Source organism: Kocuria nitroreducens, from assembly GCF_042879195.1.
GTDB lineage: Bacteria > Actinomycetota > Actinomycetes > Actinomycetales > Micrococcaceae > Kocuria > Kocuria nitroreducens.
Genome location: NZ_JBHZTC010000003.1, coordinates 114109 through 169863 on the forward strand (window position 1 = coordinate 114109; position 55755 = coordinate 169863).

52 protein-coding genes and 4 pseudogenes (1 of these 56 only partly in view) are annotated in these 55755 nt (G+C 71.7%); 29 read left to right on the forward strand and 27 right to left on the reverse strand.

Annotated elements, in window-relative coordinates; genetic code table 11:
- From ACFYE1_RS02735 to ACFYE1_RS02745, 3 genes are all read left to right on the forward strand, one after another.
- On the forward strand, positions 1-10 hold the end of the coding sequence (locus ACFYE1_RS02735; protein ID WP_387739700.1) for an SRPBCC family protein. The gene continues 521 nt to the left of window position 1, outside the view; the window shows 10 of its 531 coding nt (coding positions 522-531); the start codon falls outside the window, past its left edge; it ends in the stop codon at positions 8-10.
- A gap of 116 nt (positions 11-126) precedes the next feature.
- Complete coding sequence (locus tag ACFYE1_RS02740; protein WP_387739701.1) at positions 127-747, forward strand: superoxide dismutase; 621 nt, start codon at positions 127-129, stop codon at positions 745-747.
- A gap of 224 nt (positions 748-971) precedes the next feature.
- Entirely contained in the window at positions 972-2153 is a 1182-nt protein-coding gene (locus tag ACFYE1_RS02745; protein ID WP_387739703.1) for an NAD(P)-dependent malic enzyme, read from the forward strand.
- 89 nt (positions 2154-2242) lie between these two features.
- Here the strand turns inward: ACFYE1_RS02745 and ACFYE1_RS02750 are convergent, their stop codons facing one another.
- The 4 genes from ACFYE1_RS02750 to ACFYE1_RS02765 are packed head-to-tail and all read right to left on the reverse strand — an operon-like array spanning position 2243 to position 5832.
- The gene (locus ACFYE1_RS02750) at positions 2243-2713 is read right to left on the reverse strand and encodes a MaoC family dehydratase (protein WP_387739706.1); all 471 of its coding nucleotides are present in this window, start codon (positions 2711-2713) and stop codon (positions 2243-2245) included.
- Between the two features lie 50 nt (positions 2714-2763).
- Positions 2764-3960: an acyl-CoA dehydrogenase family protein gene (locus tag ACFYE1_RS02755; protein ID WP_387739708.1), complete on the reverse strand. Its 1197-nt coding sequence runs from the start codon at positions 3958-3960 to the stop codon at positions 2764-2766.
- On the reverse strand, positions 3957-4850 hold the full coding sequence (locus ACFYE1_RS02760; protein ID WP_387739710.1) for an amidohydrolase family protein: 894 nt from the start codon (positions 4848-4850) through the stop codon (positions 3957-3959). The genes ACFYE1_RS02755 and ACFYE1_RS02760 overlap by 4 nt, the downstream gene beginning before the upstream one ends.
- Positions 4851-4860: 10 nt before the next feature.
- Entirely contained in the window at positions 4861-5832 is a 972-nt protein-coding gene (locus ACFYE1_RS02765) for an SDR family NAD(P)-dependent oxidoreductase (RefSeq protein WP_387739712.1), read from the reverse strand.
- A 182-nt stretch (positions 5833-6014) separates the two neighbouring features.
- Here ACFYE1_RS02765 and ACFYE1_RS02770 point away from each other — a divergent pair, with 182 nt between their 5' ends.
- A complete protein-coding gene (locus tag ACFYE1_RS02770) occupies positions 6015-6473 on the forward strand; it encodes a MarR family winged helix-turn-helix transcriptional regulator (RefSeq protein ID WP_387739714.1) in 459 nt (152 codons plus the stop codon).
- 77 nt (positions 6474-6550) lie between these two features.
- On the opposite strand, the gene ACFYE1_RS02775 is transcribed toward ACFYE1_RS02770, so the two are convergent.
- Entirely contained in the window at positions 6551-7588 is a 1038-nt protein-coding gene (locus ACFYE1_RS02775) for a carboxylesterase family protein (protein ID WP_387739716.1), read from the reverse strand.
- Between the two features lie 321 nt (positions 7589-7909).
- Here ACFYE1_RS02775 and ACFYE1_RS02780 point away from each other — a divergent pair, with 321 nt between their 5' ends.
- Positions 7910-9427, forward strand: a complete 1518-nt coding sequence (locus tag ACFYE1_RS02780; RefSeq protein WP_387739718.1) for an acyl-CoA synthetase — start codon at positions 7910-7912, stop codon at positions 9425-9427.
- A gap of 618 nt (positions 9428-10045) precedes the next feature.
- On the forward strand, positions 10046-10573 hold the full coding sequence (locus tag ACFYE1_RS02785) for a hypothetical protein (protein WP_387739720.1): 528 nt from the start codon (positions 10046-10048) through the stop codon (positions 10571-10573).
- Between the two features lie 6 nt (positions 10574-10579).
- Here ACFYE1_RS02785 and ACFYE1_RS02790 read toward each other — a convergent pair whose 3' ends face one another.
- Genes ACFYE1_RS02790 through ACFYE1_RS02810 form a run of 5 tightly spaced genes read right to left on the reverse strand, consistent with a single transcriptional unit; the run spans position 10580 to position 16527 of the window.
- On the reverse strand, positions 10580-11749 hold the full coding sequence (locus ACFYE1_RS02790) for a cysteine desulfurase family protein (protein ID WP_387739914.1): 1170 nt from the start codon (positions 11747-11749) through the stop codon (positions 10580-10582).
- A 2-nt stretch (positions 11750-11751) separates the two neighbouring features.
- Positions 11752-12663, reverse strand: a complete 912-nt coding sequence (gene nadC, locus ACFYE1_RS02795; RefSeq protein ID WP_387739721.1) for a carboxylating nicotinate-nucleotide diphosphorylase — start codon at positions 12661-12663, stop codon at positions 11752-11754.
- Positions 12657-14534, reverse strand: coding sequence for an L-aspartate oxidase (locus ACFYE1_RS02800; protein ID WP_387739723.1), 1878 nt, complete (start codon positions 14532-14534; stop codon positions 12657-12659). Before ACFYE1_RS02800 ends, nadC begins: the two co-directional genes overlap by 7 nt.
- The gene (gene nadA, locus ACFYE1_RS02805) at positions 14531-15826 is read right to left on the reverse strand and encodes a quinolinate synthase NadA (RefSeq protein ID WP_387739725.1); all 1296 of its coding nucleotides are present in this window, start codon (positions 15824-15826) and stop codon (positions 14531-14533) included. Before nadA ends, ACFYE1_RS02800 begins: the two co-directional genes overlap by 4 nt.
- Positions 15823-16527: an NUDIX hydrolase gene (locus tag ACFYE1_RS02810; RefSeq protein ID WP_387739727.1), complete on the reverse strand. Its 705-nt coding sequence runs from the start codon at positions 16525-16527 to the stop codon at positions 15823-15825. The genes nadA and ACFYE1_RS02810 overlap by 4 nt, the downstream gene beginning before the upstream one ends.
- Positions 16528-16793: 266 nt before the next feature.
- Here ACFYE1_RS02810 and ACFYE1_RS02815 point away from each other — a divergent pair, with 266 nt between their 5' ends.
- The 7 genes from ACFYE1_RS02815 to ACFYE1_RS02845 all read left to right on the forward strand — a co-directional run bounded on the left by ACFYE1_RS02815 (position 16794) and on the right by ACFYE1_RS02845 (position 23565).
- Entirely contained in the window at positions 16794-17399 is a 606-nt protein-coding gene (locus ACFYE1_RS02815) for a DUF6318 family protein (RefSeq protein WP_387739729.1), read from the forward strand.
- A 188-nt stretch (positions 17400-17587) separates the two neighbouring features.
- A complete protein-coding gene (locus tag ACFYE1_RS02820; RefSeq protein ID WP_387739731.1) occupies positions 17588-18466 on the forward strand; it encodes a PKD domain-containing protein in 879 nt (292 codons plus the stop codon).
- A gap of 129 nt (positions 18467-18595) precedes the next feature.
- Positions 18596-19015 (forward strand): hypothetical protein, encoded by a 420-nt coding sequence (locus ACFYE1_RS02825; protein ID WP_387739733.1) that lies wholly within the window; start codon positions 18596-18598, stop codon positions 19013-19015.
- A 20-nt stretch (positions 19016-19035) separates the two neighbouring features.
- Entirely contained in the window at positions 19036-20406 is a 1371-nt protein-coding gene (locus ACFYE1_RS02830) for a M4 family metallopeptidase (RefSeq protein ID WP_387739735.1), read from the forward strand.
- 75 nt (positions 20407-20481) lie between these two features.
- Complete coding sequence (locus ACFYE1_RS02835) at positions 20482-20814, forward strand: protealysin inhibitor emfourin (protein WP_387739738.1); 333 nt, start codon at positions 20482-20484, stop codon at positions 20812-20814.
- A 249-nt stretch (positions 20815-21063) separates the two neighbouring features.
- Entirely contained in the window at positions 21064-22770 is a 1707-nt protein-coding gene (locus ACFYE1_RS02840; RefSeq protein WP_387739741.1) for an aryl-sulfate sulfotransferase, read from the forward strand.
- Between the two features lie 354 nt (positions 22771-23124).
- Positions 23125-23565, forward strand: a complete 441-nt coding sequence (locus ACFYE1_RS02845; protein WP_387739744.1) for a VOC family protein — start codon at positions 23125-23127, stop codon at positions 23563-23565.
- A 13-nt stretch (positions 23566-23578) separates the two neighbouring features.
- Here the strand turns inward: ACFYE1_RS02845 and ACFYE1_RS02850 are convergent, their stop codons facing one another.
- Positions 23579-24103, reverse strand: coding sequence for a VOC family protein (locus ACFYE1_RS02850; RefSeq protein ID WP_387739746.1), 525 nt, complete (start codon positions 24101-24103; stop codon positions 23579-23581).
- 73 nt (positions 24104-24176) lie between these two features.
- On the opposite strand from ACFYE1_RS02850, the gene ACFYE1_RS02855 reads away from it, so the two are divergent.
- From ACFYE1_RS02855 to ACFYE1_RS02885, 7 genes and pseudogenes are all read left to right on the forward strand, one after another.
- Positions 24177-24992: an AraC family transcriptional regulator gene (locus ACFYE1_RS02855; protein ID WP_387739749.1), complete on the forward strand. Its 816-nt coding sequence runs from the start codon at positions 24177-24179 to the stop codon at positions 24990-24992.
- Positions 24993-25142: 150 nt separating this feature from the next.
- A complete protein-coding gene (locus tag ACFYE1_RS02860; RefSeq protein WP_387739751.1) occupies positions 25143-26243 on the forward strand; it encodes an alkene reductase in 1101 nt (366 codons plus the stop codon).
- A 103-nt stretch (positions 26244-26346) separates the two neighbouring features.
- The gene (locus ACFYE1_RS02865; protein ID WP_387739754.1) at positions 26347-28137 is read left to right on the forward strand and encodes an HNH endonuclease signature motif containing protein; all 1791 of its coding nucleotides are present in this window, start codon (positions 26347-26349) and stop codon (positions 28135-28137) included.
- A 261-nt stretch (positions 28138-28398) separates the two neighbouring features.
- Positions 28399-28625, forward strand: a pseudogene (locus ACFYE1_RS02870) (DUF3253 domain-containing protein).
- A 33-nt stretch (positions 28626-28658) separates the two neighbouring features.
- Complete coding sequence (locus ACFYE1_RS02875) at positions 28659-29387, forward strand: hypothetical protein (RefSeq protein WP_387739756.1); 729 nt, start codon at positions 28659-28661, stop codon at positions 29385-29387.
- 9 nt (positions 29388-29396) lie between these two features.
- The gene (locus ACFYE1_RS02880; RefSeq protein ID WP_387739758.1) at positions 29397-29912 is read left to right on the forward strand and encodes a methylated-DNA--[protein]-cysteine S-methyltransferase; all 516 of its coding nucleotides are present in this window, start codon (positions 29397-29399) and stop codon (positions 29910-29912) included.
- A 33-nt stretch (positions 29913-29945) separates the two neighbouring features.
- Positions 29946-30296: a cupin gene (locus ACFYE1_RS02885; protein WP_387739759.1), complete on the forward strand. Its 351-nt coding sequence runs from the start codon at positions 29946-29948 to the stop codon at positions 30294-30296.
- Positions 30297-30311: 15 nt separating this feature from the next.
- Here the strand turns inward: ACFYE1_RS02885 and ACFYE1_RS02890 are convergent, their stop codons facing one another.
- The gene (locus tag ACFYE1_RS02890; protein ID WP_387739760.1) at positions 30312-31361 is read right to left on the reverse strand and encodes a spore photoproduct lyase family protein; all 1050 of its coding nucleotides are present in this window, start codon (positions 31359-31361) and stop codon (positions 30312-30314) included.
- 161 nt (positions 31362-31522) lie between these two features.
- On the opposite strand from ACFYE1_RS02890, the gene ACFYE1_RS02895 reads away from it, so the two are divergent.
- Positions 31523-33022 carry an FAD-dependent oxidoreductase gene (locus ACFYE1_RS02895; RefSeq protein WP_387739761.1) on the forward strand — a complete coding sequence of 500 codons (1500 nt, stop codon included), beginning with the start codon at positions 31523-31525 and terminating at the stop codon, positions 33020-33022.
- 80 nt (positions 33023-33102) lie between these two features.
- Here the strand turns inward: ACFYE1_RS02895 and ACFYE1_RS02900 are convergent, their stop codons facing one another.
- Together ACFYE1_RS02900 and ACFYE1_RS02905 are read right to left on the reverse strand one after the other, a co-directional pair.
- Positions 33103-33324, reverse strand: a complete 222-nt coding sequence (locus tag ACFYE1_RS02900) for a hypothetical protein (RefSeq protein ID WP_387739763.1) — start codon at positions 33322-33324, stop codon at positions 33103-33105.
- A 100-nt stretch (positions 33325-33424) separates the two neighbouring features.
- Positions 33425-34432 carry an SDR family oxidoreductase gene (locus tag ACFYE1_RS02905; protein WP_387739765.1) on the reverse strand — a complete coding sequence of 336 codons (1008 nt, stop codon included), beginning with the start codon at positions 34430-34432 and terminating at the stop codon, positions 33425-33427.
- Between the two features lie 318 nt (positions 34433-34750).
- Between ACFYE1_RS02905 and ACFYE1_RS02910 the strand changes: the two genes are divergently transcribed.
- On the forward strand, positions 34751-35659 hold the full coding sequence (locus tag ACFYE1_RS02910) for a PIG-L deacetylase family protein (protein ID WP_387739767.1): 909 nt from the start codon (positions 34751-34753) through the stop codon (positions 35657-35659).
- A gap of 303 nt (positions 35660-35962) precedes the next feature.
- On the opposite strand, the gene ACFYE1_RS02915 is transcribed toward ACFYE1_RS02910, so the two are convergent.
- Entirely contained in the window at positions 35963-37318 is a 1356-nt protein-coding gene (locus ACFYE1_RS02915) for a glucose-6-phosphate dehydrogenase (RefSeq protein ID WP_387739769.1), read from the reverse strand.
- 131 nt (positions 37319-37449) lie between these two features.
- On the opposite strand from ACFYE1_RS02915, the gene ACFYE1_RS02920 reads away from it, so the two are divergent.
- Positions 37450-39381 carry a glycoside hydrolase family 15 protein gene (locus ACFYE1_RS02920; RefSeq protein WP_387739770.1) on the forward strand — a complete coding sequence of 644 codons (1932 nt, stop codon included), beginning with the start codon at positions 37450-37452 and terminating at the stop codon, positions 39379-39381.
- A gap of 102 nt (positions 39382-39483) precedes the next feature.
- The gene (locus tag ACFYE1_RS02925; RefSeq protein ID WP_387739772.1) at positions 39484-40377 is read left to right on the forward strand and encodes a fructosamine kinase family protein; all 894 of its coding nucleotides are present in this window, start codon (positions 39484-39486) and stop codon (positions 40375-40377) included.
- 106 nt (positions 40378-40483) lie between these two features.
- On the opposite strand, the gene ACFYE1_RS02930 is transcribed toward ACFYE1_RS02925, so the two are convergent.
- Entirely contained in the window at positions 40484-41353 is an 870-nt protein-coding gene (locus ACFYE1_RS02930; protein WP_387739774.1) for a tryptophan-rich sensory protein, read from the reverse strand.
- Positions 41354-41559: 206 nt separating this feature from the next.
- On the opposite strand from ACFYE1_RS02930, the pseudogene ACFYE1_RS02935 reads away from it, so the two are divergent.
- Together ACFYE1_RS02935 and ACFYE1_RS02940 are read left to right on the forward strand one after the other, a co-directional pair.
- Positions 41560-41955: pseudogene (locus tag ACFYE1_RS02935) on the forward strand (saccharopine dehydrogenase NADP-binding domain-containing protein); the annotation flags it as partial.
- Positions 41956-42472: 517 nt separating this feature from the next.
- A complete protein-coding gene (locus ACFYE1_RS02940; protein ID WP_387739916.1) occupies positions 42473-42844 on the forward strand; it encodes a hypothetical protein in 372 nt (123 codons plus the stop codon).
- Between the two features lie 77 nt (positions 42845-42921).
- On the opposite strand, the gene ACFYE1_RS02945 is transcribed toward ACFYE1_RS02940, so the two are convergent.
- From ACFYE1_RS02945 to ACFYE1_RS02965, 5 genes and pseudogenes are all read right to left on the reverse strand, one after another.
- Positions 42922-44097, reverse strand: a complete 1176-nt coding sequence (locus ACFYE1_RS02945; protein ID WP_387739776.1) for a zinc-dependent alcohol dehydrogenase — start codon at positions 44095-44097, stop codon at positions 42922-42924.
- Between the two features lie 71 nt (positions 44098-44168).
- Positions 44169-45032 (reverse strand): hypothetical protein, encoded by an 864-nt coding sequence (locus ACFYE1_RS02950; protein ID WP_387739778.1) that lies wholly within the window; start codon positions 45030-45032, stop codon positions 44169-44171.
- Positions 45033-45280: 248 nt separating this feature from the next.
- Positions 45281-45637: pseudogene (locus ACFYE1_RS02955) on the reverse strand (SDR family NAD(P)-dependent oxidoreductase); the annotation flags it as partial.
- 27 nt (positions 45638-45664) lie between these two features.
- Positions 45665-45802, reverse strand: a complete 138-nt coding sequence (locus ACFYE1_RS02960; RefSeq protein ID WP_387739918.1) for a hypothetical protein — start codon at positions 45800-45802, stop codon at positions 45665-45667.
- A 16-nt stretch (positions 45803-45818) separates the two neighbouring features.
- Positions 45819-45965 (reverse strand): annotated as a pseudogene (locus tag ACFYE1_RS02965) (SDR family NAD(P)-dependent oxidoreductase); the annotation flags it as partial.
- A 583-nt stretch (positions 45966-46548) separates the two neighbouring features.
- Here ACFYE1_RS02965 and ACFYE1_RS02970 point away from each other — a divergent pair.
- From ACFYE1_RS02970 to ACFYE1_RS02980, 3 genes are all read left to right on the forward strand, one after another.
- Positions 46549-48000 carry an alanine/glycine:cation symporter family protein gene (locus ACFYE1_RS02970; protein ID WP_387739780.1) on the forward strand — a complete coding sequence of 484 codons (1452 nt, stop codon included), beginning with the start codon at positions 46549-46551 and terminating at the stop codon, positions 47998-48000.
- Between the two features lie 315 nt (positions 48001-48315).
- Positions 48316-49044 carry a GntR family transcriptional regulator gene (locus tag ACFYE1_RS02975; protein WP_387739782.1) on the forward strand — a complete coding sequence of 243 codons (729 nt, stop codon included), beginning with the start codon at positions 48316-48318 and terminating at the stop codon, positions 49042-49044.
- Entirely contained in the window at positions 49041-49634 is a 594-nt protein-coding gene (locus tag ACFYE1_RS02980) for a short chain dehydrogenase (RefSeq protein ID WP_387739784.1), read from the forward strand. Before ACFYE1_RS02975 ends, ACFYE1_RS02980 begins: the two co-directional genes overlap by 4 nt.
- A 263-nt stretch (positions 49635-49897) precedes the next feature.
- On the opposite strand, the gene ACFYE1_RS02985 is transcribed toward ACFYE1_RS02980, so the two are convergent.
- The 6 genes from ACFYE1_RS02985 to ACFYE1_RS03010 all read right to left on the reverse strand — a co-directional run bounded on the left by ACFYE1_RS02985 (position 49898) and on the right by ACFYE1_RS03010 (position 55594).
- Positions 49898-51439: a gamma-aminobutyraldehyde dehydrogenase gene (locus tag ACFYE1_RS02985; protein WP_387739787.1), complete on the reverse strand. Its 1542-nt coding sequence runs from the start codon at positions 51437-51439 to the stop codon at positions 49898-49900.
- A 2-nt stretch (positions 51440-51441) separates the two neighbouring features.
- Positions 51442-52548, reverse strand: a complete 1107-nt coding sequence (locus ACFYE1_RS02990; protein WP_387739788.1) for a proline racemase family protein — start codon at positions 52546-52548, stop codon at positions 51442-51444.
- A complete protein-coding gene (locus ACFYE1_RS02995) occupies positions 52545-53462 on the reverse strand; it encodes a dihydrodipicolinate synthase family protein (protein WP_387739790.1) in 918 nt (305 codons plus the stop codon). The genes ACFYE1_RS02990 and ACFYE1_RS02995 overlap by 4 nt, the downstream gene beginning before the upstream one ends.
- A gap of 26 nt (positions 53463-53488) precedes the next feature.
- On the reverse strand, positions 53489-54751 hold the full coding sequence (locus tag ACFYE1_RS03000; protein ID WP_387739793.1) for an NAD(P)/FAD-dependent oxidoreductase: 1263 nt from the start codon (positions 54749-54751) through the stop codon (positions 53489-53491).
- A 424-nt stretch (positions 54752-55175) separates the two neighbouring features.
- Complete coding sequence (locus ACFYE1_RS03005; protein WP_387739795.1) at positions 55176-55394, reverse strand: hypothetical protein; 219 nt, start codon at positions 55392-55394, stop codon at positions 55176-55178.
- The gene (locus ACFYE1_RS03010; RefSeq protein ID WP_387739798.1) at positions 55391-55594 is read right to left on the reverse strand and encodes a DUF2188 domain-containing protein; all 204 of its coding nucleotides are present in this window, start codon (positions 55592-55594) and stop codon (positions 55391-55393) included. Before ACFYE1_RS03010 ends, ACFYE1_RS03005 begins: the two co-directional genes overlap by 4 nt.
- Between the last annotated feature and the right edge of the window lie 161 nt (positions 55595-55755).

Consider the following 55755-nt stretch of genomic DNA (forward strand, 5'->3'; position numbering starts at 1 on the left):
CTTCTTCTGAGCCCCGGCGCAGCCGGCCCGGGAACGGGCCGTACGCTGGTGGCGGAACCTCCTTGACCCCTGCTCGCGCGCGGGACGAGGGTGGAACCACACGACAGCAATCGAAAGGATTCTCCTGTGGCCGAGAAGTACACCCTTCCCGATCTCCCCTACGACTACGCGGCGCTCGAGCCCCACATCTCGGCGAAGATCATGGAGCTGCACCACGACAAGCACCACGCCACCTACGTGGCCGGTGCCAACACCGCCTTGGAGAAGATGGCCGAGGCCCGCGCGAACGGTGACGGCGCCGCCGCGGCCAAGCTGTCCAAGGACCTGCAGTTCAACCTCGGCGGCCACGTGAACCACTCTGTGTTCTGGCAGAACCTCTCCCCGGAGGGCGGCGACAAGCCCACCGGTGAGCTCGCCGCGGCGATCGAGGACCACTTCGGGTCCTTCGACGCCTTCCGCGACCACTTCACCGCCGCGGCCACCACGATCCAGGGCTCCGGCTGGGCGATCCTCGCCTACGAGCCCGTCGGCGGCAATCTGGTCATCGAGCAGATGTACGACCAGCAGAACGGTGTGCCGGTCGCCACGATCCCGCTGCTGCAGCTGGACATGTGGGAGCACGCGTTCTACCTCGACTACCGGAACGTCAAGGCGGACTACGTCAAGGCCTTCTGGAACATCGTGAACTGGGCCGACGTCCAGGAGCGCTTCGAGAAGGCGCGCACCGGGGGCCGGTCCATCATCTGATCCCCGCCCCGCACCGTCGGCGCCGCGCGCGTGCGACCCCGCGAGCAGGGCCCCCGGACCGCACGGTACCGGGGGCCCTGTGCTGTTCGGGGCACTGCGGCGTCCGGCTCCGGCACGCACTGCGGAGGTCCCAGGGCGTCACGCGAGAGGTGGCGGGTCTCCGCCGTAGGGCACAATGGTCGGGACCCTGTTCGCACTCGACGACGAGAGCACGAGGACCCCGCATGAGCGACGAGAATCAGCAGTCCGGCCCGATCACGCACGAGGAGATCTTCGCCGCCCACGAGGGCGGAAAGCTCTCCGTGGTCTCGAAGTCCCCGCTGGCCACCCGCCGTGACCTGTCCATCGCCTACACCCCCGGGGTGGCCGAGGTCTCCCGTGCCGTGGCCGCCGACCCGGCCATGGCGAACACCCACACCTGGGCCGGCCGGCTGGTGGCGGTGGTCTCCGACGGCTCCGCCGTGCTGGGCCTGGGCGACATCGGGCCGGCCGCGTCGCTGCCGGTGATGGAGGGCAAGGCGGCCCTGTTCAAGACCTTCGCGGACCTGGACTCCATCCCGCTCGTGCTCGACACCCAGGACGTCGACGAGATCGTGCGCACCGTCAAGATCCTGCGCACGTCCTTCGGGGCGGTGAACCTCGAGGACATCTCGGCCCCGCGCTGCTTCGAGATCGAACAGCGTCTGATCGAGGAGCTGGACGTCCCGGTGATGCACGACGACCAGCACGGCACCGCCGTCGTCGTCCTGGCCGCCCTGCTCAACGCCGCGACCCTGGTGGGCAAGGACCTGGCGGGCTTGAAGGTCGTCATCGCCGGGGCCGGGGCGGCGGGGATCGCGATCACCGAGATCCTGCTGGCCGAGGGCATCGCCGACGTGGTGCTGCTGGACTCCCGCGGCATCGTCTCCCGGGAGCGCGACGACCTCAACGCGATCAAGGCCGGCTACGCGGCCCGGACCAACCCGCGCGGACTGATCGGCGGGCCGAAGGACGCCCTCGAGGGCGCGGACGTGTTCGTGGGGGTGTCGGGCGGGAAGGTCCCGGAGGAGTTCCTGACCGAGCTGGCTTCCGACGCGGTCGTGTTCGCCCTGGCCAACCCGGACCCGGAGATCATGCCGGACGTGGCGGCGAAGTACGCCTCGGTGGTGGCCACCGGGCGCAGTGACTTCCCGAACCAGATCAACAACGTGCTGGCCTTCCCGGGCATCTTCCGCGGCGCCCTGGACGCCGGGGCGCGGCGGATCACGCCGGTCATGAAACTGGAGGCCGCCCGGGCGATCGCGGCGATCGCCGCCGCGGACGGCCTGACCGCCGACCACATCGTGCCCTCCCCCCTGGACCCCCGCGTCGCCCCGGCCGTGGCCGAGGCCGTGGCGGCGTGCGCTCGGGCCGGAACGAGCGTCTGACCCGGTCCACACCCGCTGACCCGCCACGGCCCGGGTGACCACGGAGATCCGTGGGCACCCGGGCCGTGGCATGCCCGGAGGCGGTGCGCTCAGGCGTAGAAGCGGTTGAGGAAGGTCGCGACCACGGCGGGCCGCTCCTGGCCCTCGATCTCGATCGTCCCGTCGGCGACCAGGTGCAGGCCGTTGCCCTTGACCTCCTGCACGTCGGTGATGGTCACGGTCATGCGGACCCGTGAGCCGACCTTGACCGGGGAGGTGAAGCGGACCTTGTCGAGGCCGTAGTTGACCTTGGTCTTCACATCGGTGACGTCGAAGAGCTCGGACCACATCGGGATGAGCAGGGACAGGGTCAGGAAGCCGTGGGCGATCGGGGCGCCGAACGGGCCCTCCTTGGCGCGCTCGGGGTCCACGTGGATCCACTGGTGGTCGTCGGTGGCGTCGGCGAACGTGTTCACCTGGTCCTGGGTGATCTCCCGCCAGGCGGAGTGCCCGAGGTCGGTGCCGACGAGGTTCTTGACCTCGTCGAAGGCGACGACGGTCTGGGGCTGGGCTTCGGTCATGGCGTGTCCTCCGTGGTGGTGTCCGTGGTGGGTGGCGTCGGGCGGGCGGCTCAGACGAAGGCGCTCCGGCCGGTGATCGACCGGCCCACCACGAGAGCGTTGATCTCGTGGGTGCCCTCGTAGGAGTAGACGGCCTCGGCGTCGGCGTGGAAGCGGGCGACGTCGTGGGCCAGGGTGATGCCGTTGCCGCCGACCAGCTCGCGGGCCAGCGCCACGGTCTCGCGCATGCGCAGGCTGATCCACATCTTCGCCAGTGCGGAGTCCTCGTCCCGGTAGACGCCGTCCTGTTGCCGCTCGGCGAGTCCGGCGACCATGGTCAGGGACGCGGTGACGTTGCCGAGCATGCGGGCCAGCTTCTCCTGGACGAGCTGGAAGCTGCCGATCGGGCGGCCGAACTGCTCGCGCTCCCGCACGTAGCGCAGTGCGGCCTCGTAGGCGCCGGCCTGGAGGCCCGTGGCGATCCAGGCGACGTCGGAGCGCATGGCACGCAGCATCGCGGCGACGTCCTGGAACGAGTTCACGGCCCCCAGCCGCATCGACTCGGGCACCCGCGCGCCGTCGAGGTGGATGTCGGCGTTCTGCATCATCCGCAGGGACGTCTTGCCGGGGAACTTCTCCAGCCGCACGCCCGGGGCCTGGCGGTCCACGAGGAAGCCCTTGATCTGCCCGTCGGCCTCGTCGCGGGCGAAGACGGCGAGCAGGTCGGCGGTGAAGGCGCCGCCGATCCAGCGCTTGTCGCCGGTCAGCACCCACTCGTCGCCCTCGCGCCGAGCCGTGGTGGCGAGCCCGCCGGCGATGTCGGAGCCGTGCTCGGGCTCGGTCAGGCAGAACACCCCGGTCATCTCGAAGGACGTGATCCTGGGGTCCCACGCGGCGAACTGCTCCGGGGTGCCGCCCACGCGGCAGGCCGTGCGGAACAGCCCGGCCTGGGCGGTGTAGAACGTGGCGATCGAGGCGTCGGTGCGGGCCAGCTCGAAGATCCGGAACCCGTGGTACAGCGACCGGGGCGGCGCGCCGTCGGCGGTGAGCTCGGGCGGGGCCATGAGGTCGAGGCCGTGCAGGGAGGGGGCAATCTGGTAGGGGAACTCCCCGGCCTCCCAGTACGCGGCCAGCAGCGGCCGCACCTCGTCCTCGAGCACCCGCCGCAGCCGGCGCAGGGGTGCCTTCTCGGCCTCGGTCAGCCTTCCCTCGATCCCGTACGGGTCGCAGTCGGGGTAGAGTCGCCCGGTCTCCGGCGGGGTGCTCACGGCCGTGCTCCGTCCAGGCCGAGCAGTCGCACGGCGTTGTCCTTGAGAATCTTGGGGCGGACCTCGTGGGTGAAGGACTGCTGCTCGAAGGCGCCGAGCCACTTCTGCGGGGTGATCAGCGGGTAGTCGGTGCCGAAGAGGACCTTGTCCTGGAGCATCCGGTTGGAGGCCTGCACCAGCGACTCGGGGAAGTACTTGGGCGACCAGCCCGAGAGGTCGATCCACACGTTGGCCTTGTGGGTGGCGATGGAGTTGGCCTCCTCCTGCCACGGCACCGAGGGGTGGGCCATGATGACCTGCAGGTCCGGGAAGTCCGCGGCCACCGCGTCCAGCAGCAGCGGGTTGGAGAAGCCCAGCTTGATCCCGCCCCCGCCGGGCAGGCCGGCGCCCATGCCGTTCTGGCCGGTGTGGAACAGGGCGGGCACGCGCAGGGCCTGGATCGCTGCATACAGCGGGTAGAAGCGCTGGTCGGAGGGGTCGAACCCCTGCAGGGACGGGTGGAACTTGAAGCCCTTCACGCCGTGCTCCTCGACGAGCTCCTTCGCCCGCTCGACCGCCGCGGAGTCCTGGAGCGGGTCCACGGAGCCGAAGGGGATCAGCACGTCGTTGTTGCGCGCCGCGCCCTCGGCGATCTCCTCGATCGAGTTCGGCTCGTGCCCCAGGGCCGTGGTCGCGTCCACGGTGAAGACCACCGCGGCCATCTTCCATTCCCGGTAGCGGGCTGCGACGGTGTCCAGGGACGGGGAGCGGTCCTCGGACTTGAAGTACTTCGCGGAGGCCTCGGTCAGTGCCGCGGGCAGGGACGGGTGTCCGTGGTCGGAGCACTCGATGTGCACGTGCATGTCGATCGCGTCGAGGGACGCGAGGTCGAGACCGTATTCGTAGCGCATGGTGGTCCTCCTAGGACTGCTGGGTCGCGGACTCGGGCTTCAGTTCCTCCGGCAGCGGGGGCAGGGTCTCGCCGACCGGCTGGAGGTTGCCCTCGAGGATCGCCGGCATCGCCTCGCGCAGGGCCTCGAAGCTCCAGCCGCCGTCACGGTACTCGGTGGCCACGGGGCGGGGGTGGGTGAAGACCTGGAGGCGGTCGCCGCCGGCGCCGATGGCCTGGCCCGTGATGTGCGCGGCGTCGTCGGAGGCGAGGTAGGCGATCAGGCCGGCGACGTCGGCGGCGGTGCCGAAGCCGAGCTCCTTGCGGAAGAACTCCGGCATCGGCTCCCCGCGGCGGTCGGCGGCGACGGCGGCGGTGAAGAAGGGGATGGTCTCGGTCATGGCGGTGGCGGCCACGGGGATGACGGTGTTGGCGGTCACGCCGGCCTTGCGCATCTCCAGGGCCCAGGTGCGGACCATGCCCACGATCCCGGCCTTCGCGGCGGCGTAGTTGGTCTGGCCGAAGTTGCCGTACTGGCCGGTGGGGGAACCGATGGTGATGATCCGCCCGGGGACCGCGTTGTCCTTGAAGTACCGGTAGGCCTCGCGGGCGCAGGTGAAGGTGCCGCGCAGGTGCACCTGGATCACCAGGTCGAAGTCCTCGTCGGTCATCTTCAGCAGGGACTTGTCGCGCAGCACCCCGGCGTTGGTGACGAGGATGTCGAGCCGGCCGAAGGCGTCGACGGCGCCCTGCACGAGCGCGGTCGCGGTCTCGGTGGAGCCCACCGGGGCGACGACGGCCACGGCGCGCCCGCCGGCGGCGGTGATGGCCGCCACGGCGTTCTCGGCGGTCGCCTGGTCCACGTCGTTGATCACCACGGCCGCACCCTGCCGGGCGAGCTCCTGAGCGTAGGCCAGGCCCAGGCCCTGACCGGAGCCGGTGACCACGGCGACCTTGCCGGCGAGAGGGGAGGTGCTCGGGGATGCGGTGCTGTCCTGTGCCATGGAGTGGCTCCTTCGCTGTGGGTCGTCGCTCGAGGACCGGCGGACGGGGTGACGCCCGTCCCTGCTCCGGGTTCGTCCCCATTCCACCGTTATTCGTTGATAATGTCAATGGTTAAGAACCTCCATCTATGCTGAGGGCACGGACTCCGTAGACTGGGGTCCCCGGCCCCAGGAGAGACGCTATGACCACGCCCACCGACCCCTCCGCCGGTCTCGAGCGCCTCCTCGAGACCGAGCTGACGGCGGAGCCGGTCTTCCTGATGGCCCGCGCCGCCTCGACGGGATCCTCGGCGGCCAACAGGAAGCTGGCGCAGCTGGAGCTGAAGGTGCGCCACTACTCGGTCCTGGCGCTGGCCTGCGGCGAGGAGCAGCTGACCCAGCGCGAGCTCAGCCAGTTCCTGGTGCTGGACCCCAGCCAGATCGTGGCCATCCTCGACGACCTGGAGCGGCGCGGCGCGGTGGAGCGCCGGACCGACCCGCGGGACCGCCGCTCGAAGATCATCGCGCCCACCGCGGCCGGCCGGACGCTGTACGCCCAGGCCAGGGTTCTGGTGGAGAACTCCACCGCGGAGTCGCTGTCCCCGCTCTCCCCGGTGGAGCGCGAGGAGCTGTCCCGGCTGCTGAAGAAGGTGGCCTTCTGACCGCAGGAGCTCCCGGACGCACCTGACGGATCAGGGTCGCGAACTCGACCCCACCCACCGCGGGAAACCCGGGACGCTCAGCCGGCGCTCTGCGCGAGGAGCCAGTCCCGGGCGGCGGCGATCTCGTAGGCCGGCTGGAACGAGGCCATGTGCTCGCTGCTGCCACCCATTCCGGAGCTCGCGTCGCTGCCGGCGGCCTCTAGGACCGATCCGGTGGTGAACGTCGCGAAGTTCGCGGTGTTCCCGTCGGCGACCAGCTCGGTGATGGCGGCCTCCTGATCGCCGGCCGGCGCCGTGGCATCCAGCGTTGTCGTGCCGTAGCCGACGCCCGCCTCGTCGAGCAGGCCCTGCACGTCGGTCTGACCTCCGGAGGCGTTCTCGTCACCGGCGGCAGCGAAGTACAGGAACTTCTCGCCCGTCAGGTTCGCCAGGTCGCCGGCGTCCCACTGTCCGGAGACGAGCAGCTCTGCGGCGAACAGCTCCGGGTGCTGCGCGGCGAGGTACATCACGGTCATGCAGCCCATGGACTGGCCGGTGCCGTAGACCCGGTCGGTGTCGACGCTGTAGTTCTCTCCGACGTCGGCCACCAGTCGGGCGGTCATCTCCACGTAGTCGGTGGTGGTGTAGCTGCCGTGGTCGTCGATGATCACCTCCGGGTACTCCGGGACGATCACGATGCTCTCCTGCTTCGCCTGCTCGCTGTCGCTGGCCCAGATCAGCGCCCCGTACTCCGACAGCGGCGCGGTGACGTCCTGGCCCACCAGGCTCGAGTCGGCGATGTAGAGCACCAGGGGGTAGGACGTCGAGGCGTCGTAGTCCTCCGGCAGGTAGATGTTGTAGGGCAGCGACCGGCCGGTCCCGGAGTCGGTGTAGGTCGCCTGGTCGAACTTCTCGGTCACCTCGGCGACGAGGGTCTCGAGGTCGGCACTCTCCTGGGCGCTCGACGTCGCGCTGTCACTCGTACCGGAGTTGGCCGTGGCCGTGGCGGTGGAGGCGGCGGCCGCTGCCGAGGTGTCCGTGGTCTGCGGGGAGCAGCCGGTGACCGTCAGCACCCCGATCAGGCTCAGAGCGGCAAGCGTCGTGCGGGCTCGGTGAGTGGCGATGGTCATGGTCATGGTGGGGTGTCTCCTCGGGATGCCGTGGGCTGGGGGGCGTCGGTCTCCATTGAAGGTCTCGTGCCTTTGCCGAACACACCCGCGTCCTGTGCCGCAACTGTGAACAGAGACGTGGACCCGATCCCGGAATCCGGCCTGTCGTCGTCCACCCGCCTGGGAGGGGTTCACCGTGCCTGCACCATCCTGCCGCTGCGCCACGGTGTTGCGCCGGTCCTTTCAGCCCTGGCTCTGGACAACGTGATCCAGCGCTCTCTACTCTGGAGGAGGAATAGTGGATGATTTCAACTATTGGCTTTGACGACTGTTCGAGGAGACGATCGTATGCGCAATCAGGGACTGGGATCCTGGCTCGTCCGGAGACTCGAGAAGTCGGGGCCCCGGACGGCCGTGGTCCACGGCGAGCGCGCGCTGACCTACCGTGAGCTGCACGACCGGTCCCGGCGCCTGGCGACGGCTCTCTCCGGTCGCGGCGTGGGTCCCGGGGACCGCGTGGCCTTCCTCGGGGAGAACAGCCCGGCCTTCCTCGAGACGATGTTCGCGGCGGGGGCGCTCGGCGCGGTGCTCGTCCCGCTCAACACGCGCCTGGCCGTCCCCGAGATCCGCTACCAGCTCGAGGACGCGGGCGTCTCGGTGCTGATCCACGACACCGCCCTGACGGGACTGGCCGCACCCGCCGCCCGGGAGCTGACGCACGTGGTCCGCTGGGTCGTGGCCGAGGAGGACGTGGACGGGATCCCCGCCCTCGAGACGGTGATCGCGGCGTCCGAGCCCTGGACGGAGGACGTCCCGGTGGGCCTGGACGACCTCGCCGTGGTCCTCTACACCTCCGGGACCACCGGCCGGCCCAAGGGGGCCTGCCTGACCCACGGCAACTTCACCTGGAACTGCTTCAACGTCCTGGTCGACTACGACGTGGCGGCCGGCGACGTCGCGCTCATGATCTCGCCGATGTTCCACGTGGCCTCGCTGGGGATGGGGGTGCTGCCGACGCTGCTCAAGGGCGCCACGCTGGTGCTCGAGTCCAAGTTCGTGCCCGGCCGGGTGCTGGAGCTCATCGAGCGGCACCGTGTCACCTGGCTGTCGGGGGTGCCGACCACCTACCAGATGCTGTGCGAGCACCCGGACTGGGACGCCACGGACCTGTCCTCCCTGCGCAAGCTCACCTGCGGCGGCTCCGCGGTGCCCATGCGGGTCCTCGACGCCTACGAGAACCGGGGGCTGGCCTTCTCCGCCAGCTACGGCCTGACGGAGACCTCCCCGGGCGCCACCAACCTTCCCGCGGCCAAGTCCCGCGAGAAGGCGGGCTCCTCGGGGCTGCCGCACTTCTTCTCCGACGTGCGGATCGTGGACGCGGCGGGGGAGCCCGTGGGTCCGGGCGAGGCGGGAGAGATCCTGCTCTCGGGGCCCAACGTCATCCGGGAGTACTGGAACCGCCCCGACGCGGCGGCCTCCTTCGAGGGGGAGTGGTTCCACTCCGGGGACATGGGTTACCTCGACGAGGACGGCTACCTCTTCGTCTCGGACCGGATCAAGGACATGATCATCTCCGGCGGGGAGAACATCTATCCGGCGGAGGTCGAGGCGGCCATCCTCGAGCTGCCGGAAGTGGCCGCGGTGGCGGTCATCGGCGTGCCCGACGAGACGTGGGGCGAGGTGCCGCACGCCGTCGTCGTCCCCCGGGAGGGCCGGGAGCTCACCGCGGGAACGATCCAGGAGCACCTGGCCGGGCGGCTGGCCCGCTACAAGGTGCCCAAGACGCTGAGCCTCGTGGACGAGATGCCCCGCACCGCGTCCGGCAAGATCCGCAAGAACGTCCTGCGCGAGCAGGCCGCCGGCTGAGGCGCGAGACCGGCCGGGCGAGGTCCGGCAGGACGTCCCGCGGGCCGTCGGCTGGACCAACGACCGGCTGCAGACCTCCGCCGCGGAGCGGGACCTCGTCGCGCAGACGGTCAGCGCGGCCACGGCCTCGTGGGAGTGCGTGGAGGAGGCCACCGGCGCGGTGGACGGGCAGGAGCGGCGGCCGACGACGAAGGCCTGGGCGCTCCGGGTCACCACCGTGCAGCGGGCCTCCGTGACGGGTGCCGTCACGGGCTTCGGGCTGCAGGGCTGCGCCGAGGACGCCGTGGCCCTCTCCGCGGTCGAGGGTCCCGATCTCGACGCCTGCCCCGAGAACGAGGACCAGACCTGGCCCCGGGGGCCCGGTCCACCCAGCAGGCGCAGGAGCACGACGGGCCTGCTCCCGAGGTGCCCCACCTGGGCGTGGGGCACCGGGTTCCCACCGAGCGGGACATTGTGGTCTGAGGCCGCGTTGCGCGGCACGGCATGTGTCGTCGCAGGTCGGGCGGGGGTCACAGAAGGGTCACACGGCTGGATCCGCCGTCGCGCCTGCATTAACGTTCGGAAAAACGACCCGGGAGTCCGTCCCTGGGGTCGGGGCACAGGCGAATGGGGAAGCACATGCACAAGGTCATCGTGGTACTGGCGGCTCTCGCGGCGGCGGGGGTGTCGATCGGGCTGGTGGCGCCGGCCTGGGCGGCCACGCAGCTCCACGAGGACGGCACCGGCTTCGTGACCGGCGCCGACGCCAGGGCCGCGCTGGGGTGGGACGACGAGACGCTGCAGGCTCACGCGGCCTCGCTCGAGTTCGTGGCCGAGTCCCAGTCGGTGAGCGAGATCTCGTGGGAGTGCGTCAGGCCGGGGACCTCCGAGGTCCTGGCGCAGCGGACGGACCTGGTGATCACGGAGACGCGGGGGATCGCGAGCACGCCGAGCACGCTGTGGTGGCGGACGGTCGTCGGCTTCCGGCTGGAGGGCTTCGACGGCCGGGGCGCCTCGAGCGCGGTCCCCGAAGGTCCCGCGCCCCACTCCTGCCCCGACCCCTCGTGGATGCTGGTGCCGGAGAGCTCGCGGACCGTGGAGGAGCAGGGCGAACCGGTCCTGGCGGTCGTGCACGGCGGGGTGCAGCACCCGGTCCCGGTCGGCTGACCGCGCTCAGCCGCGGGCCGCGCTCAGCCGCTCGACGACGTCCCGGGTCGCCGCCACGATCCCGTCCACCTGTTCCGGCGTGACCTCGGCGGACAGCGTGAACCGGACCGCGGTGGTGGCGACCTCGGGCGGGAACCCCATGGCGGACAGCACGTGCGAGGGCTCGGTGTCCCCGGCGGAACAGGCCGAGCCCGAGGAGACGAGCAGCCCGCGCGCCTCCAGGTCCACCAGGACCGTCTCGCCGTTGACGCCGGGGAAGCAGAACGAGGCGTTGCCGGGCAGCCGCGCCGCCGGCCGCTCTCGCGGGTCGGGGCCGGTCAGCACCGCCGAGGGCACCGCGGACAGGATCCCGGTGATCAGCCGGTCCCGCAGGGCGGCGAGCCGGGCCGCCCGGTCCGGGCGCTCCTCGGCGGCGAGCCGCAGGGCCGTGGCGAGCCCCACGGCGCCGGCCACGTTCGAGGTCCCGGAGCGCCGGCCGCGCTCGTGCCCGCCGCCGCTCAGCAGCGGACGCAGGGGTGTCCCCCGGCGCAGGAACAGCACTCCCACGCCCTTGGGTCCCCCGATCTTGTGCCCGGCGAGGCTCAGCGCCGCCACGTCGAGCGCTTGTACGTCCAGTTCCAGCGACCCGGCCGCTTGGACCGCATCCGTATGGAACGGGACGTTCCGCGCCCGAGCCACCGCAGCCAGTTCGGCGACCGCCTGAACCGTACCCGTCTCGTTGTTCGCATGCATCACGGATACCACCGCGGTGCCCGGACGAACAGCCCTCTCCAGGGACGCGGGGTCCACGAACCCGTCGGCGGACACGCCCAGCTCCGTGACGTCGAAACCGTCCCAGCGGGCGAGGTCCCGGACCGAGTCGAGCACGGCGTGGTGCTCGACCGCGCTCGTCACCACGTGCGTGCACGAGGGGTCCCGGTCCCGGCGACCCAGGGCTATGCCCTTGACGGCCAGGTTGTCCGCCTCGGTCCCGCCGGACGTGAACACGATCTCGGCGGGACGGCAGTTCAGCACCTGCGCGACCGTCCCGCGGGCCCGGTCGAGCCCGGCCAGCGCCCGCCGGCCCGCGTCGTGATGGCTGGAGGCGTTGCCGAATTCCTGGGTGAGGTAGGGCCACATGGCCTCCAGGACCTCCCTCCGGACCGGGGTGGTCGCGGCCGAGTCGAGGTACAGCACCGTCATGCCGTCCCGGTGCCGAGCCCGATGTCGAGGCCAAAGTCCAGGTTGCGGGCCGAGTGGGTGAGCGCGCCCACCGAGATGACGTCCACCCCGGTGGCCGCGATGTCCCCGATGCTCTCCAGGCTCACCCCGCCCGAGGCCTCGACGGTCGCCCGGCCGTCGATGATCGCCACACCGCTCACGAGGTCGTCCACCGAGAAGTTGTCCAGCAGGATCGTGTCCGCGCCCCCGGCCAGGACCGCCTCGATCTGGTCGAGCCGGTCCACCTCCACCTCGAGGTGCACCGTGTGGGGGAGACGACGGCGCAGCTGCCGCAGGGCGCCGGTCAGATCGGTGCCGTCGGCAGTGAGCAGGGCCAGGTGGTTGTCCTTGGCCATCACGGCGTCCGAGAGGGAGTGCCGGTGGTTGTGCCCGCCCCCGCTGCGCACCGCGTGCTTCTCGAGCGCCCGCAGCCCCGGGGTGGTCTTGCGGGTGTCGGCCACCCGGGTGCGGGTGATCGTGCCGGGCGGGAGGTTCGCGGCCTGCTCCACGCGGGCGACCGTCTCCTCGACGGCGGCGACGTAGCGGGCGGTCAGGGTGGCGATCCCGCACATCCGCTGGGTCAGGTTCAGGGCCACGCGCTCGCCGGTCAGCACGGCCCGGGCGGGACCGGTCACCACGGCCAGGGTGTCCCCGGCCTCGAAGCGGTCGCCGTCGGCGGAGACCAGTTCGACGGCCACCGCGGGGTCCGAGGCGGCGAACGTCGCGGCGAGGACCGCACCGCCGGAGAAGACGCCGGCCTCGCGTGCCACGAGCTCAGCCCGGGCGGTGGCGCCGGAGGGGATGAGGTGCTCGGAGGTGATGTCGCCCCAGGGGGCGTCCTCGGCGAGCCCTCGCTCCACGACCTCGGCGATGGCGGCTCGGGTCAGCATGCGGGGATCCTCTCGGGGATGGCGAATAGGTCGATGACAGTATGTTCACTGGTCAGCGTGTGTGCCTGGAGCACATGCGGCGCTGGGTCCTGGTGCCAGAACGTGCGCCGCGCGCGGGCCGGATCCGGCGCCGGGAAGTCCTCCCGGAAGTGGGCACCCCGGGACTCGGTGCGGTGCAGGGCCGCGGCGGTCACGGCGCGGCCCACGGTCAGCAGGTTGCGGTCCTCGACCGCGCGCCGGGAGAGGCCGGAAGGTGGTCGGAAACCGGCCAGCCGCCGGGCCAGTGCCTCGAGCCGCGAGCGGTCGCGCAGGACGCCGGCGCCCGCCCACATGGCGTCCTGGAACTGCGCACGGTCGAACGGCACCGTGCCACCTTCGACCGGCGCAGCCCTCCTGTCGAACGGCACGGCCTTCCCGTCGAGCGGCACCGTGTCCCGATCAACCGGGACGGGCTCCCTGCCGAACGGCGCAGCGCCCCTGTTGAATGGCGCAGCGCCCCTGTTGAACGGCACGGCGCCCCCGGGCCGGCCGGCCGTCGGCAGGAGTTCGGCGCGGCCCTGCAGGACGAGGTGCGCCGGGGTGTCGTGGCCGGTGCCGTCGGCCCGCAGCATGTCTGCCGGCAGCGCGTCCGCCACGCGGGCCCCGAAGACGGCGCCTTCCAGCAGCGAGTTGGATGCCAGCCGGTTGGCGCCGTGCACGCCCGTGGCCGCGCACTCGCCCACGGCGTAGAGCCCCGGGACGGTCGTGCGGCCGAGGCCGTCGGTGGCCACGCCGCCCATCAGGTAGTGGGCTGCCGGAGTGACCGGGACCGGCTCGCGGGACCAGTCGACGCCGTGCGCCCGCAGGGCGGTGTCGATCGTGGGGAAGCGCCGGGCGAGGAACTCGGCGGTCGTGCCGTCCCCGTGCGGGCCGGGGCCGGGCGGGGTCAGCCGGGTGCAGTCGAGCAGGACCGGCCGGCCGCCCTGGGCCAGGGACCGGCGGACGTTCTCACGGGCCACGACGTCGCGGGGGGCGAGCTCCGCGCGCGGGTGCACGTCCTCGAGGTAGCGCCGGCCCGTGGCGTCCCGCAGCACCGCGCCCTCGCCGCGGACGGCCTCGGACACCAGGAAGCAGCCCGGGGCCGCCAGCGCCGTCGGGTGGAACTGCACGAACTCGAGGTCCGCCACGGCGGCGCCGGCGCGCAGAGCCGCGGCGATGCCGTCGCCGGTGGCCACGGAGGGATTGGTGGTGTGGGGGTAGAGCTGCCCGGCCCCACCGGTGGCGAGCACCACGGCGTCGGCCGCGAGCTCCTGCAGCCGGTCCCCGGGGCCGGTCAGGACGAGGGCTCCGGCCGCGCGGCCGCTGGGGCCCAGCAGGAGGTCGACCAGCATGGTGTGCCGGGCAATCGTCAGGCGTCCCGCGGCCTCCGCCGCCAGCGCGGCGGTCAGGAGCGCGCGCTGGATCTCGCGGCCGGTCGCGTCGCCGCCGGCGTGCAGGATCCGGGGCACGGAGTGGGCGCCCTCGAGGCCCTCGAGCCAGGGGGAGCCCGGTCCGGCCTCGCGGTCGAGGACGACACCGCGCGCCACCAGCTCGTCGATCGCTGCCGCCGAGTCGCGCACGAGGACGCGCACGGCGTCGTCGTCGCACGTCCCCGCGCCGGCGGCGAGGGTGTCCTGGACGTGCAGGTCCTCGGAGTCGCGGGGCTGACCCGCCGGGAGCGCGGCTGTCATGGCCGCGATCCCGCCCTGGGCGCGGGCGGTGCTGGTCTCGTCGAGGGCGTCCTTGCTCAGCAGCGTCACGCCGAGGCCGTGGCCGACGGCGCCCAGGGCCGCGGTGAGACCGGCGATGCCGCTGCCCACCACGAGCACGCGCGGTGCCGGGTCCGTGCTCACCGCGGCAGCGCCGCCAGCATCCGCTCGAGCGCCACCTCGGCGTCCCGGGCGGTCGCGGCGTCCACGGAGACCTGGTTGATCACGCGCCCGGCCACGAGCTCCTCGAGCACCCACGCGAGGTAGCCGGGGTGGATCCGGTACATCGTGGAGCACGGGCAGATGACCGGGTCCAGGCAGAAGATCGTGTGCTCGGGGTGCTGGTCGGCGAGCCGGTTGACCATGTTGATCTCGGTGCCGATCGCGAAGGTGCTGCCGGGCTCGGCGGCCTCGATGGCCTTGCGGATGTGGTCGGTGGAGCCGTTCTCGTCGGCGGCGTCGACCACGGGCATGGGGCACTCGGGGTGCACGATCACCCGCACCCCGGGGTGCTCGGCGCGGGCCTTCTCGATCTGGGCCACGGTGAAGCGGCGGTGCACGGAGCAGAAGCCGTGCCAGAGGATCACCCGGGCGTCCTGCAGGTCCTGTGCGGTGTTCCCGCCGAGGTCCTTGTTCGGGTTCCACATCGGCATCTGCTCGAGCGGGATGCCCATGGCCTTGGCGGTGTTGCGGCCCAGGTGCTGGTCGGGGAAGAACAGCACCCGCTGTCCGCGCTCGAAGGCCCACTCGAGGACGGTCGCGGCGTTGGAGGAGGTGCACACGATGCCCCCGTGCCGGCCGCAGAACGCCTTGAGCGCCGCGGAGGAGTTCATGTAGGTCACGGGGACCACGGTCTGCCGGCCGTTGTCGCCGGTCTCCCCGAGGACGTCCATGAGCTGCTCCCACGCCTCCTCGACGGAGTCCTCGTCGGCCATGTCCGCCATGGAGCAGCCGGCGGCGAGGTTGGGCAGGATCACGGACTGGTGGCCGCCGGAGAGGATGTCGGCGGTCTCGGCCATGAAGTGCACGCCGCAGAACACGATGGCCTCGGCCTCGGGCCTGCTCCTGGCGGCGCGGGCGAGCTGGAACGAGTCGCCGAGGAAGTCGGCGTGCTTCACGATCTCGTCCCGCTGGTAGAAGTGGCCGAGCACCACCGCGCGCTCGCCGAGGGTCTCCTTGGCGGCGGCGATCCGCCGGTCGAGCTCCTCGGCGGTGGCGTGCTGGTACTCCTCGGGGATCACGGGCTGGGCGGGGGCGCCGGTGGGCACCACATCGGTCTCGGAGGCCCCGGGGCCGTAGCCGGCGGCGACGGTGGGCGCGAAGTCCCACGGGCTCGCCGCGAGGTCGGTGCTGCAGGTGCTGGTGGCCGGGGCGGTGCCCGGGAGGTCGGCCGGCTTCTCGGTCAGCAGGTCGATGCGGGTGGCGACGGAGGTCATGTCTGCTCCTGGGTGGTGCGGCCGGCCGGGGTGCGGTCGGCGAGGTCGAGGTCGTTGTTGTAGCGGTAGAGCCGGGGCGGGCGATGTCGCGTGCCCTCCAGGCGGGTGCCGGTGTCGAGGACGGCGCCGGACGCGAGCACCTGGCGCCGGAAGTTGGCCGGGTCCAGGGGGGTGCCGAGGATCGCCTCGTGGACCTCCCGCAGCGCGGCGAGGGTGAAGGTCTCGCCGAGGAAGGAGTGGGCCACGCGGCTGTAGGTGATCTTGTTGCGCAGCCGGTAGAGGGCGTAGTCCACGATGCCGCTGTGGTCGAACGCGAGGGGCGGCAGCTCGGTGGTGCGCATCCACGTGACGTTGAGGTCGGCGTGGAGGTCGGAGGCCTGGTCGGCGCGGATCGAGGCCCAGTAGACGATCGAGACGACGCGCTCCTCGGCGTTCGCCGAGCGGGTCAGACCCCCGAAGGCGTAGAGCTGCTCGAGGTAGCCGGGCTGCAGGCCGGTGGTGAGCTGCAGGGACCGGGCGGCGGAGGACTCGAGGTCCTCGTGCGGCTGAAGGGGTCCGCCGGGCAGGGCCCACATCCCTCGGAAGGGATCGCGGATGCGGCGGACGAGGGGCAGCCAGAGCTCCTTGCTGCCGTCAGCACCGGTGTCCCGGGCGGCGAAGATGACGGTCGACACAGCAAGGGCCACGTTCTGCGCGGTCATCGCCACCTCCATCGCGTTCGCTGCCTTCGGGTTGGACTGACTATAACACTGTTCAAGTCAGAGTGACATTAACAAAGTCGTGACCATGGTGCCGCTGACCAGGCCGCATGAGAACGCGGGTTTTCGGGTGTCCACAGGGGTTGCTCCCCGACAGCCGAGGACGTTTACCATCTGACCCATCCAGTCGGCCCGTCCGACCGTGGCAGAGCGAAGCGGGGAACTTCATGGTCCGGTCCAACCCAGTCGGCGCGGCGGTCGGGGGCGTCGTGCTGACGGCACTGCTCCTCACGGGGTGCGGCACCGACGACGACGGCGCCGCGGCGTCACCTTCCAGCGCTGCCTCGTCGGCTGCGGCGGCCTCATCGGAGCCCAGCCCGGACGCCACTCCCGCCGACTACGTGCCGGCCTCGCTCGACGGCCCCGCGCAGAACGTGCCGAAGCCCGTCATGCCGGACCTGGCGCGGGAGGAGTCCCGGGACGGGGCGCAGGCATTCCTCGACTACTGGTCCGACGCCATGTGGTACGCGTATCAGACCGGCGACACCTCATACGCGCGGGACATCACTAGCGACGCATGTGAAGCATGCCTCGATGAACTGGATGACCTGGATGCCGTCTATGAGGAGGGAAATTGGACAATCGGTGGCCGAGAGTCGATTAAAATCGCTCAGGCGGAAATGCTGCGGGCTACAGATGGCGTATATAAACCTATTGTCGTTTATAAACGAGAACCTGGGCAACTGATAAGCGATTCCGAAGTTGAGGTCGACGCGCCAGGAGAACCGAGAGATAGGTCCATACTTTATATGGACTTCTCAGACGGTAGCTGGATTTATATAACTCTTGCCCCCATTGCAGGCGAACAGCAATGAATGCTTTTCGCGCCGTAGCGTTATTGTCCTTGTCCATGGTTCTCCTACCTCTGACGGAGGCTCACGCGTTGGAGGGAGACGAGGGTGACTCCAGACAGACACTGTTCAAAAAGAATGAAATCCAAAAAAGCGAATCCTATAATTTCGATTCTTATGCGGACGGCGACGAGGTAAAGCTGTCGGTCGATGTGCGCCACGAGAGTGGACAGAAAAATTTGGAAAGTATTGCAGCTGTTAAGCACGGATTTGCCGCCCCGGTCGACTACGACCCCGACGAAGACCCAGCCTTCCAGAAAGCGCTCCGCCAGTACCTGAGCGACCAGGGCATCGACCGGCCGTTCAACCCGGACACGATCGCGCAGTCGAAGTCGCAGACGTTCGGCCTGCAGAACCCGTGCACCAACCGGACCGGTGACATCCTCGAGGACTGCCTGGCCGAGCGGGACTGCACCACGGCGGATGGTGGGGACGGCGTGTACATGAATGTCGTTGTGCGACAGGGGGACGGTCCGAGCACGCCGTGGGGCGAGCCCATGTGCGTCTCGGTCGCCGAGGCGGAGGGCGGCGAGGAGATCGTGGAGCTGCCGACGTTCACCCTGCAGGACTTCAGGACCTTGGCTGTTGCGCCCGCGGCCAGTGTCGTCCAGCCCGCGCCCGACACGCTGCGGGGCATGCACACCAACGTCTGGGCGGAGGCCAGGCCCCAGCAGTTCAGCACCGAGCTGGGCGGGTTCCCGGTGCAGGTCCGCGCCGTCCCCGTCCAGTACGCGTGGGACTACGGCGACGGCACCGGGCTCGGTCCCACCGAGCTCAGCGGCGCCCCGCTCGCGGAGGGGGCGTGGGACGTGGAGACCGACACCAGTCACGTCTACACCGAGACCGGCGACTACGCCGTCTCGCTCACCACCTGGTTCTCCGGCGAGTACTCGGTGGCGGGCGGCCCATGGCTGCCCGTGGCAGGGCTCAACGACGTGACGAGCGCGCCTGTGCCGATCAGCGTCTGGCGCTCCACGGTGCGTAACTACGCGGACGACTGCCTCGAGAACCCGCAGGGCACCGGCTGCTGATTTCCGCGCCGACCGCTACGCCGTCGGTTCCTGGTGGGATGATCGATGCACATGGTTCTCCGTTCCCCGGAGAACCCGGGCATCGGTCCCGCCGGTGCTCGCGCGCCGGGCGAGGAAAGGGGTGGAACAGTGACGATCTCCGGTCCGTGGGTGCTCCACTTCAGCTGGGGCTGCACCGACGACTACGGCAGGGTAGGCCTCGTGTTCAACGCTGACGGCAGCTTCTCGGGCGGCGGCTTCTCCGGAGCCTGGCGGCAGCACGACGGCACCCTGCTGCTCCGCTTCGTCGACGGCCCCGCACAGTACGGCGGCACGCTCACCGGCAGCGCGGGAGCAGGGGCGATGTCCTCCTTCGACGGCTCGCCGGGTGGCTGCTGGTACCTGGTCAGGCGGGAATCCGCCGGTTGGCCGGACTCCGCGGACAGCAGCGCGGGGCAGCCCGCGGACGTCGCCGGGCGGAGGCTGGACTCCGCGGGGACGGCGCCCGGTGAGTTGGGCTCCGCGGGGACGGCTCCCGGTGAGCTGGACGCCGCGGGCAACCGGATCTGATGCGGAGGGGTGGGGAAGTGATGACCACGAATCACGGACACCGGCACGGACCGTTCTGCGGTGTGATCCCGCCGTACGTGCACGAGCAGATGGCGGTGCACGGGGACGAGCAGACCCGCAGGAACGCCCTGGCCGCCCTCGCCGTGGACACCACGGTCCGGGCGGAACGGCTGATCGCGGACCTGACCGCTCGGGCCGTAGCGGCGCAGGCGACCGCTCACAAGGAGCGCAGGGTCCACTCGGCGGGCAACACGGCCGAGCTGCCGGGGACGCTCGTGCGCTCGGAGGGAGACCCCGCCAGTGCGGACCCCGCCGTGGACGAGGCGTACGAGGGGCTGGGAGCCACGTTCGACCTCCTGCAGGAGGTCTTCGGGCGCAACTCCCTCGACGACGCCGGCATGGCCCTGCTCGGCACGGTGCACTACCAGAACAAGTACAACAACGCGGCCTGGGACGGCCGGCAGATGATCTTCGGGGACGGCGACGGCCAGTACTTCAACCGCTTCACCGCCTCCGTGGACGTCATCGGGCACGAGCTCGCGCACGGCATCACCACCCACGAGTCCGACCTCCTGTACATGCACCAGTCCGGGGCGCTCAACGAGCACTTCTCCGACGTCATCGGGGCCATGGTCAAGCAGTACGTGGCCGTTCCCCGGAAGACGGCCGCGGACGCCGACTGGATCATCGGCGCCGGCCTCTTCACGAACGCCGTCAACGGCGTGGGTCTCCGCTCGATGAAGGCGCCCGGCACCGCGTTCGACGACGACGTGCTGGGCAAGGACCCACAGCCGGACCACATGTCCCGCTTCGTCCACACCCTGGACGACAACGGCGGGGTGCACATCAACTCCGGCATCCCGAACCGGGCCTTCTACCTCACGGCGACCGGACTGGGCGGTCACAGCTGGGAGAAGGCCGGCCGGATCTGGTACGCGGCGATGCGGGATCCCGAGCTGCGGAGCCTGCGGTGGACCGCGCAGTTCAAGGACTTCGCAGGCCTCACGCTCGAGCACGCCGTCACCCTGTTCGGACCCGCGGAGCAGACCGTGGTGGCGGACGCCTGGCAGCAGGTGGGGGTCACGCCCGAGGCGACCCGGTCCGTGGGCGCCCTCGCGGACGAGTGGGTGCTCCACTACAGCTGGGGCTGCACGGACTCCTACGCGCGGGCGGGCCTGACCTTCCACGAGAACGGCTCGTTCACCGGCGAGCTGTCCGGCCGGTGGCACCAGCAGGACGGCACGCTGCTCCTGTCCTTCGATGCCGGTTCGGCCCGGTACGCCGGCACGCTCGCCGGCGACGTCGCCACGGGCGCCATGTCGACCTTCGACGGAGCGGACGGGTGCTGGCGCCTGACCCGGAAGGGGGCCACGGGTATAGTCGGGAACTGATTTCCCACCGGCCCCGCCGGTCCCGCGCGGGACCGGCCCGGGCCATCCGCGTCCTACGGAGGGACGGTGCCGTTCATGGCGAGAGTCAGCTACCGCCTCGAGGGAGGCATCGCGTACTTCCCCGGGCTGGCCGTGGAGCGAAGCTTCGAGACCGAGTCCCTGCCCCGGGCGCAGCAGGACGCGCTGCTCGACCTCTTCGAGGCCGTCCGTGCGCACCGGCTGGGATCGACCGCGCCGACGACCCGCCACGGTACGGCCGACCAGCAGTCCTACGTGATCGAGGTCCGGGAGAGCTCCGGTGTCCGGCGCCTCGTGGTGAGCGAGTTCGACCAGGACCCGGCGGCCCAGGAGCTCGTGGCACGGTTGCGCGACTGCGCCGACCAGTGCGAGCCCGGCCGGGGGCCGTGAGGCGGAGCCGGGTGGTCCGGTCCTGGAGCGGCACCCGCACGGACGGCGTTGCGGAAACTGCGCAGCCGTCCCGGAGCAGGGGGGCCCGGAGCAGGGCGGCCCGGGGGTTATCCGGGGTCATCCCCCGGTGCCGAGACGCCTCTGGGGTGAGGCATTAGCTTCCGCAAAGGCATCGTCCCTTATCAGAAGACTATCGGGTGGTTAGACTCAGCGGAATCTGACCGCCGTGCCCACCACCAGGAGTCCGAGATGTCGAACAGATCGCGCGCTCTTTCCGTCACCCTGCTCGCGGCAGCCCTGGTCGTGGCGGGGAGCCCGGTCGTCGCGGTCGAGCCGACGCGGGTGCCGCAGCAGCCTGATGCTCCTCCCGTGATGCCGGCCGCCGATCAGCTGGTGGCCAGGGCCGAGACCTACCCGCAGGCGGACGCGAACGTCTACACGGTCTCGGTGGCCCGCAACGGCGGTCCCGAGGGGCGCGACGGATTCGCCCTGGACGTGCAAGAGGTGGTCGACGCCGCGCTGGAGGACCTGAAGACCCTGGACTCCTCTCCCGCGGACCCCCTGCTCGTGCTCGACCCCTTCGGCACCAACACCACCGGTGTGCTCGCCCAGTTCGACACCGAGGACAACGGCACCCTGACGTACACCGTCAGCTCTCCCGGCACCGAGGACTTCACGCGCGTCGCCAAGGACCACGACCCGAGCGCCTCGTCGTTCGAGGGGCAGCTCATCGGAGTGGTCCCGGGCGTCGAGAACACCGTGACCACCACCTGGCAGCCCGACGGCGGCGAACCCACGGAGTTCTCGTTCACCATGACCGCTCCACCGAGCGCTTCGGGCGACCGCACGACCCTCGACCGCACCGTGGTGGGGGACGCCGAGGAGCTCACCGAGGGCCTGTTCGCCGTCATGGGCCTGAAGCGACACATCGACTACACCCTGCTCTACGACAACGCGGGGGTGCTACGCGCGGAGTTCGACCTCGAGAGCTACCGCACTGACCGCCTGGAGTTCTACGGCGACACCATGGTGACCACCGTCGGGGCGGACAAGGTCGCCCGGATCGACGGGCTCGGCCGGGTCGTGGCCACCCACGTCCTGGACGGCTACGAGATGCACCACGACTTCGACGTCACCGACGACGGCAAGCTCGTCATCCTGGCGACGGAGACCGCCAAGGGCAGCGTGGAGGACGTCCTGGTTTCCCTGGACCTCCGAACCGGGGCCTACGAGAAGACGGTCGACTTCACGGAACTCCTCGCCGACTACAAGTCTCGCACCCAGCCCCAGGGCCCGAACGGGGTGGACGACTGGCTGCATCTGAACTCGGTCGACTGGTCCCCCGACGGCGACTCCGTGATCGTCAGCGCGCGCGAGACCTCCGCGATCCTGAAGGTCGACGACGTCCACGGGAACCCAGCGGTCGAGTACATCATCGGTCAGCGCGAGGTCTGGGCCGGCACCGACGCCGAGGACCTGCTCCTCGAGAAGGCGGGGGACTTCCCCGACACCGGCGGGCAGCACTCGGTGGTGCGCCACGACGACGAGTCGCTGGCGGACGGCCAGTACTACCTCACGATGTTCGACAACTCGTTCTGGAGGATGAGCAGCCGCCCGGACTACACGGCTCCCGTGCCCGCCGGGGCTTCCCCGGTGCCCACGGCAGACCCCTCCCTCCGCTCGGAGTACCGGAAGTACCTCGTCGACGAGAACGCCGGGACCTACAGCGAGGTCGAGACCGTCCCCGTGCCCTACTCCGCGATCGTCAGCAACGTGCAGGACCTCGGCGGTCCGCTCGTGGTCAACAGCGGCCAGGCCCTGACGTTCGCCGAGTACGACGCTCAGCGCCAGGTCGTCGCTCGCTTCGACTACGCCCTCGAGGGGCCGACCGAGAACGACTTCGCCTACAAGGTGCTGAAGTACGGGTTCGGCGACTTCTGGTTCACCGGGGACTGAGCCGGCGCGCTCACGCCAGCGGGGACGGGCGGCGCCACCAGGACCACCGTGAGGCAGTCCTGCTTCAGCTCGTGTTCAGCAGGTGGTGGTTGGCTGGATCGTGCGAGGGGATCCCCGGGACACAGGGAGAAGCTGACGGTCCCGGTCGAGGGTTGGAAAGCCGCGACCGGGACCCGTCCCGGAGGCCGGGCCCCGCGCGCGTCCGAGGAGTTCGCGCGCGGGGCCCGGACCCTCGCCCGCAGGGGTGGAGCCCCGTAGAGTGCGCGTCCTGGCACCGGGGGCGGACACCTCCGTCCGGTGCGCACGGCAGGACATCCCGCTCGAAGCGCGACCCCGACGACACCGGAGAACACTGTGCCCATCAGCGCCACCGACTACGCCCACGTCCGGCTCACGGTCACCGACATCGACCGATCCCGCGCCTTCTACGACGCCGTCTTCGGCTTCCCGGTCGCCTTCGAGGCTCCTCCGGCGGACGCCGACCAGGAGACGAAGGACCAGCTGGCCTTCCTCTTCGGCGGCGTCATCTACCAGTTCGGCGGTGGCCTGCTCGGACTCCGGCCGGTGGCGCCGGACGGGGACCGGCACGACGCGGACCGGGTGGGGCTGGACCACTTGTGCTTCACCGTGGCGTCGCAGGCCGACCTGCAGGACGCCGTCGTCGTGCTGGACGACCTGGGGATCGCCCACGAGGGGATCAAGGACATCGGCGTCGGCCACATCCTGGAGTTCCGCGACCCGGACGACATCGCCCTGGAGCTGCACGCCCCGGCCGCCGACCCCCGGGACGCCTGAGCCGCGCGGCGCTTCACTCCTGCCCCATGGACTCCGCCCACTCGGCGACACGGGCGTTGCTCTGCTCCTCGGAGAGATCCTCGACCCGGGTCATGACCGACCAGCGGACGCCGATCGGGTCGCGGATGCTGCCGTAGCGGTCGCCGGAGACGAACGTGCTGACGGGTTCGCGGACCGTGGCGCCGGCGGCGACGGCGCGCGCCACCGCGTCGTCGACGTCCGGGACGTAGAGGCCCAGCGAGTAGCAGTCGTCGTCGCCCGCGGGTGGAGGCACGAGGTGGAAGGCGGGGTTCACCTCGCCCAGCTGGAGCCGTCCGCTGCCGAGGTCCAGGGTCGCGTGCACGACGACGGGAGTCCCGTCCGGCCCGGGCATGTCGGTGCGGTCGACGAGGACGGCACCGAAGACGCGGGTGTAGAAGTCGATCGCCGCGGCCGCGTCGACCACCGCGATGAAAGGGGTCAGGGACGTGTACCCGTGGGGCGTCCCGTCGGAGGTGTGCGCTCCGGTGACCCCACGGAGGTTCTGCTCTGTGCTCATGCCCCGAGCCTAGTGAGCGGTCCGCGGCCGGTCTTGAAGATTTCCGCCACCCTCGGGTGGCTACGCTCGTGCCATGAGCGAGCCGCCCACCACGCGGGGCCACCTCACCCCGGGACCGCACGCCACGGTCGTGCGCCTGCCCGCGCCCGACGACGTCGCCCACCTCGTCCGGCAGCTGTGGATCCCGGAGTGGGACCTGCCGGCGGGGGAGCGGGCCGAGCAGCTGGTGCTGGGCTATCCGGCGAGCAACGTGGTGGTCGAACCGGACGGTGTGGTGCTGCACGGGCCCACGAGCCGCGCGTCCACCCGGGTGCTCACGGGCCGGGGTTGGGCGGTCGGCGCGCTGCTGCGACCGGCGGGGGTCCTGCTGTTCACGGAGCGCCCGGCGGACCTGCTCGACGGGTCCGCGCCGGTTCGTGCGTCCGGGCTGCACTCGGCCGTCGCGGGGGCCATGACAGGGGACGGCCCGACCGGCCGGCACGCGCGGTCGGCGGTCCTGCTCGCGGGCCACATCCGGGTGCTGGCAGCGGAGGTTCCCCCGGCGGCGGCGCGGGACGGTGCCCTGGCCAATCGCATGGTCGACCTCCTCGAGGCGGGCACCGATGTGCGGAGCCCGGCCGACCTGGCACGGCAGCTGCACGTGTCCGAGCGCTCACTGCAACGGCTCGCGGCCCGGTTCGTGGGAATGCCGCCGCAGCTGCTGCTCCGTCGTCGTCGGCTCCAGGAGGCGGCCGAGCGGATGCGCGCCGACCCGGCCGCGGACCTCGGGGCGCTCGCCGCGGAGCTGGGCTTCGCGGACCAGTCCCACCTCACCCGGGAGTTCCGGTCGGTGCTGGGGGCCACCCCGCGCGGCTACGGCCGCGCTCGCTCCGGCCGAGGGGGCGGATAAGAGGTCCTGGCGTGCCGGCTCGGGGGCCGCGCCGGGCCGCTCGTTCTGGATCCAGGGTGCAGGGGTGCCGCCGGCTGTGAGGAAGGAGACAGCGGCGGTGCAAATAACTCCGGGGGATCTTCCGTTGACACGGAAAGAACCCGTGCTCTGATGAAAGGTCTCCCCGTGCCGAACTCCACCTTGTCCACCCCCTTCACCCTCGGTTCCCTCCAGCTGCCGAACCGTCTCGTCATGGCGCCGCTCACCCGGATGCGCTCCGGCCGTGACGGCGTCCCCGGAGAGCTCAACGCGGAGCACTATGCCCAGCGCTCCTCGATGGGCCTCATCGTCACCGAGGGCACCTACCCCGATGAGGTGGGGCAGGGCTTCGCCTACCAGCCCGGCATCGCGACGCCGGAACAGGTCGAGGGCTGGCGCCGTGTGGCCGAGCGTGTCCACGCCGCCGACGGCCGGCTCTTCATGCAGGTCATGCACGCCGGGCGCGTCACGCACCCGGACATCAACGGCGGTTCCCAGCCGGTGGCTCCGAGCGCTGTCGCGATCGAGGGGAGAACGCACACCTATCGGGGCAAGGCGGACTACCCCGTCCCGCACGCCCTGACCGACGAGGAGCTGCCGGCCGTGGTGGAGTCCTTCGTCCAGGCCTCGCGCAACGCGATCGAGGCGGGCCTGGACGGTGTGGAGATCCACGGAGCCAACGGCTACCTGCTGCACGAGTTCCTCGCGCCCGGCGCCAACCAGCGGACCGACGAGTACGGCGGTTCCCCGGAGAACCGTGCCCGCTTCGTGGTCGAGGTCGTCCGAGGCGTGGCCGAGGCCGTTGGTGCGGACAAGGTCGGCCTGCGGATCTCTCCCGAGCACAACATCCAGGCCGCCTGGGAGACCGACCACGAGGACGTCCGGGCCACGTACTCCGCTCTCGTCGACGGCATCGAGGACCTCGGCCTCGCCTACCTGTCAGTCCTGCACAAGGAGCCGGCGGGGGACTTCGTGCAGGGGCTGCGCGCCCGCTTCGGCGGCGCCTTCCTGGCCAACAGCGGTTTCAGCGACGTTCCGACCACCCGCGAGGAGGGGGTGCGGCTGATCGAGGAGGGCGTGGCGGACGGCGTCGTCGTCGGGCGCCCGGCGATCGCGAACCCGGACCTGGCGCGGCGCTGGGCGGAAAGTCTGCCGGAGAACGTGCCGGACCCGCGGACGTTCTACACGCAGGGCGCCGAGGGCTACACGGACTATCCGTTCGCGCAGGCCTGAGCGGTTCCCGCCTCCTGCCCGGCCGTGCCGGGCGGAACACGGGGTTCTTCTTGGTGATCCACGTCACGTCCTAGCGTGTCGGAGCAGGCTGGGATCATGAACCATGGCCGCCACCGCCGTTCCGCCGCGAAGCCTGGAGGATGCCCTCCGGGAGGAGACGGACCTGGCCGAGATCGGCGAGGAGTTCTCCGACGGCGTGCGGGCACTGGTCGAGGAGTCCCGTGCGGAGGCCAGGGCCGCGGGACGCCAGTACCGGCTGCTCCACCGGCTCTGGCAGCTGCAGGAGGAGGCCCGCGAGCAGCGCTGGATGGTGGAGGCGCTCTGGATGCCGCCTGAGGCGGACCGGTTGGGCCCGCACTCCCTCGAGCCCGATGAGCAGACGGTGCGGGACGTGGCCGACGAGATCGGTCCGGTCCTCCGGCTCCCCGCGGGCACCGCGCTGCGCCGTGTCGAGGACGCCGTGATGCTCGCGGAGGCCCTGCCCGAGGTCCTCGAAGCGCTCGAACAGGGCCTGGTGGGAGTTCGGCAGGCGGGGGTGCTCGTCGAGCTGTGGCGCGAGCTCGTACGGGACGCCGACAGCCTCCCGCCGGAGCAGCAGGCGCCGGTCGAGAGCGTTCGCCGGATCGTCGACGAGCTGCTCTTTCGGGCGCCGGACAGCACCGTGGCCCAGCTGCGCGCCTTCGCACGCCGGCGCCGCGCGGGTCTGCTGCGGGAGACCGAGGAGCAGCGCCACCGGCTGGCGCTGCGGGACCGGCGCGTGTGGGTCGAACCCCGGGAGGACGGCATGGCACAGCTGTGCGCCCTCCTGGACGCAGCCACTGCGCACGCGATCCAGGACCGCCTCGACACGCTGGTCGGTCGCGCGGTCCCCGCGGCCCCCGTCGAGGTCCTCACGGCGCAGACTCCGGCCTCGTCGCTGCCCGCGTCGTCGGCCACGGCCGCGTCGGACGGAGGGTCGCTCGAACTCGCTCCCGGGTCTCCGGAGCGTCGCACGGTGCCCCAGCTGCGGGCCGACGTGCTGGCGGATCTCCTGCTCGACGGCGAGCCCGCCGACCTGCCCGACCACCTCCGCGGCATCCGCGGGCACGTGACGGTCACCGTGCCCGTGCTCGCGCTCCTCCGAGACGCGGGGGAGGGGATCCCGGGTTCCGTCGAGAGTCTGCCGCGCACCTCCCGCTGCGCGGAGCTGGAGGGCTACGGGCCCATCCCGGTCGGTCTGGCGGAGCGGATCGCGGCTCGCGCGCCGTCCTGGTCACGGATCCTCACCCATCCCGTCACCGGAACCGTCCTGGACCGGGACCGCAGCACCTACGCGGTGCCCGCGGATCTCAAGCACCGTCTGCGAGCCAGAGACGGCACGTGCCGCTTCCCGGGCTGTCGGCGCCGGGCGTCTCGCTGCGACCTCGACCACACGATCGCATGGGCGGACGGCGGCCGGACCTCGGCGGACAACCTCGCACACCTGTGCCGGCACCACCACCTGCTCAAGCACCGGGACGGCCCGTTGGGCCGGTGGCGGGTGGAGCATGTGGCGCCTGAGCGACTGGAACCCGGGCACCTGGAACACGGGGGCTTCAAGCCGGGGCGATCGGACCCCCGGCAGCCGCAACCCGGACGCGAATACCCTGTCCCCGAAGAGTCCGGAGAGGCAAACTTCCTGCACCACCACGGCGTGCTGGAGTGGACCTCCCCTGCGGGACAGGTCCACCGGACCTACCCGCAGGAGCACCATCACCCGGACCCGGCACCGGACAGAAAATCGTACGTCGTCCCGGCCCCTGCCCCGCGCCCAGGACCGGATCACGCGCCGCACCGTGTCACGGGCGCCGCTCCGTGCTCCGTTCCTCGGTCTGGTCCTGGAGTCGATCCGGCCGGCGATCCGCCGCCGTTCTGACATCCTGGAACCTGGAACCTGGAACCCGGGGAGTCGGGATCCGGGGAGTCGGGATCCGGTACCTGCCGCCCGCCCTGTTCCGGGCTCGCCCGAGCGCACCAGGACCGGACCTGCACGGATGGGCCCGCCCGAAGGCGTCCACGACCGGACTTGCCCGAACGCTCCCACGGGCGGATCCGCACGGACGGGGCCGCCCGAACGCACCCATGACCGTGCCCGCACGGAGAGGAGCCGACCGTGACCACCCCGTCGCCCACCGAGATGCGCTCGGCGCTGCTCGACCTGGTCCGCCTCCGCGGGCCCGAGAAGACCGTCTGCCCGTCCGAGGCGGCCCGCGCACTGGCCCCGACGGCTGGCGGCACCTGATGGAGGACGTGCGTCAGGAGGCGTACAGGATGGCCGACGACGGGCTCGTGGACATCACCCAGCAGGGCCATGTGGTCGACGGCCGGACGGCCCGCGGGCCGATCCGCGTCCGACTCCGCTGATCCGGACACGGGCTCCCGGGTAGCGTGTGGGTCATGACGACCGCACCGATCAGCACCCTCCTCGGGTCCGCCGCCCGCGCGCCGTTCGTCCTGCTCAAGCAGTTCCGACCCCAGAGGCCCATCCACTCGGAGGGTGTCGGGCTCGAAGGCCTCCTGACCCGGGCGGGCGGCGGCACCAGCGGCATCCACTGGATCGACGAGGCCGGTGAGGACCCGGTGCGCGCCCGTTTCTCCCGCTCCATCGGCTTCCCGCAGGGATGGCCCGACATCCTGGGTCTCGCCCTGCGCTGCCCCGTGCCGCCCTCCGGGCAGATGGAGGGCCGCAGCGACGGCCGGGCCGACGTCCTCCTCGCGACCGCCGGCAGCGGGCAGTTCTCCCGCTTCGTCCCCACCTTCCATCGGCACGTGCCGGACAGTGCGTTCGCCTCCTTCATGCCCTATCGCGGTCTCGGCGGCCCCGTGCTGGTCGCCGCCCATCCCGAGCCGCGCACGGAGCGCCTGCCGGCCCGCCCCGACCTCTTCCGGGCGTCGGTCGCCTCCGAGCCGTGGGTCCTGGGGCTGTACTGGGCCACGCCCCTGGGGCCGTGGCAGCGTTTCGGGACGGTCGAGCTCGGTCCCGGCGCGCCGTTCGGGGAGGACGAACGCTTCGACCCCCTGGTCAACGTCCCCACGGGTGCCGAGAACTACGAGTGGACGTGCCGGCTGCGGGAGCCGTCCTACACCCTGGCCCGCACACCGCGGGGGCAGCTGCGCCGGGCGTAGAATCGGCCCATGGGACTGAGACTGAGCCCGGCACCCACCACCTCGACCGTCCGCCGTCACGCCGTCGTGGAGTCGCCCATCGGCCCGCTGGCACTTGTCGAGGAAGCAGGGGCGCTCGTGGCGCTCTCCGTCGAGGAAGCACGCCAGGGGCCGATCCCCACCGCTTTCGGGGCACGAGACGACAGTCTGCTCCCGCACGTCCGCGAGCAGCTCGGCGAGTACTTCGCGGGACGGTTGCAGGAGTTCGACGCCGACGTCGTCCTCCACGGGACGCCGTTCCAGGTGCGCGTGTGGAACGCCCTCGCGCAGATCCCGTACGGCACGACCGGCACATACGGGCAGGTGGCCCGTGTCATCGGGGCGCCCCGCGCCGCCCAGGCGGTCGGGGCCGCCAACGGCCGCAACCCCGTCAGCCTGCTCGTCCCGTGCCACCGGATCATCGGCGCCAACGGGCGGCTCACCGGCTACGCCGGCGGCATGGAGCGCAAGGAGTACCTGCTGCGGCTCGAGGGTGCGCTGCTCTGACCCCTCACCGCTGACGCGCCACCAGGAGGACCCATGCCCCGTCTCGACGACCTCGCCACCGCCAATCTCCGGAAGGCGCGGGCGTCCGGTGCCGGGCGCAGCGCAGAGCTCGTGGTCCACGACGGCGTGCTGCGGCAGACGATGATGGCGCTGTGCGCCGGCAAGGAGCTCGCCGAGCACGTCTCTCCTCCCGCCGCCACCCTGCAGCTGTTGCGCGGCCGGGTCCGGGTGCTCAAGCGCGGTCAGCTCGCCGAGGAGCTCACGGCCGGGGAGCTGCTGTCCCTCACCGACTCCCGCCACTCGGTGGAGGCCCTGGAGGACTCGGTGTTCCTGCTGACCACGGTCTGCCGGCCGTCGGACGGCTACGATCCCCGGGTGGCGTGACCCGGGTGCCTCGGTTCAGAACGCGTAGCGGACGTCACAGTACGGCAGCTTCTCGTGCAGCAGGTCGAGGAACTGCTCCAGGTACCGCTGTTTGTCCCGGAACCGGTACCGCACGTTCAGGGCCCCGTTCTGGGAGCGCTTCGTCTCCTGGAGGTCCGGGCGCCACAGCACCTCCTCGGCCTTGGGGTGCCACTGCGTGTTGACCTCGTGGAGCTGGGCGTTGTGGGTGAGGAAGATGACCTCGGAGGCCAGCTGTTCCTTGGCCGCCGTGCTCAGACCGTCGTCGAGCTGCTCGAAGAGCTCGGCCCAGTCCTCCAGCCACGTGTCCGTGACGATCACCGGCGAGAAGTTCACGTGCACCTCGTACCCGGCCGCCACGAACTCGTCGATGGCGGCGATCCGCTCCGGCACCGGCGTGGTCCGGATGTCCGTCAGCTTGGCCAGGTGCGCCGGCATCAGCGAGAACCGCACCCGGGTCCGTCCCTGCGGGTCCCAGTCCAGCAGCTCCCGGTTGACGTACTTCGTGGCGAAGGACGCCTTGGCCGTGGGGTGGCGGCGGAACAGGTCCACGAGGTCCTGCACGTTGTCGCTGAGCAGCGCGTCCACCGAGCAGTCGCTGTTCTCCCCGAGGTCGTAGACCCACGCGTCCGGATCGCACTGGTTGGGCTCCGGCTTGGTGCCCTGCCGGCGGATGTGCCGGTCCAGGTAGCCGGTGATCTGCTCGATGTTGGCGAAGACCGTCACCGGATTGCTGTAGCCCTTCCGGCGGGGCACGTAGCAGTAGGCGCATGCCATGGCGCACCCGTTGGCCGTGGACGGCGCGATGAAGTCCGCCGAGCGGCCGTTGGGCCTCGCCGCCAACGACTTCTTGACCCCCAGCACCAGGGCCTCGCGCTTGATCCGCACCCACCGCCGCGCGTTGGTCTCGTCCCCGTGCAGCTCCGGGATCTGCCAGTGGCTCGGCACCTCCACCAGGGTGGCGTCCGGCCACCGTTCGAGGACCTGCCGCCCCCGGGGCAGCTCGGCGGCGGCAGGTTCGTAGTAGATGCGGGTGATGTCGACCATGGACGGTTCCGGGGGCATGAGGACGAGTCTAGGAACCGCCTCCGACAGCCGGTGCGCAGGGGTTTCCCCGGAAATGGGCAGTGGACTTCGTACCAGGTGGCCACCAGGATGGCATCACGGTCCGACCGCCCCGACCGCACCGACCACGAGGGAGCTCCTCCATGAAATCCGTATGGCTCGACACGTACGAGGTGCCGTCCACCGCGTCGGACCAGTTCGTCCCGGGGGTGCACTACGACACCGTCGTGGCGGGTGCCGGGCTGACCGGGCTGACCACCGCGGTGCTGCTGGCGCGTGCGGGCCAGCGGGTCGCCGTGCTCGAGGCCCGCTCCGTGGGTGCCGTCACCACGGGCAACACGACGGCGAAGCTGTCCCTGCTGCAGGGCACCACGCTCTCCCAGATCCACCGGCACCAGTCGGACACGGTGCTGCGCGCCTACGTGGACGGGAACCGGGAGGGTCAGGAGTGGCTGATCCGCTACCTCGAGGATCGAGGGGTCCCGTTCCAGCGCCGCGCCGCCTACACCTACGCCACGACGTCGCAGGGCACCTCCGCCCTGCGCAAGGAGCTCCAGGCCGCCCGCATCGCCGGTCTGCACGTGAACTGGACCCGTGACACCGGTCTCCCCTACAAGGTCTCCGGTGCCATCACGATGCCGGACCAGGTCCAGTTCCACCCCATGGAGGTGCTCGGCGCCCTGGTGGCCGAGCTGCGGGAGCGCGGCGGCACGCTCGTGGAAGACGTCCGGATCACCGGTGCCGGCGTCCGCTCGCCGCTGACGGTGCAGACCTCGCAGGGGTCGGTGCGTGCCGACCGGCTCGTGCTCGCCACGGGCACCCCGGTCCTGGACCGCGGCGGGTACTTCGCCAAGCTCTCCCCGAACCGTTCCTACGCGCTGACCTACCGGGTTCCCGGGGCGCCGGGGTCCATCCCGGAGGGCATGTACATCACCGCGGACAGCCCCGGCCGGACCCTGCGCACCGTGCCGGTCGACGGGGAGGAGCTGCTGCTGGTGGGCGGCAACGACCACGTGGTGGGGCGCTCCGCCTCCCCGCAGGCCGCCGTGGACGACCTCGAGTCCTGGACGCAGCGCTGGTTCCCCGGGGCCGAGCGCACCCACGCGTGGGCGGCGCAGGACTACCAGTCGGTCAACCTGATCCCCTTCATCGGCGCCCTGCCCCGCGGCGGCGGCAGCATCTACCTCGCCACCGGCTACAACAAGTGGGGGATGAGCAACGCCGTCGCCGCCTCGATCGCGCTGAGCGCCGAGATCCTCGGCGGCAGCGTTCCGTGGGCCGAGACGCTGGGCCGGCGCGTGACCACGCCGTCGGACATCCTCACCGCCCTGCGCGTCAACGCGGGCGTGGGCCTCAACGCGCCCAAGGACTGGTTCAGAGCCGAGCGCAAGGAACTGCCCGGTGGAGCGCCCGCGGAGGGTCGGGGCGTCGTCGGCCGCGAGCACGGCCGCCCCGTGGCCGTGTCCACCGTCGACGGCACCACCTGCAAGGTCTCCGGCGTCTGCACGCACCTCGGCGGCGTGCTGCGCTGGAACGACGCCGAGCGCTCGTGGGACTGCCCCCTGCACGGTTCCCGGTTCGCCGCGGACGGCTCCCTGCTCGAGGGCCCTGCCGTGAAGGACCTGCCCCGGGCCGGGCACTGACCCGCCCCGGACACGGCGGCGGCCCCCACCCGTGAGGATGGGGGCCGCCGCCGTGTCCGGGCACGCGCTGTCCGGGGGACCTACTTCTTGGAGGAGGTCTCCTCAAGCTTCAGGGCCACGCCGATCGCGAAGAAGGTCGGGGTCCACTCGCCCACGAACAGGCCCCAGCGGTCGGCCTGGGGCTTGGACTTGCTCTTGCCGAGGCTGACCGTCCAGGAGAGGACGGACAGGCCGATGGAGGCGAAGCCCGCCGCGTAGGCGTGCTCGCTGCGGACACCAAGGTTCTGGATCGTGCTGATCATGGAAGTACCTCTTTCCTGTGGCGGTCACCGTGAACGGTGAGTTCCTCGAGCGGTGTTCGCCCAGTCTCACATGAAACGAGGCAATACGAAAGCAGGCTGACTATAAAGTCCGCTGAGAGCAAGAGCCGGGCGCTCGGCGCAGCAGGCGCCGGACCACCAGTGGACCGGTCACCAGCAGGCCGGCTGCTACGATCCGCCGCTGCGCCGTCCTGCGCCGACCCGCCCATCCGCCGGAGACCGCCGCGGTCTCGGGGTTCGGCGAGGGCTGGTGCAGGTTTCCGGTGCTGTCCGTCGCGGTGTGCTCGTCCGAGAGGTGGGAGGCGTCCACCTGCCGCGCCATCATCGCCTCCATCGGCCCCGGGGCCAGCCGGTGCTCCAGCACCATCGAGCGGCTCATGGCTCCCACGACCACCTCCCTGCGGGGCCTCCGCGCGACCGAGACGACCGCGCGCGCCACCGCCCGGGGATCGGACACGGGCGCCATCGGCTGGACGGCCCGGCCGGTGTAGTTGGCGGCGTGACGGAAGAAGGGTGTGTCGATGCTCGCGGGGAGCACCGTGCACACCTTCACGTCGTCGAACCCGTCCAGGCTCAGCTCCTCGCGAAGGCTCACCCCCAGGGCGCGGACGGCGGCCTTCGACATCGAGTAGGCGGAGGTGTAGGGCTGGGCGATCTCGGCCACGACCGAGGACACGTTCACGAGCACCCCCCGGCCCTGGCGGCGCATCACGGGCAGGGCGGCACGGGCGCCGTGGACGTAGCCCATCACGTTGACGTCCAGGACCCGCCGGAAGTCCTCGAGCGGCACGTCCAGGAAGGGCGAGAAGAAGCCCACGGCGGCGTCGTTGACCCACACGTCGAGGCGGCCGAACTCCTCCACCGCTCGCCGGGCCAGCTCCTCCACGGCCTCGGGGTCGGTCACGTCGGTCGGCACGGCGACGGCTCGGGCACCCCGCCGGCGGCACTCCTCGGCCACGGTGTCGAGGGCCTCGGCCCGGCGGGCCGCGAGGACGAGGCTCGTTCCCCGCCCGGCGAAACGGAGGGCAGTCGCCCGGCCGATGCCGCTGGACGCTCCGGTGATCACGACGACGGACTCCGGCTTGCGCATGCTGCTCCCTCTCCTGGTGGTGCCACGGCAGCCTGAGCAGGTGCCGACGGCGCCCAGTCAACCACTCGAGGGCGGGACGGGACCAGGGCCCGGTGGGTCCGTGAGGGGAGATGACCGTGCCGATGTGGGCAGATGTGGGGTCGCCCGGACAGCCATCAACAGATGCAAAAAACTGTTTCCTCATGCAAACTGATGCATACCCGACCCGGTGGCGACCACCGCGGCCGGGCGGACGTCGAACCGGTCGGGGGGCCGGTGGCGTTCTCGGCGCGGAGCGAAGGAGCTTCCGGGCCGGGCCGATCATTTCTGGGGGGAAACATGTTGCCATCTGTCGTGGGTGCTCTGCTGAGCACCGTCGTCCTCGTCTACGTCCTGTCGAACGCCGCCTACACACGGCACAAGCGGTTCATCGCCGGGGCCAGGACGCTGCGCCAGGCCATCGTCGTCGTCTACGCGGTGCTCCTGGTGCTCAACCTGTGGTGCGCCACGGTCATGCCCGTGACCCTGGTGTGCGACGCGATCGCGGTGGCCACCCTGGTCGCCACCGGAGTCTTCGGCTTCGTCATCGCCGAGCGGCGGATTCCCGCCACCACCGTGGTCGAGCGGCGGAGGGTGCTGGCCGTGGGGGCGCACCCGGACGACCTCGAGCTCGCCTGCGGGGCGACCCTGGCCAAACTGGTCGACACCGGTCACGAGGTCCGCGGCCTGGTCATGAGCTCCGGGGAGGTCGGCGGCAACGTGGGTCTGCGCCCGGCGGAGGCCCAGCGCGGCGCCTCGTTCCTGGGGCTCACGGGCCTGCGGGTGCACGACTTCCCGGACACGAAGCTGGAGACGGTCAGCAACGACATGGTCCGGGCCATCGAGGCCGCGATCCGGGAGTTCGAACCGGACGTGATCTTCACCCACTCCGCCCACGACCAGCACCAGGACCACTACGCGGTGCACCAGGCCACCCTGCGCGCCGCGAGGGCCCACCACTCGATCCTGTGCTTCGAGTCCCCGTCGGTGACCCGCGACTTCGACCCGTCCGTGTTCGTGGACATCGACGGCTACGTCGACGTCAAGGTCGAGGCCGTGCTCTCCCACCGGGACCAGGCCGGCAAGCCCTACATGACCCCGGGGCGGGTGCGCGGCATGGCCGCCTTCCGCGGGGCCCAGGCCAAGAACATCAACGCGGAGGCCTTCGAGCCGGTCCGCCTGCTCGGCTCCGCGATCGGGGACCTTTAGCCCGCGGGGTGCAGGGCGTCCTCACGGACATCCCGGCACCCCGGCGGACCTGGACGGCGACCGCGACGGCGACCGTGACGGGGACCGCGACAGGAATTTCGACAGCGACTCCGACGGGAACCCCGGCAGGGACCGCGACAGGAACCCCGACAGGGACCGCGACAGCGACTCCGACGGGAACCCGACGGCGACCCCGACGGGAACCCCGGCAGGAACCTCGACAGGAACCCCGACGGCGGCGCGGCAGGGACCCCGACGGCGGCGCGGCGGCGCCCGGCCACGGTCCGGCCGGCGCGCCCCCGTTCAGACGGGGCCCGAGCTGCCGGCCGGGTACTCGAGGAGCGGGACACGGCCCTCCTTGAAGGCGGCCAGCACCTCGTCGACGATGCGCCACCCCTGCTCCGACGCGTCCCCGCGGACGCTGAAGGTGTGGTCGCCCTCAAGGATGCCCCGCAGCACACTGCCGTAGGCGGTCAGGCCCGGCCGGGCCATCCCGGACGAGAGCGTCACCCGGGTCATGCCGCGGGAGTCGAAGGGTCCGCCCACGTTCAGCTCCAGGCTCAGCTGCTCCTCCTCGAGGCCCATGCGCAGCACGTTCGGGGCCACGTCCCCCGAGCGGGGCAGCTGCTCGTAGTCGTGCGGCGGGCGGCGGAACGTGACAGCGATCTCCTGGCGGGGGTTGCCGACCGCCTTCCCCGAGCGCAGGGTGACCGGCACGCCGTTCCAGCGCCACGTGTCGACCTCGAGGACCACCTGCGCGAACGTCTCCGTCCCGCGCTCCGGGTTCACGCCGTCCTCGGCCGTGTAGTCGGGCAGCTCCCGGCCGTCCACGCTGCCGGCGGTGTAGCGGCCACGCGCCGCGGCCCCCGCGACGTCCTCCTGCCACAGCTTCGTGGCCCGCAGCACGTGACTGGTCAGCGTGGGGATCTCCACCGGGTCGAAGGAGGAGGGCGGTTCCATCATGACGAGGGCCATGACCTGCAGCAGGTGGGACTGGACCATGTCCCGCAGCGCCCCCGTGGCGTCGTAGAACTCCGCGCGGCCCTCCAGGCCCAGGGTCTCGTCGAAGACGATCTCCACCGACTCCACGTGCTCCCGGCTCATGAGCGGCTCCAGCAGCCGGTTCGCGAAGCGCAGCCCCACGAAATTGAGCACCGCCGGCATGCCCAGGAAGTGGTCCACCCGGAAGGTCCGCTCCTCGGGGACGATCCTGCCCAGGAGCCGGTTCAGCTCCCGGGCGGTCTGAGTGTCGGAGCCGATCGGCTTCTCGAGGGCCAGCACCAGGTCCTCCGGCAGGTCCAGCCCGGCCATGGTCTCGCGCGCCTGCGCGGTGACCGCCGGAGGCAGGGCGAAGTACAGGCAGACGGGGCCCTCGACGTCGTCGAGCAGGCGCCCGAGGTCCCCGGCCTCGGTGACGTCGCCCGCCACGTAGCGGGCGGTCTCCCGCGTGTGCGCGGCGGCGGGTCCGCTCGCGCCCACGGAGTCGAAGGCCTCCGCCACCACCTGCTCCCAGCTCTCTGCGGGCTCGCGCGAGGAGCCGACCACGTCGATGCGCAGATCCGGGGCCGAGCTCAGCAGCGTGCCCAAGCCCGGCAGGAGCAGGCGGGACGTGAGGTCGCCGGTGGCGCCGAGAATGATCAGGGTCCTGATGTTCGTCATGCCAGCACGCTACCCCGGCCTCCGAAAAGCACGTCTCCCGCGCCCTGTGCCCACGGACGGTCGGCGACGACGGCGACAGCCACCGTGCCGTGACCGACCGGATGCCCGGCCGCGGCTGGTTGAATGGGCGGATGAGCGACGACGTGACCCGCCCCCCGTCCACCCCCCTGGAGGACTACGCGCTGCTGTCCGATCTGCACACCGGGCCGCTCGTGTCCCGGGACGGCAGCGTCGACTGGCTGTGCTTCCCCCGCTTCGACTCGCCGTCGGTCTTCGCGGCCCTGCTGGGCACGCCGGAGGACGGGCGCTGGAAGCTCTCCGCCGTCGACGGCGAGGTCACGTCACGCCGCTACCTGCCCCGCACCTTCGTGCTCGAGACGACGTGGCGCACTCCCACCGGGAAGGTCGTGGTGACAGACTTCCTCCCCCCGGTCGGGGCCCACGACGACCACCCGAACCACGCCGACCTCGTGCGGCGGGTCGAGTGCGTCTCGGGCACGGTCGAGATGGAGCACGACCTGCGGATCCGCTTCGACTACGGGCGCGCCCGACCCTGGACGCGGCGGGTCGACACCGACGGCAACGGCACGTGCGGTCAGCTCTCGATCGCCGGTCCGGACGCCCTGCTCCTGACGGGGCCGATGCTGCACCCCGAGGACTTCCCGCGCGTCGACCCGCTCCAGAGCGCCGCCCCGCGGGAACCGGGACACCCCGACGAGGCCGAGGGCGCTGTCGCAGACCGGCTCGGCGGACGCTTCCCGCTCTCGGCGGGGGAGTCCCTCGACTGGGTGCTGACCTGGCACGAGTCCCACCACGAGCTGCCCACGCCCGTGGACCCCGCCGCCGCCCTCGACCGGGCGGTGTCCTTCTGGACCGAGTGGTCCTCCCACGTGAGTACCCACAAGCGCCACGAGCAGGCGGTCCTGCGCTCGCTGCTCGTCCTGCGGGCCCTCACCCACCGCGGGACCGGAGGGATCGTCGCGGCCCCCACCACCTCGTTGCCCGAGGAATTCGGGGGCGTGCGCAACTGGGACTACCGCTACACCTGGCTCCGGGACGCCGCTCTGACCATCGAGGTGCTCGTCGCCCACGACTTCACCGACGGCGCGCTGCACTGGCGCAACTGGCTGCTGCGGGCCGTGGCCGGGGACCCCGACCAGGTCCAGATCATGTACGGCCTCGCGGGGGAGCGTCGGCTGGCCGAGAGCGAGCTGGGTCATCTCGGCGGCTACGAGGACTCGACTCCCGTGCGGATCGGCAACGGTGCCGTGGGCCAGTACCAGGCGGACGTCGTCGGGGAGGTCATGCTCGCGCTCGCCGCCCTCCGGGACGCCGGCGTGGAAGAGGACCAGTGGTCGTGGGGGCTGCAGAAGAACCTGCTGCGCTTCTGCGAGCGCAACTTCGACCGGGCCGGTCACGGGATCTGGGAGATGCGCGGGCCGTCCGCGTTCTTCGTGCACGGTCGCGCCATGATGTGGGCGGCCTTCGACCAGGGCGTGCGCGCCGTCGAGGAGCACGGGTTCACCGGGCCGGTGGAGCGGTGGCGCGACCTGCGGGACCGGCTGTGCGCCGAGATCCTGGAGCACGGCTTCGACACGGAGCTGAACACGTTCACGCAGACCTACGACAACACCGAGGTGGACGCCTCGCTGCTGCAGCTGCCGCACACGGGCTTCGTGGCCTACGACGACCCGCGGATGCTCGGCACCGTTGCCCGGATCGAGCGGGACCTGCGGGGACCGCACGGGCTGGTGCACCGCTACCGGACCGCCTCCGGCCTGGACGGTCTGGAGGGCGACGAGTACCCGTTCCTCATCTGCACGTTCTGGCTCGTGGAGCAGTACGCGCGCAGCGGCCGGGTGGACGACGCCGGTGAGCTCCTGGAGCAGCTCGCGGGCTACGCGAACGACCTCGGCCTCTACGCCGAGGAGTACGACCCCGAGAGCGAGCGGCTCGCCGGGAACTTCCCCCAGGCGTTCAGCCACCTCGGGTTCATCCGTGCCGTCGACGCCGTGGTGCGGGCACGGGCCGGCGTGGCCCACGTCGAACGGCTCCAGACGTAGGCTGGACGACGGCGGGACGACGGCGCGCCACCGGCCGGACGTCGGCAGCGCCTCGGCGCGGACGTGGGCGCGGAGCAGCACGGATCGAGTGGAACGGACGGCATGAGCACCTTCGACCGGGCGGCCGGCCTGCCGCACGACCTCACCGACGACCTCCTCGACGGCCTCGGGGCGGAACGAGCCACCCCTCTCGGGGGCGGCGACACCGCGTCGGCCTTCCGCCTCGAGACGGCGCAGGGACCCCTGTTCGCCAAGACCATGGTGGACCCGCCCGCCGGGATGATGGCGGCGGAGGTCGCCGGCCTGCACGCACTGCGGGAGCACGTGCCGGACTTCCTCGGAGTGCCGGAGGTCGTGCAGTGGACGGACGACGGCATCGTCCTCGAGTGGATCGACGAGGCTTCGGGCCGGCGTCGGCCCGGCACCGAGGAGGAGTGCGGGCGCGGGCTCGCCGCGCTGCACCGTGCGCAGGGACGGGCCTTCGGCGGGCTCGCCCCGGAGCTGCCCGGAAGGATCGGGTCCTTCGAGGTGGACCTGTCCCCGACCCAGGACTGGGCGGCGTTCCTGCTCGACCGGCGGATCCGCCCGCTGCTGCGGGCCGCGGTCGAGGCCGGCCGGATCGCGCCGCACGCCGGGGACCTGCTCGAGGAGCTCGTCCCGCGGGCCGGGGAGCTCGCCGGGCCGCAGGAGCCGCCCACCCTGGTGCACGGGGACCTGTGGGCCGGGAACCGGCTCGTGGACGTCCGCGGGCGGAACTGGCTGATCGACCCGTCGGCGTACTGGGGGCACCGCGAGGTCGACATCGCGATGATGCTGCTGTTCGGCGGGTTCGGCGAGGAGTGCCTCGCGGCCTACGACGCCGAGCACCCGCTCGCGCCCGGCTGGCAGGAACGGGTGCCGTGGTACCAGCTGCCGCCGCTGCTGGTGCACGCCGTCCGGTTCGGCGGCGGCTACGGGGACGCGGCCGTACGGGCGCTCCTGCGGCTGCGCGGCTGACGAGCCGCACGTCCGATCGCCGGCGGGAGCACGAGGCGGGTCCTCAGCGCTGCTCGTGCACCGTCGGGTCGGTTCCCGCAGCCCGATCCGCGTTGTTCCGGCCGGTTCAGTGCTGGTCCGCACCGTTCTGAGCGGCGCCGTTCCGACCAGCACCGTCCCGGACCCCGGCGCGCCGGCGCAAGGACGCCGTGGCCAGCACCACCAGAACCGCCGCCGCGGCCGCGCCCCAGGCCAGGAGCACGGACCGGGGTTCGTCCGTGGCCCGGCCGACCGCGATCCAGGACAGGCCCCAGGCCGAGGCGGCGGCCACGGCCCAGCGGCCGCCGACCCGTCTCTGGACGGCGGCGACGACCGCGGCGAGCCCGAGCACGACGGCGACGCCGATCCACTCGGCGCCCCGGCCCTCCTGCGGCACGTCCGAGTCCACGAAGGCGGCCGCCACGTTGGCCGCCGTCGCGACGGACACCCATCCCAGGTACAGCCCGAAGGTGCCGTCGACCACGAGCAGGTCGAGCGGGCCGCGCCGGCCCGGGAGCTCCGTCAGGCGCACCACCAGCAGGCCCAGGACCAGGACCAGGGCAACGATGATCCCGACGCTGGTCCAGATCCAGCCCTGCTGGGTGACCAGCAGCCAGCCGGCGTTGAGGAGCATGGACGCGGCGGCGAGCCAGCCGGTGGCGCGGGCCCGGGGGTCCGTCGCCCGCGAGGGCAGCCACTGCCAGACGGTGTAGGCGAACAGTCCGAGGTAGATCACCGACCAGATCGAGAACGCCGTGCCGGCCGGGGCGAGCAGGGTGGCGTCCGCGGCGAGGCTGCCGCCGGACGACTCCGCGACCCGGGTGCCGAAGACGCCGATCCCGACGAGCGTGCCCAGCAGGCAGGCGATCTCGCTGACGGTGACCGCGATCTGCCGGATGCGGTCCGCGGTGGTGGGCCGCAGCTCGGTGCGGCGGGAGCTGGCGGGGGAGGCGGTCACGGCGGGGCCTTTCTCGAGTGGCACTGATCGGGAGTCATGGGCCGGACGTCATGGGCCGGAATTCACGGGCCGGGAACCACGGGCCGGAACGCACGGGTCCCCGACTGCCACGCTAGGCCCCGGACCCGACCGCCACCAGGGGAGGTGCGGCGTCCGGGGGACCCTGTTCCCGGCCGGCGTCCGGGCCGTTCCCCTAGAGTGGCCGGATGGAACCCGAGCACAGTCCCCGGCCCGTCGTGGGCCTCCTCGGCGCCACCGGCATCACCGGGCGCGTGGCACTGGCCCATCTGCTGGCGCGGGCGCCGGAGGCGGGAGCGGACGTCGTCGTCGGCGCCCGGGACCCCGAGCGCGTGCGTGCCCTGTGCGCCGATCGGGATCTTCTCGTCCCCGAGGTCCTGCACGCCGACATCGACGATCCCGACTCCCTGCGCGCGTTCGTCCGCCGGGTCGACGTGCTGGTCGATCTCGCCGGGCCCTACACGCGGCTGGCGCCCCCGGTGCTCGCCGCGTGCGTCGCGGAGGGCACCCACTACGTCGACGTGACGGGCGAGTCCCAGCTCGTGCACCGGACCGACCGGGACCTGCACGAGGCCGCGCGGGCCGCCCGGGTCGCGCTCGTGCACACGGCGGGTTTCGAGGCCCTCCCCGCGGACGTCCTCGTCGACGCCGCCCGCCGGCACGCCGCCGCACGGGGCGAGACCCTGCGCACCGCGGACCTCGTGACCTCCGTGCGCACCCCGCCGGGAACCGGCTTCTCGGAGTCGGTCTCGGGCGGGACCGTGCAGAGCCTCGTCGAGGTGCTGCGGGACCCCGGCCCCGCCCGCACCGGGGACGTCGCCGCCCGCCTCCCGGACCCCGCGCCCGGCAGCGGGGCCGCCGCGGACCCCCGGGCGGTCCGGGCGTTCAGCCCACTGCGCCTGCGCGCCCGGACCGCCGAGGGCCGGGTGCTCGCGGCCATGAGCCCGCTCGCCGCGATCAACCCGCCGGTGGTGCACCGCACCCAGGCTCTCAGCCCCGTCCCGGGAGCCGCAGCGCACCCGCTCGCCTTCCGAGAGGCCATGGCCCTGGGGCGCTCGGGCGGGCTCCGGGGGGGCGGGGCGCTTCCTCGCGGCGGAGTCGGTGGCCGTCTTCCAGGCGCTCGCCGGGCTCGCCACCGGCCTGCCGCACCCGGTGCGCGCCCGGCTCGCCGGCGTCCTGGCGGGCGTCCTGCCGCAGGCGGGGACGGGTCCGGTGGGCGACGTGCGCACCGGCTGGTCGTGGACGACCCGCGGCACGTTCACCACCCACGAGGGGGACAGCTTCGCCGCCGTGCTGGAGGCGCAGGGCAACCCCGGCTACGGCACCACCCCCTGGATGCTCACGGAACTCGCCCTGCGCATGGCGGTGCGCGGTGTCCCCGACGCCGCGCTCGGCTCGACCACGCCCGCTCTCGCCCTGGACGGTGACGTCGACGCCCTGCTCCCGGCGCGGGTGCACATCACGGTCGGCTGACACCGTGGGCCGAGAGCACGCCGGCCCCCGTCCTTCCTGGGGGACGTGGGCCGGCAGCACGCCCGCGGTGCGCGGGTCTACGGCTTGAGCACCACCTTGATGCAGCCGTCCTCCTTCTTCTGGAACGTCTCGTACATCTCCGGCGCCTGCTCCAGCGGCACCTGGTGGGTCGCCAGGTCGAGCACGCCCAGCGGGTCCGACGGATCGTCCACGAGCGGGAGCAGGTCGTCGATCCACCGCTTCACGTTGCACTGGCCCATGCGCATCTGGATCTGCTTGTCGAACATCGTGAGCAGCGGCAGCGGGCTCTTCGTGCCGCCGTACACGCCGCTCAGCGAGATCGTGCCGCCGCGGCGGACGGCGTCGATGGCGGTGTAGACGGCGTCGAGACGATCGGTGCCGACGGTCTCCATGGCCTTGCGGGCCAGAGGGGACGGCAGCAGCCCGACCGCCTGGTGGGCCATGCCTGCCACCGGCGAGCCGTGCGCCTCCATCCCGACCGCGTCCACCACGGAGTCCGGGCCGCGGCCGTCCGTGAGGTCCTTCAGCCGCTCCGCCACGTCGCCGGAGGACTCCATCGTCTCGATGCCGTGGCGCTCGGCCATGGCCCGGCGCTCGGCGACCGGGTCCACCGCGATCACGCGGTAGCCCAGGTGCCGGCCGATCCGGGCGGACATCTGGCCGATCGGGCCCAGGCCCAGCACGGCGAGGGAGCCGCCCTCCGGGGGCGCGGCGTACTGCACGGCCTGCCACGCGGTGGGCACCACGTCGGAGAGGTACAGGTAGCGCTCGTCCTCACCGGTCTCGGGGACCTTGACGGGCCCGTAGTCGGCGTGGGGCACCCGCAGGTACTCGGCCTGCCCGCCCGGCACCGAACCGTACATGCGGGAGTAGCCGTAGATGGCGCACCCGCTGTTGTACTCCCGGACCTGGGTGGTCTCGCACTGCGACTGCAGCCCCTGGTTGCACATGAAGCAGTGCCCGCAGGAGATGTTGAACGGGATCACGACACGGTCGCCGGGCTTGAGGTCCGTGACGGCGGAGCCGACCTCCTCGACGATGCCCATGGGCTCGTGGCCGACGATGTCACCCTTGTCCATGAACGGGCCCAGCACCTCGTACAGGTGCAGGTCCGACCCGCAGATCCCGGACGAGGTGATCCGGACGATCGCGTCCGTGGGCTCCTGGATCTGCGGATCCGGGACCTCCTCGACGCTCACCGAGCGCTTTCCCTGCCATGTCAGAGCCTTCATCGATCCTCCTTCTCAGAGCTGTCCTCCCGAATCGGTTGGACAGCATGCTGATCTGTTCGGTCGGATCGATCCTACAAGCCGGTGCCTCGCTCCGCACAGTGCTCCGATCCGGCCGGCGGCCCGTCGGCCGGATCCGCGGCCACCGGCCCGGTGGCCGTTCCGCCTTCCGTCGCGGCTGCACTCCCGCCCTCCGTCGCAGCTGCGCCGCCGTCCGGTTCACCGTTCACCTCGCCGTTCGACTTCTCGCTCGACTCGCCGCGCAGGAAGTACGCACCGACCGAGCCGGCCAGGGTCGCGAAGACGGCCACCGAGTAGAGCGCCAGCGCCACTTCCAGCACGCGGGGGAAGCCGCCCTGCGCCCCGAGCTCCCGGCCCGTGACCGTGGACATCGCCGCGTCGGAGAGCGCCGGGCCGTACTCCGCGTAGTAGCCGAGGACATAGAGCAGCTGGCTCGAGACCAGTACGACGACACCGGTGGTCGCCGCGAGCCAGCCGATCCGGCTGGACAGCAGCTTCCCCGCCGAGCGGGAGCCCCGCACCCCGGCCGACAGCACGCCTCCCGCCCGCGTCAGCCGGGTGAGGCGGAGCAGCCGGGCGGCCTGCAGCGCGCGGATGAAGCGCAGGAAGGGCAGCAGCAGGAACAGCACCTGCCACCAGTTGCGCTTCCAGAACCGGACGGAGAACCGGGCGATGTACGCCCGGAGCAGGAACTCGCCGACGAACACGGCCCAGAAGAGCCAGCCGACCACGTTGAGGACGGCCACGAGCCCTGGCTCCTCGGCGAGCAGCTGGCCCAGCACCACGAACAGGAACAGGATCCCCAGCACGCCCATCGGCCGGTCGAGCCGGCGCGCGATCCCCTCCGCCAGGCCGAGCTGCTCGGCCTCCTCGACCGGGCGCCGGCTCTCGCGCCGGGCGTTCTCGTTCCTCGCCACTGCTGTCCTCTCCGTCGCTCCGTCCGGTCATGGCCCCACGGTAGGCCACGGTGACATTGCCGTGCGGCAGGGCAGGTCGCCCTGCTCCGAGCGGTCCTGCTGCTGCTCGAGCGAACAGTGGCCTCGGCGCACGGGTCCGGACGGCGCGGTCTACGGTCCTTCCAGCGCCCCCGGACGAGGCGGCCCTCCATGCCGCCGGCGACGTTCACGATCTCGCCGGAGCACATCCCGGAGGCGACGGGGGAGGCCAGCCACACGATCGCCGCGGCCACGTCCTCGGGGGTGGCCAGCCTCTTCAGCGGCCTCGTCGCGGTGGCACGCTCCGCCGCCGCCGGCTCGGGCGCGGCGCCGCCGGTCAGCGTCCAGCCCGGCGCCACCACGTTGACCCGGCCCTCGGGGGCGATGCGCACGATCTCGTTCTTCAGCGTCCGGGCGAACCCGTAGGCGACACCGGCCTTCGCCGCCGCGTAGTCGGCGTTGCCGGCCTCGCCGAAGGCCGCGCTGACCGAGGACACGAGCACGATGCTGCCCACCCCGGTGTCCTGCACGTGGCGCAGGTAGTCCCGGCACGTCAGGAACGGGACCACGAGGTTGTCCTCGACCACCCGGTGGAAGCGCTCCAGGGACAGCTCTCACACGGGCAGGTCCTCCGCGTCCCAGCCGCCGCTGTTGGCCACGCACACCTCCACGGTCCCCAGCGCCGCGACGGCCTGGTCCATGACCGCGGCGGCCTCCTCGGGTCGGCGCAGATCGCCCTGGATGGACGACATGGCCGCCGATCCGGCCCGCGAGTTCCTCCGCGCGCTCACGGTTGCGGAAGCAGTGCACCGCCACGCGCGCGCCCTCTGCGGCGAAGGCCGCGGTCGTCGCCGCTCCGATGCCGCCGCTCGCGCCGGTCACCAGGACGCCGCGCCCTGACAGTCCGAGATCCATGGAGTCCTCCCGGTCCGAGGTCGGAGACTTCCGGTCCGCGTCGCCCCGGCGGGGCGCCGCACGGCGGGGTGCGGTGTCCCGTCGAGCGACCGGCCGACGGAGACGGTGCGGGCGCTCGCTCGCGTCCGTCGTGGTGTGGGCAGGGCGGCACGACCCCCTGCCACCCGTGCTGATTGCCTGACAACAACGGGCTCGCGAAAGGCGCGTCAATCGTTGCGCTGCCTCGGCTCGGGGTGCTCCGGACGGTTCGGCACACCTCGACCGCTCGGGTCGAGACCTGGGTCGGGGATCTCGCGCCCTCGGCGGGAGGGGCGCTGAGGACCCGTCGGAGGCAACGAGGATGTCGTAGCAATTCCGACTCAGGGGTGGACGTGGCACCGGTCACATGCTTTGCTTCTCTGCAACGCGCATTGTCTGACATTCCGACATCCAGGCAACCCATTTCAAGAGTGAGCCTCCAGGACGGGGAGGCGACGGGCCGGTCCGGAATCCCTCGGGGCCCGGCCGGCGGATCCGCACCCGGGACACCGTGAGGGACGCCTCCCGGGGACATGGAACTCTCTTCACGCAGACGGAGCAGCACATGGAAGCATTCCTCGCCACCACCTACGACGTCATTTGGAATCCACTGGTGTACGTCACCCTCATCACCGGAACGGTCTACACCATCGCCACTCGTGCCGTGCAGGTGCGGCAGTTGCCGGCGATGATTACGTTCCTCTTCGCACGCGCAGAGTCGAAGGACGGCACGACCTCCTTCCAGGCCTTCGCCATGGCCCTGGGCGGCCGGGTGGGAGTCGGGAACATCGCCGGCGTCGCCACTGCGATCGCCTTCGGCGGACCCGGTGCCCTGTTCTGGATGATCGCCACGGCACTGCTCACCGCCTCCATCGAAGCCACGCTCGGGCAGATCTACAAGGTCAAGGTCGACGGGGAGTACCGTGGCGGCATCCCCTGGTACATCGAGATGGGCCTGGGCCTGAAGTGGCTCGGGGTCACCGCCGCCACCGTGGCCGTGCTCAGCTACACGACGCTGATCCCCGGGGTGCAGTCCTCGACCATCGTCACCTCCCTGGACGCCGCCTTCGGCATCCCGACCTGGATCTCCGGCCTGGTCCTGGTGGCACTCACCACCCTCGTCGTCTTCGGCGGCACCAAGTGCATCGCCCACTTCGCCCAGACTGTCGTGCCCGCCATGGCCGTCGCCTACATCCTGCTCGCCGTCGTGGTGCTGATCATGAACGTCCAGGCCATTCCCGAGGTCGTGCGCCTGATCGTCTCCTCGGCGTTCGGAATGGACGCCGTCTACGGCGGCATGATCGGTGCGGCCGTGTCCTGGGGCGTCCGGCGATCCCTCTACTCCAACGTCGCCGGTGTCGGCGAGGGCGGCTACGCCGGTGCGGCAGCCTCCGTCACGCACCCGGCCAAGCAGGGCCTGGTCCAGGCGTTCTCCGTCTACGTCGACACCGTCCTGGTCTGCACGGCGACCGGTGTGATGATCCTGTCCACCGGCGCCTACAACATCCTGCCCGAGGGACGCCCCGCGCTCACCGAGAACCTTCCGGGGGTGGAGCCGGGAGCGGCCTTCACCCAGACGGCCGTCGACACGATCGCCCCCGGGCTGGGCCTCGGCGGCGGCATCGTGGCCCTGGCGATCTTCTTCTTCGCCTTCACCTCGATCCTGTCCTACTTCTACTACGGCGTGACGAACATCGTCTACCTCACCGGCAGCTCCCGCGGCGTCCTGGCCCGCATCGTGCAGGTCCTGGTCCTGCTGGCTGTCTACCTCGGCACGGTCCGGACCACCGAGACGGTGTGGATGCTCGGCGACATCGGCTACGGCCTCATCGCCTGGTTCAACATGGTGGCCATCGCCCTGCTCCTGCCGATCGCCCTCCGCGCCCTGCGGGACTTCGAGCGCCAGCAGAAGGAGGGACTGAACCCGCTCTTCGATCCCGCCGCCGCCGGGATCAAGGGGGCCACCTTCTGGGAGTCCGCCGACGCCCCCGTCACCGCATCCATCAACCGGCTCTGACGGTTCCATCCCGCCGGCTCCGGGGCTGCGTCCCGGATCCGGTCCCTGATCCAGCAGGCGCCGCTGCCGACCTCCCTGGAGGACGCCATCCGCACCGCCGACGAGGAGCTGGCCGGCGCCCGGCCCGGCGGTGCGGAGGTGTCCTGGGCGGTGCGCTCCGACGTCGGGGCCTCGGGGTGCTGTTCACCACGGACACCGAGTCCGGGTTCACCGACGGGGTGTTCACTACCTCGTCCTGCGGGACGGCCACTAGGATGGCCCCGGAATGTCAAACAATCAACCAATCGACTGCTCCATCGGACAGGACCGACCGACATGCCCCCACTCCCGCCCGCGGCCGCTTCGGCCGCCGATGCCCCCCGTCATCAGCTGTCCCCCGCCCCGGTGCTCTCCCGGCGGGACAGCGTCGTCCAGGAACTGCGCCGGGCGGCCGTCCGGGGAACCCTGCGCCCCGGGGACAAGCTGACGGAGGTCAACCTGTCGGAGACCCTGGCCGTCAGCCGGCCGACCATCCGGGAGGCCCTGAGCCAGCTGGCCCAGGAAGGGCTGCTCGTCCAGGAGCCCTACCGCGGTCTGCGTGTTGCGAGCCTGGAGTCCGCCCAGATCCTCGACATCGCCAAGACCCGACAGGCTCTTGACATGCTCGCCGTGGACGCCATCCTCGAGGACGAGAGCGGGGGGCGCATGACCGCCGTGCAGGACTGCTGGGCGGAGTTCTCGCGGTGGGAGAACGACCCCGATCCGCTCACCCGCCACGAGGCTCACGTGGCCTTCCACCGCGGGATCTGGGCCGCCTCGGAGAACTCCATGCTGCTGCGGATGTGGCCGGTGACCGAGGCCCATCTCACCATCGCCCTCGCCCACGACCAGGCCATCCGCTCGGACCCCGCCCGCGCCAGTGTGGTGCACCAGCACCTGATCGACGCGCTGATGTCCCGGGACCGGGAGCAGATCGAGACGGCGTTCAAGGAGCACACGATCGACAGCGCGTGCGAACTGGTCGCCATCATCGGACGAGAGAACGAACGAAAGGACGACAGATGAAGAAAGTGCTCGTGGTCGGCGCCAACGGACTCGTCGGAGGCACCGTGGCCGACGCCCTCGCGGATTCGCACGAGGTGGTGCGCGCGTCCCGCAGCGAGGGCGAACGCGTGGACCTCTCGGACCCCGCCTCCGTGCGGGAACTCTTCGACCGGGTCGGCCCCCTGGACGCCGTCGTCTGCTGCGCCGGGGTGGTCCCCTTCAAGCCGCTCACGGAGCTGACCGTCGAGGACTACCGGGCGGGCTTCGAGGACAAGGTCCTGGGACAGATCAACCTCGTGACCGAGGGTCTGCCCCAGGTCCGGGACGGCGGGTCCTTCACCTTCATCAGCGGTGTGCTGTCCCGGGAGCCCATCGCCACCGGCGTGGCCGCGTCCGCGGTCAACGGGGCACTGGAGTCCTTCGTGATGGCGGCGGCCGCGGAACTGCCGCGCGGGGTCCGGATCAACGCCGTCAGCCCCAGCGTCCTGTCCGAGGCGGACGGCTACCATCCGTTCTTCCCGGGCTACCCGCACGTGCCCGCCGCCGAGGTGGCCCGTGCCTACGTCCGCTCGGTGGACGGCGTGGAGACGGGCAAGACCTTCCGGGTCTGAGCCGGAACCCGCGCACCGACGACGCCGGCCTCCTCCTGGGAACAGGAGGAGGCCGGCGTCGTCCGTGGGTGCTGGAGGTTCAGCGGGGAGCGTCTGACAGTGCTCCCGAGCCGTCCGGGCGCCGCCCGCTCACCCGGGCGCCGCCCGCTCACCCGGGCGCCGCCCGCTCACCCGGGCGCCGCCCGCTCACCCGGGTGCCGCCAGCGGCACCGGTCACCCCGGACGTCGTGCGCTCGAAGCGGCGCGCGCCCCCTCCCGGCCCATCACTCGCCCAGGGAGAAGACCGTCCGGTGCCAGTCACGCACCGACTCCCCGCTGATGTCGAACATGACGTGCTTGACCACGGTGTACTCGTCGAAGGAGTAGGTGGACATGTCCTTGCCGAAGCCGGACTGCTTCATGCCGCCGTGGGGCATCTCGCTGAGGATGGTGATGTGGTCGTTGATCCACACGCAGCCGGAGCGGATCTCCCGGCTGGCCCGCATGGCGCGGTACACGTCACGGCTCCACGCCGAGGCGGCCAGCCCGTAGGGCGTGTCGTTGGCCAGGGCCATGGCCTCGTCGTCGGTGTCGAACGGCATCACGGCCAGTACCGGTCCGAAGACCTCGTCCTGCATGATCTCGCTGTCCGTCGGGGCGTCCGCGACCAGGGTGGGCCGGAAGTAGGAGCCCTCGGCGGGCAGCTCCTCGGGCACCCCGCCGCCGATCACGCGGGCGTAGCCGCGGGCCCGGTCCACCATGGCCGTGACCTTCTCGCGGTGCTCCATCGAGATGAGCGGGCCCATGTCGGTGGCCGGGTCCTCCGTGGGACCGAGCCGCACCCCGGCGTAGAGGGCGGCGACTCCCTGCACGAATTCCTCGTAGACCGACCGATGCACGATCGCGCGGGTGGCGGCGGTGCAGTCCTGGCCAGCGTTGATGAGGCTGCCGGCGACGGCGCCGTGGATGGCGGCCTCGAGGTCGGCGTCGTCGAACACGACGAACGGGGCCTTGCCGCCGAGCTCGAGGTGGACCCGCTTGGCGGTGGTCGCGGCCGCGTCCAGCACGGTGCGCCCCACGCCGGTGGAGCCGGTGAAGGAGAGCATGTCCACCTCGGGGTGGCGCAGCAGGCGCGCCCCGACGGTCCGGCCGCCACCGCACACGACGTTGAGCACGCCGTCGGGCAGACCTGCCGCGGTGGCGACCTCGGCGAACAGCAGCGTGGTCAGCGGGGTGTTCTCCGCGGGCTTGAGCACCACGGTGTTGCCGGCGGCGATCGCCGGGAGAACCTTCCAGGCGGCCATCTGCAGCGGGTAGTTCCACGGGGCGATCGAGCCGATGACACCGATCGCCTCGCGCCGGATCTGCGAGGTGTGGTCCGGCGAGTACTCCGCGGTGGCCTTGCCCTCGAGGTTGCGCGCGGCGCCGGCGAAGAAGGCCACGTTGTCGATCGTGCCGGGGACGTCGAACTCCCGGGTCAGTCGGATCGGCTTGCCGGCCTGGCGGCTCTCGAGCACCGCGAACTCCTCGGCCCGCTCCTCGAGCAGAGCGGCGAAGCGGGTCAGCACCGCGGAGCGCTCCGCGGGGGTCGCCCGGGACCAGCCCGGGAACGCGGCCCGCGCCGCCTCCACGGCCGCGTCGACGTCCTCGTCCTCGGCCAGGGCGACGGTCGCCACGACCGTGCCGTCGGAGGGGTTGATGACCTCGGAGGTCCCGCCCGTGGTGCCGGCGGTCATCCGCCCGTTGATCCAGAGACCGGTCTGCACCGGCGTCCCGGACTCGGTCGCACCCTGCAGGGTGGATGCGGTGGTGGTCGTCTCGCTCATGATCAGTCCTTTGCTTCTGTGGGGACGAGAGGGGAGGCCGTCGCGCCCGGGGCCCAGATGTCCCCGACGCTGTATCCGCTCGGGAAGGGGTCCGAGTCGTCGAGGACCCATCTGCCGTGGCCGGTCACCCAGCCGCGGCCGGTGATGGTGGGGAGCACCGCCGGCCGTCCGCCGGAGGTGGTGGTTCCCACCAGCCGGCCGACGAACTCGGTGCCGATGATGCTGCGGTGCCGGAACGGCTCGTCGAGCCCCAGCCGGCCCCGGGCGTGCAGCGCGGCCATCCGGGCGGAGGTGCCGGTCCCGCACGGGGAGCGGTCCAGGACGCCGGTCCAGCTCTGCGGGTCGTCCGCCCGCACCGGTCCGTTGGTCAGCACCACGGTGTTGCGGGAGGCCTCGCCGGGCACGGGGTCACCGCTGTGCAGCATCACCAGGTTGACGCCCCGGATACCGGGATTCTCCGGGTGGACCACGTCGATCTGCTCGGTGGCCGCCAGCTTGATCAGCGCCCCGGCGCGGGCCAGCTCCTTGCCCCGCGCCGGGTCCAGTTCCAGGCCCAGGTCGGCGACCCGTGCCTGGGCGAAGAACTGGCCGCCGAAGACGATGTCCACCGGCACCGGCACCGTGCCCAGCTCAGGGACCTCCAGGGGCCGGTCGAGTTCCACGACGAACGAGGGTACGTTGGCCACCGTGACGGAGAGCACCTTGCCGCCCTCCACACGGGCTGTGGCGTGCACCGTGCCCACGGCCGTGTCGACGGCGACCAGGACCTCGGGGCCGGGACGGTCGATGATCCCGGTCTCGATCGCGGCGGTCACGGCGCAGATGGTGTTCGATCCCGACATCGGGGTGAAACCGCCCTGCTCCAGCACCACGATGCCGAAGTCCGACCCCGGGGTGACCGGGGGCAGGAGGATCACGGCGCACATGGCGGGGTAGCCCCGCGGTTCCTGGAGCACCAGCCGGCGCAGGCCGTCCAGGTGCTGTCGGCAGTACTGCAGGCGCTCAGCCATAGTGTCGCCCTCGACGAAGTGCGCGGCCGAGGTGAGGATCCGGCCCGGCTCGCCCTCCGCGTGCACCTCGACCGCGTCCAGGCTGAGGATCTCGGTCATGCCGTGGCGGGCTTGAGGACGCCGGCGGTCTCGAGGATCTGGGCGAGGCGCTGCCGGTTCTCCTCCGAGAGCGGCTGGATCGGGCGGCGCGGAGGACCGGCCGGCACACCGATGAGCTCGAGGCCGGCCTTGATGCCGGCCGGGTAGTTCACCGACTCCAGGAAGGCACTGATCGCGTACAGGGTCTTCCACTGCTCGCGGGCGGCGTCGAGGTCCTTGCGCTCGGCCAGGGTCTCCCACAGCTCCACGGCGAGCTCGGGCACCAGCCCGGCCGCGCCCCACACGGAGGCCTTCGCGCCGCTGGCGATGCCGAAGAAGGTCAGGGTGTCCCAGCCGTTGAAGGCGGTGATCTTGTCGGCGTGGTTGATCAGCAGATCGCCCAGGGCCACGGCGTCGTCGGAGGTGGACTTGAGGTAGTCGATGCCGTCGATCTCGCCGAGGGACGCGATCTGCGCGGCGTCCAGGTGCAGGCCGGTGGCGCCGGGGACGTTGTAGTAGACGATCGGCAGCGTGACCGAGGCGGCGACGTCGGAGAGGAAGGCGACCAGGGCGTCGAAGTCCAGCGGGTCGTAGAACGGCGGGACGAGCATGAGGGCGTCGGCACCGACGGTCTCGGCGTGCTGGGCCAGGGAGATCGCCTTCTCGGTGGACAGCGCACCGATGCCGGCGATCACCGGGATCCGCCCGGCCACGGCCTCGACGTAGAGCTCGATGACGCGCCGGTACTCGGCGTCGGTGAGGGTGGTGAACTCCCCGGAGGTCCCGGTCGGCACGATGCCGTGGATGCCGGCTGCGACGAGGCGCTCGACGTGACGGCGCAGGGCCTCCTCGTCGACGGCGGAGGCGTCGGCGGTGAAGGGGGTGGTGACGGCGGCGAGGATGCCGCGCAGTTCGACGTTCTTGCGGTCGCTCATGGTGGGTGTCCTTTCGGGGAGGGGTGTCAGGCGGCGGAGCGGGCTGCTCGCCGCTGGCCGGTGAAGCGCTCGGCGGCGAAGGGGTCGAGGGCGGAGGGCATCCGCCCGTGCAGGATGAGCTCGGTCAGGGCCGAGGCGGTGCCCGGGGCCAGGGTGACGCCCATCATCCCGTGGCCCGTGGAGACGTAGGCGTTGGACATCGGGCCCAGACGGCCGATGATCGGCAGGCCGTCCGGGGTCATGGGGCGCATGCCGGTGCGGGCCGCGAGCGGCTCCGTGGGCGGTTCCCAGTCGCGGAAGTAGGCGCGCGGGGCGCGGAGGATGGCATCGACGCGCACCTGGTTGACGTTCTCGTCCAGTCCGCCGAACTCCATGGTGCCGGCCAGGCGCAGCCGGTGCTCGAAGGGAGTCACCGCGACCTTGGCGTCGGAGAGGTTCACGGCGCTGCGCAGACCGAACGTGGGAACCTCGATGCTGTACCCCTTGCCGGGGCGGACCGGCAGCAGGAGGCCGAAGAGCTTGGACACCTGTCCGGTCCACGCCCCCGCGGCCAGGACCACGGCGTCGCCGGTGAGCCGGCGTTCTCCGGCTCGGACCGCGGTGATGCGGTCCCCAGAGGTCTCGACCTCGTCGACCGGGGCGTTCTCGACGATCTCGACGCCCATCTCCACGATGCGCTCGGCCAGTGCCCGGGTGAGTGCGCCCGGGTCCAGGTGGCGCTCGTGGGGGTAGTAGATGCCGCCGATCACCGCGTCGCTGAGCAGGGGCTCCTGCTCGCGGACCTCCTCCCCGCGCAGCACGCGCGGGTCGCGGTCGAAGGCCCTGGCCAGGTCCAGGTTGTCCAGGTGGTGCTCCAGGTTCTCCTCCTCCCTGAAGGCCATGAGCAGTCCGCTGGTGTGCATTTCGAAGTCCATGCCGTCGCTGCGGTACTCGTCGAAGACCTCGAGGGTCTCCCTCGCGAGGGTCAGGTGTCCTTCGAACCCGGCACGCTGGGCCTTGGCGTTGGAGTGCCGCCACATGCCGGTCATGAACTTCAGGAACGCCGGCTCCAGGGAGGGCTTGATGTAGAGCGGGCTGTCCGGGCGCAGCATCCACTTCATGGACTTGAGGACGACCCCGGGGCCGGGCACGGGGGCGGACTCCGCCGGGCAGACCCACCCCGCGTTGATCTCCGAGGTGCCCAGGCCGGTACCGCGGGCGTCCACGAGGGTGACCTGGGCACCTTCTCTTGCCAGGTGGTAGGCGGTGGTCAGCCCGACCACGCCACCTCCGATGACCACAACGTGCATGTCGTTCCTTCCTGGCGGGGCCGCCACGGGTGAAGGACGCCCCTGAACCGCGCGATACCGTGCTCTTTCGTCCGCCGGCCGAGTGTTCCGGCGCGCCCGGCGCCGGAACGGGAGGTGGGCCAGCGTCGTCCGAGCTGTTTGATTGTCAGGCAATCAGTGCTGTCTTCAGCGTAGGCACGTGATGAGGGCCACGTCTACCCCTGCCGGCATCTTCCGGTGCTCCGTTCGCGACCAGTGTTGTGCTGCCCCTCCCTGCGGCGGGGACGGCGGGGACGGCGGGGGCTGCCAGGACGGCGGGGACCGCGGGGGCTGCCAGGACGGCGGGGACGGCGGGGGCGGCGAGGGCAGCGGGGACGGCGGGGACGGCGGGGGCGGGGAGGGCAGTGGGGGCGGCGCGAGCGGGGTGACGGTGGCCCGGCCGGCTTCAGCCCAGGCGGACGTGGTACTCGCGGAGGTCGATCATCTTCCGGACGCCCAGGCCGTGCTCCCGGATCCACAGGACGCCCGACCCCGGCATGATGTCCTCCACTTCGCCCTGGTAGTGGAGGACGTCGTACCGCCACGCCTGCACGGTGGAGCCGGGACGCGGCCACGCAGTCCCGCTGATGAGGTGCGGACCGCTGCTCACGACGGGGGCGTTCATGACGCGACGTCCCGGGCCGCGGACCCGTCACCGCGGTGGACGATGACCTGTCCCCCGGTGCTGCGGGTGATGTTCCAGGCCCACTGGAGGGCCTCGGAGCGGCTGGGGGCATGCAGCCCGGCGCGCGGGGCACCGGGGATCCTCACCTCCCAGCATCCACTGGGACAGGGGGCGATGATCCGGTCCTCGGGGTGGGACATGGTGGTGCTTCCTTCCTGTGGCAGAGGCCGTAGTGAGCCGCAGCCATCGGCGCGGGAGGGGCCGGGGGAGCGAAGGGTCCCTGTGCCCGGAGCTGCGGGTCCTGGTGGTCGAGCGGGGAGGTGAAGGGCGAGCACGCTCGGGCGGTGGTCCCGAGCGTGCT

Bases quoted from the DNA above. Each gene is read 5' to 3' on its own strand.
- ACFYE1_RS02745 (WP_387739703.1), top strand. From the start codon at position 972: ATGAGCGACGAGAATCAGCAGTCCGGCCCGATCACGCACGAGGAGATC.
- ACFYE1_RS02750 (WP_387739706.1), bottom strand. From the start codon at position 2,713: ATGACCGAAGCCCAGCCCCAGACCGTCGTCGCCTTCGACGAGGTCAAG.
- ACFYE1_RS02760 (WP_387739710.1), bottom strand. From the start codon at position 4,850: ATGCGCTACGAATACGGTCTCGACCTCGCGTCCCTCGACGCGATCGAC.
- ACFYE1_RS02765 (WP_387739712.1), bottom strand. From the start codon at position 5,832: ATGGCACAGGACAGCACCGCATCCCCGAGCACCTCCCCTCTCGCCGGC.
- ACFYE1_RS02770 (WP_387739714.1), top strand. From the start codon at position 6,015: ATGACCACGCCCACCGACCCCTCCGCCGGTCTCGAGCGCCTCCTCGAG.
- ACFYE1_RS02775 (WP_387739716.1), bottom strand. From the start codon at position 7,588: ATGACCATGACCATCGCCACTCACCGAGCCCGCACGACGCTTGCCGCT.
- ACFYE1_RS02780 (WP_387739718.1), top strand. From the start codon at position 7,910: ATGCGCAATCAGGGACTGGGATCCTGGCTCGTCCGGAGACTCGAGAAG.
- ACFYE1_RS02785 (WP_387739720.1), top strand. From the start codon at position 10,046: ATGCACAAGGTCATCGTGGTACTGGCGGCTCTCGCGGCGGCGGGGGTG.
- nadC (WP_387739721.1), bottom strand. From the start codon at position 12,663: ATGCTGACCCGAGCCGCCATCGCCGAGGTCGTGGAGCGAGGGCTCGCC.
- nadA (WP_387739725.1), bottom strand. From the start codon at position 15,826: ATGACCTCCGTCGCCACCCGCATCGACCTGCTGACCGAGAAGCCGGCC.
- ACFYE1_RS02810 (WP_387739727.1), bottom strand. From the start codon at position 16,527: ATGACCGCGCAGAACGTGGCCCTTGCTGTGTCGACCGTCATCTTCGCC.
- ACFYE1_RS02830 (WP_387739735.1), top strand. From the start codon at position 19,036: ATGACCACGAATCACGGACACCGGCACGGACCGTTCTGCGGTGTGATC.
- ACFYE1_RS02835 (WP_387739738.1), top strand. From the start codon at position 20,482: ATGGCGAGAGTCAGCTACCGCCTCGAGGGAGGCATCGCGTACTTCCCC.
- ACFYE1_RS02840 (WP_387739741.1), top strand. From the start codon at position 21,064: ATGTCGAACAGATCGCGCGCTCTTTCCGTCACCCTGCTCGCGGCAGCC.
- ACFYE1_RS02850 (WP_387739746.1), bottom strand. From the start codon at position 24,103: ATGAGCACAGAGCAGAACCTCCGTGGGGTCACCGGAGCGCACACCTCC.
- ACFYE1_RS02855 (WP_387739749.1), top strand. From the start codon at position 24,177: ATGAGCGAGCCGCCCACCACGCGGGGCCACCTCACCCCGGGACCGCAC.
- ACFYE1_RS02860 (WP_387739751.1), top strand. From the start codon at position 25,143: ATGAAAGGTCTCCCCGTGCCGAACTCCACCTTGTCCACCCCCTTCACC.
- ACFYE1_RS02865 (WP_387739754.1), top strand. From the start codon at position 26,347: ATGGCCGCCACCGCCGTTCCGCCGCGAAGCCTGGAGGATGCCCTCCGG.
- ACFYE1_RS02875 (WP_387739756.1), top strand. From the start codon at position 28,659: ATGACGACCGCACCGATCAGCACCCTCCTCGGGTCCGCCGCCCGCGCG.
- ACFYE1_RS02880 (WP_387739758.1), top strand. From the start codon at position 29,397: ATGGGACTGAGACTGAGCCCGGCACCCACCACCTCGACCGTCCGCCGT.
- ACFYE1_RS02885 (WP_387739759.1), top strand. From the start codon at position 29,946: ATGCCCCGTCTCGACGACCTCGCCACCGCCAATCTCCGGAAGGCGCGG.
- ACFYE1_RS02890 (WP_387739760.1), bottom strand. From the start codon at position 31,361: ATGGTCGACATCACCCGCATCTACTACGAACCTGCCGCCGCCGAGCTG.
- ACFYE1_RS02895 (WP_387739761.1), top strand. From the start codon at position 31,523: ATGAAATCCGTATGGCTCGACACGTACGAGGTGCCGTCCACCGCGTCG.
- ACFYE1_RS02900 (WP_387739763.1), bottom strand. From the start codon at position 33,324: ATGATCAGCACGATCCAGAACCTTGGTGTCCGCAGCGAGCACGCCTAC.
- ACFYE1_RS02905 (WP_387739765.1), bottom strand. From the start codon at position 34,432: ATGCGCAAGCCGGAGTCCGTCGTCGTGATCACCGGAGCGTCCAGCGGC.
- ACFYE1_RS02910 (WP_387739767.1), top strand. From the start codon at position 34,751: ATGTTGCCATCTGTCGTGGGTGCTCTGCTGAGCACCGTCGTCCTCGTC.
- ACFYE1_RS02915 (WP_387739769.1), bottom strand. From the start codon at position 37,318: ATGACGAACATCAGGACCCTGATCATTCTCGGCGCCACCGGCGACCTC.
- ACFYE1_RS02920 (WP_387739770.1), top strand. From the start codon at position 37,450: ATGAGCGACGACGTGACCCGCCCCCCGTCCACCCCCCTGGAGGACTAC.
- ACFYE1_RS02925 (WP_387739772.1), top strand. From the start codon at position 39,484: ATGAGCACCTTCGACCGGGCGGCCGGCCTGCCGCACGACCTCACCGAC.
- ACFYE1_RS02945 (WP_387739776.1), bottom strand. From the start codon at position 44,097: ATGAAGGCTCTGACATGGCAGGGAAAGCGCTCGGTGAGCGTCGAGGAG.
- ACFYE1_RS02960 (WP_387739918.1), bottom strand. From the start codon at position 45,802: ATGTCGTCCATCCAGGGCGATCTGCGCCGACCCGAGGAGGCCGCCGCG.
- ACFYE1_RS02970 (WP_387739780.1), top strand. From the start codon at position 46,549: ATGGAAGCATTCCTCGCCACCACCTACGACGTCATTTGGAATCCACTG.
- ACFYE1_RS02975 (WP_387739782.1), top strand. From the start codon at position 48,316: ATGCCCCCACTCCCGCCCGCGGCCGCTTCGGCCGCCGATGCCCCCCGT.
- ACFYE1_RS02980 (WP_387739784.1), top strand. From the start codon at position 49,041: ATGAAGAAAGTGCTCGTGGTCGGCGCCAACGGACTCGTCGGAGGCACC.
- ACFYE1_RS02985 (WP_387739787.1), bottom strand. From the start codon at position 51,439: ATGAGCGAGACGACCACCACCGCATCCACCCTGCAGGGTGCGACCGAG.
- ACFYE1_RS02990 (WP_387739788.1), bottom strand. From the start codon at position 52,548: ATGACCGAGATCCTCAGCCTGGACGCGGTCGAGGTGCACGCGGAGGGC.
- ACFYE1_RS02995 (WP_387739790.1), bottom strand. From the start codon at position 53,462: ATGAGCGACCGCAAGAACGTCGAACTGCGCGGCATCCTCGCCGCCGTC.
- ACFYE1_RS03000 (WP_387739793.1), bottom strand. From the start codon at position 54,751: ATGCACGTTGTGGTCATCGGAGGTGGCGTGGTCGGGCTGACCACCGCC.
- ACFYE1_RS03005 (WP_387739795.1), bottom strand. From the start codon at position 55,394: ATGAACGCCCCCGTCGTGAGCAGCGGTCCGCACCTCATCAGCGGGACT.
- ACFYE1_RS03010 (WP_387739798.1), bottom strand. From the start codon at position 55,594: ATGTCCCACCCCGAGGACCGGATCATCGCCCCCTGTCCCAGTGGATGC.